This window comes from Nocardia sp. NPDC050378, from assembly GCF_040655675.1.
In the GTDB taxonomy this organism is placed as follows: domain Bacteria; phylum Actinomycetota; class Actinomycetes; order Mycobacteriales; family Mycobacteriaceae; genus Nocardia; species Nocardia coubleae.
The window spans coordinates 288358-345589 of the sequence record NZ_JBFAKI010000001.1; the positions used below are offsets into that span (position 1 = coordinate 288358).

The following is a 57232-nucleotide window of genomic DNA, read 5'->3' on the forward strand; positions in this document are numbered from 1 at the left end:
GTGGTGCCGCCGGCGACGACGGTCACGTCGGTGTTGGCGGGCCAGAACTCGGTGGGCTTCCAGCGGACCTGCTTGTCGCCGGTCCAGTAGAAGTTGCCGGGCACGTTGGCGCTCGAGGTGACCTTGATGGCCCGCTCGGCGGCCGCACGATCCTCGATGGGCTCCTTGAAGGTGATGATGATCGGCTGCGCGACGCCGACGGTCTCGCCGTCGGCGATGTTGATGTTCGGCGGCGCGAAGCTCGCCTGCGGCGCGGGCTGTTCGACCACAGGGTTGCTGGAACCCGCGCCGGGAAGCGCGGGCTGAGCCTGCGCGGGAACGGCGATGAGCGCGCCGGTGGCGGCGATCGCCGCCGTCAGCAGCAGACCACGGCGAAGCCGATGGGATTGCTGCCGGTTTGCCTCGTAGTGCATTAGGTTTCCTCGTCTATATCTTCGAATGACGCGGAGTCCGCATGGGGTCTCCACGGGGTAACGACGCCCCGACCCTGACCGCTCATTCCTACCCGTCCGGGGTGACAACGTGCCAGCTGCGTTGCACCGCGATCACGGAACAGCAACGGTGTGCGCTGTGTCACATAACAACCTGTGACTCAGCGGCTTTCGTCAAACGCCACGCTCAGGGCGGCGAGTCGGAAAGGCGTCGGCAGCACCGTCCGGAAGCACACGCTTGTGACTCTCAAACCTGGAGTGAGGGAGATCACGCCGTGCGTGTGAAGTGGATCGCCCGATTCGGCGCGGTCGCCAGATTGTGCGGCACTGTGCGCGGCCTGCGGCCGAGAGCCAGCGCGGGGTCCAGGCGCAACCGGGCGCCGGTGAGCAGGGTGGCGAGCACGACGCGCAGCTCGTATTCGGCCAGCGTGGCACCGATACACCGGCGATAACCGCCGCCGAACGGCGCGTACTCGAACGGTGTGTATTTGCGGCCGAGGAACCGGTCGGGGTGGAACAGCCGGGGTGCGGGCCAGATCGACGCCTGGCTGTGCAGTACACCGACCGCCAACCCGATCGTCTGCCCGGCGGCCACGTCCACCCCACGCCAGCGCCACGGTTCGCGCAGCTGCCGCAACACGATGGGTACCGCCGGGTGCAGGCGAAGCGTCTCCTGGCAGACGGCGTCGAGCAGCGGCGCGGTGGCCTGTTCGGCCGGGTCGTCACCCGTCTGGGCCAGCTCGTCGGTGAGTCTGGCGAGCAGGCCCGGTTCACGATGCAGGTGATACAACGCCCAGGTGAGCGAGGTGGCGGTGGTCTCGTGCCCGGCGACGAGCAGAGTGCGCAACTGTTCGCACAGTTCGGAATCGGTCAGCGCGGAGCCGTCCTCGTAACGAGTGGCGAGCAGCAGATCGAGCAGATCGCCTGCGGCCGGGCCCTCGGCACGACGGCGCGCGATGCCCGCGAGCAGCCGCCGATCGAGCCGCCCCCTGGCCGCGACGAAGCGGTCCCACGGTCCGAAACCACCGGTGGCACGGCGTAAGACGGGCGCTACGAGCAGGGGCGTGGTGAACGTCGTGAGGAAATCGTCGACCGCGTCGCCGTATTCACTGTCGGCACCCGCGCCGAACACCGCCGCGAGGATGGTGCGCAGGGTGATGGATCGTGCCTTCGCCAGCCCGTCGACCCGACTGCCGACGGGCCAGGAAACGCCTGTACCACTACCGGATTCGAGTTCACGCAGCGTCGATGCCCGGATCACCTCGCCCAGTGCCCGCACCTTCGCACGGTGGAACGCGGGCGCGAGTACGGCCCGATCCGTGCGATGGCGCGGCCCCGAACTGAGGATCAGCGATGCCGTGCCGACCATCGGCTCGATCGGGTTGGGCCGCGGCGGGTCGACGAGTTCCACTGGTGCCCGGAACAGTTCGCGCGCACCCTCGGCGGTCCCGGTGAACAACACCGGCGGGAACCCCGGAAAACCAACCGCGAACGGCTCGCCGCCCGTGGCCCGTCGACGCAGGTAGCCCTCGAAATCGAGACCTGCGGCCAGGCCGTGCAGCAGGGCGGGGCGGGGCGGGCGCTGGATGCTCACGCGGTGTCCAATCGGCATACTCGGGCGGTCCGCGTGGTTACGCTTCGCTGCCGCCACCGGCCGCTGACCGTTCATGCCGGGTACTACGGCGTGCGCCCGCGCCCGGTTCGACTACTGCCCGACGCGGGTGCGCCGCACGGTGCCCTGGGCGATGGCCGCGAGCTTGGCCAGCCGCGCGTCACCGAGCGCGGTCACCGCATTGCCGAGCCGGTTGGTGACGAACGCGATGGACATGCCCAGGTCGGGGTCGGCGTAGGCGCCGGAGCCGCCGACTCCGTAGTGGCCGAAGGCATGTCGCGGTTGCTGCTTGGTCATCAACACGGGCCGGTGGTAGCCGAGGGTGAACCGCAGCGGCAAGCCGAGTACATAGTCACGGCTCTCGGTCTGCTGGGTGCGGTTGATCTGCTCGATCGTCTCCGGCCGCAGGAACTGCACCGGTGAATCGACTTCGGCTGCGGCATTTTCCGCGTCACCCGTGTAGACGACGCCCCCGTTGGCCAGCGCGCCGTACATCCGCGCCAGCGCCCGCGCCGAGAACACCCCGTTCCAGCCGGGCATCACCGCGTCGTGCACGCGCGGATCGCGGACCAGCTCGTCGAAACTCTCCGGCATCCCCGCCTCCGCGAGCCCGCGCACGGGCCGCACCCAGGACAACACCGACGACGCGGTGTTCCAGCGAATACCCGGCGGCGCCAGATGCGGGAAGATCTTCGCGATCCGGCGGCGCTGCGCGACGGGCACCTGGAACCAGAACTCGTCGGTTCCCAAGGGCTCGGCCACTTCCCGGCGCAACAGCTCGGTAAAGGACTCGCCGGTCGCGCGCTGCAGGATCTCCGCGACGAGCCAGCCGAAGGTGATCGCGTGGTACCCGGAGGTGCGGATGCGGCGCGGGTCGGCCGGGCTCTCGGCCAGGGCGGTCACCACCGCGCCGTAGTCGAGAATCCCCTCGCGGCCCGGAACCAGCCCGCGCACGCGATGCAACCCGGCCCGGTGCGACAGCACATCGCGCACGGTGATGTCGTGCTTGCCGTGCGCGGCGAACTCGGGCCAGTACTCGGCGACCGGCGCCTCGTAGTCGATCAGCCCACGCTCCGCGACCCGGTGCAGCACGGTGGCGGCCACGCCCTTGCCGGTGGAGAAGGTGAGCGCCACGTGCCCGCCGTTCCACCGCTGATCCTTGGCCGCCCACCCCGCCCAGACATCGACTACCGGGCGTCCGTCGAGGTAGACCGCCAGCGCACCGCCCCCGCGGCTCGGCTGCTGGAACATCCCGAAGAAGTGGTCGGCCAACCGGATGAACCTCGGATCGATGCGCATCTGCCGTGGCGCGGTCGGCGTACCCGCGCCCGGCTCGCCCGCCGTTGCTGACACCATCGGCCCAACCTCCTGATGCTGCGTAGCGATCCGCCGACCGGATCGGGTCGACGCCGGTGGCTTCGGTGGTGTATTCACAGTAGGTGTTTGCAGATCTGTCCATCCGCCGGTTGGCCGGGGCGCTCGCCATCTCGGCGTTCGCGCTCGGTTCGAGCGCGTGCGGCGGCACCATCGACGGCTACGCGCAGCCGGCGATCGACGTGGTCCCCGCCACCAGCAGCGCCGCACCGACCACCAAGAAGCCGGGCAAGTCGACGACGAGCAAACCGGCGCCCACCACCAAGAAGGGTGGCACCACCGACTTCCAGGCCAGTGTCGGTGACTGTGTGAATCTGGGCGGCACCGCCGAGGACGCCACCATCGAGAAGGCCTCGTGCGGCAGCCGCTCGGCCAACTACAAGGTGATCGGCAAGGCGCCCAACCGCGACGGCTGTATCGCCGACAGCGACCAGAACTACTTCGAAACCCTCGACGGCGTCGAGACCGGCGCCCTGTGCCTCGACATCGACTGGGTGGTCGGTGGCTGCATGGATGTGGCCGCCGAACAACTCGTCGCGCGCCGGATCGACTGCAACGCCTCGGGCAACGAGCCGGTCCGGGTCGTCACCATCAAGAGCGACGCGACCAGCGCCAACGACTGCCCCGACGACGCCGACGTGGGCTATGTCTACGACACCCGCCGCTTCGTCGTCTGCGCGCAGACCCTGTAGACACCGACGACGAGACGGGCCGCACGGTGTGACCGCGCGGCCCGTTGTCTGTTCACTCGCCGATCAGATCGGGTGGAACCCGGCTCCGTGACCGCCGCGCGCGTTCATGTCGTGCATGATCGCGGACATGTTCGTGCCGACCTCGGGGCCGAAGCAGGCCACCGCGAGGTAGGCGTTCACCATCCCGACCAGCGTCGACCCGACCACCACCGGCGCACCGGAATCGCCTTCCACGACGCACATCTGCGACCACGTCTCCACATTGGTCGCGAACACGTCGCCCCAGGTGATGCCGCAGGTGTTGCCGGTGGTGCGCCCTTCCTTGCACACGATGGTCGGGAACTGCGCGGGTCCACCGACACCGGTGATGGTGACATTGCCGATCCGGTTCACCGGGGTGATCCGTCCTGGGGTGAATTCGATGACGGCGTAGTCGAGTTCGGTATTGCTGTAGACGAACCGGCCGATCTCGCCGTATCCGCGGTCGACCTCGGCGGCCACCGGTGCGCCCGCGTGACCGCAGTGCCCGGCGGTGAGGCCGACGAGCCTGCCCGCGCCGTCGTGGCCGACCGTGGTGAGGGTGCATTCGAAGGTGTTGTCGATGACGATCCCGGATCCGCCGCCGATCACCGGTGGGCCGGGTTGTGCCTGCGAGGTGCCCGCGCCGGTGCCGAGTAGAGCCGCACCGAGGGTGAGCGCGAAGGCGGCGATGGCCACGTGCGCGAGTCTGCTGAACATGTCCCTCCAGATGTCGGAAGTCCGCACGATATCAATGCGAATCGTCTATAAGCGCAGTATTCGATCCCGGGCGCGTCAGAGCGAGGCCCTTGGATTGCCTGCTTACCAGGCGCCGTGCCGCTCGGGGCGGTGATAGCCATCATCTATCGAAATCGTAATGAAGATGGCTGCCGCGAGTTATACCCGTGATCTGTGCGAGAAATCAGACGTGTCATTCGTTATGTATGACAGTTTTCCGCAATATTCTTTCCGGCAGCCGCAGACGCAGGGAGTCCGTGCCTGGAAACGACATCCGGCGCAAACTCCGAAGCGGGACAATTCAGGGCGGTATGGTCCGTCATGGCAGTGGTCATAAGGGCCATCGACAGTGATATCCATCTATGACAGCGCTCACATGTCGGTGGTGTGTTCTGCACTACTCCGTAGTAAGGTGCGTCAAGCAAACAAGTCGTCGGGGTGTTGATGGCCTGGCGTCGAGAGGGGTAATAGCAGTGCAGTCGACCAAGAGTCCGCCCGAACGTTCACGGGTCAGTGAAGCTGTGGACTGGACCAAGGGCCTTTGGGAAGACCATCCGAAGAAGTCCCTCGAAACCTTCGGTCGACAGATCACGATGGGTATCGAAGCCATCACGGAGCTGGTCGTCGCGATCTTCCGTAAGCGCTTCCCCTTCGACGAATTCGTGCGTCAGTGCGCGTTCATGGCAAGCGTCGCCGCCGCTCCGACACTGCTGGTCGCCATCCCGATCGCGGTCATCGTGTCCATCCAGGTCGGCGCGGTCGCCGGTCAGGTCGGCGCGACCTCGTTCATCGGCGCCGCCAACGGCCTCGGCATCATCCAGCAGGGCGCGCCGCTGGTCACCTCGATCATGATCGCCGGCGCCGTCGGCTCCGCGGTGTGCGCCGACCTCGGCTCACGAACCATCCGCGAAGAGATCGACGCCATGAAGGTGATGGGTGTCGACCCGCTGCGCAGGCTCGTCGCTCCCCGCCTCGGCGCCGCCATGCTGGTGAGCTTCCTGCTCTGCGGTTTCGTCGTGTTCGTCGGCTTCATCACCGGCTACATGTTCAACATCTTCGCCCAGGCGGGCACGCCCGGTTCCTACATGAGCACCTTCGCCTCGTTCGCGGTGACCCGTGACCTCGCGGTGGCGCTGCTCAAGTCGGTCATCTTCGGCATCATCGCCGCGATCATCGCCTGCGACTCGGGCCTCAACGCCCGTGGCGGCCCCGGCGGTGTCGCCAACGCGGTGAACTCGGCGGTCGTGAGTTCCATGGTCATGCTGCTCGGCGTCAACGTCGCGATCACGCAGATCTACGCCGCTGTCTTCCCCCCACAGGTGGTCTGAGCATGTCATCGACTTATGTACCTCCGCTGCTGCGGCCGATACGCCAGCTCAAGGCGGCGGGCCGAGCGCCCGTCGACGCGCTCGCCCGCCTCGGCCACCAGGTCTTCTTCTTCCTGCGGTCCGTCGGCTCTATTCCGCTGGCGTTCAAGCAGTATCCGAAGGAGATCTGGCGCCTGCTCTCCGACGTCACGTGGGGAAACGGCAACATCGTCGTCGGTGGTGGAACCATCGGCGTCATCCTCATCATCAGCGCCTTCGGCGGCATGACCGTCGCCATCCAGGGCCACACCTCGCTCGACCTGCTCGGCCTGAGCCCGATCACCGGTGCCATCTCGGCCTTCGCCACCACCCGTGAACTAGGCCCGCTGCTCGCGGCGCTGGCCTTCGCGGCCCAGGCGGGCTGTCGATTCACCGCGCAATTGGGCGCCATGCGCATCTCCGAGGAGATCGACGCGCTCGACTCCATCGCCATCCGCCCGCTGCCCTACCTGGTCAGCACCCGGATGATGGCCGCGGTCATCGCGATCGTTCCGCTGTACTGCATCGGCCTGGTGATGGCCTATCTGTCCTGCTCGGTCACCGTGCAGCTCATCGGTGGCACCGCGGCGGGCACGTACTCGCACTACTTCTACCAATTCCTGGTACCGACGGACGTGCTGTACTCGCTGCTCAAGGCGGTCATCTTCGTCATGATCACCACGTTCATCCAGTGCTACTACGGCTTCTTCGCCTCGGGTGGTCCCGAGGGCGTCGGCGTGGCCGCGGGCCGGGCGATCAAGATGTGCATCATCCTGGTCGTGTTCGCCGACCTGTTCATGACATTGGCGATCTGGGGCGTCGACCCCGGCATCAGGATCTCGGGGTAGGGCCAGATGATCATCGATCCCAGTGGGCGCGGTCCCACCATGAAACAGCTGTACGTCGCGGGCCTGTGCGGCCTGGTCGTCTTCGCTGTGATTCTCGCTTTCCTCATGGCCAGGTACCAGGGCTACTTCGTACCCAAGGTGAACGTGGCCGCGAACCTGTCGACCACCGGTGACGGGCTCCCGTCCAACGCCGACGTGAAGTTCCGCGGTGTGCTCGTCGGCACCGTGAAGGACGTCGACATCGTCGACCAGGGCGCCGTGCAGAAGGTGAACATCGAGCTCAAGCCCGAGTTCGCCAAGGGCGTCCCGAGCAATGTCACCGCCCGCATCGTGCCGAGCAACCTGTTCGCGGTCACCTCGGTGGAACTGGTGTTCAACGGTGCCTCCGACGACTACCTCGAAGAGGGCTCGGTCATCCAGGAGGACCGCAGCGAGGGCACCATCGCGCTGCAGGACACGCTCACCACGGTGCGCGACATCCTCAACGAGGTCGACCCGGTGCAGCTGGGTCGCGTGCTCGGCACCCTCACCCAGGCCCTCGACGGCAGCGGCCGCGTGCCCGGTTCGACCATCCAGCGCCTGGACGAGTGGATCACCACCGTCTCCGACGCGGGCCCGAACCTGGCAGGCATGCTCGACGACTTCTCGGCCTCGGCCAACGCGCTGAACCAGTCGGCGCCGGAACTGCTCGACGTGCTGGGCAGCTCGGTGCAGACCGCCAACACCATCGCCACCAAGCGCGACCAGCTCGTCGCGCTGCTGATGGGGTCGAGCGCGACCACCGACCGGGTCAACGACCTGTTCGCCAGCAACCCCGATGTGGGTAAAGAAGTCACCGTCGGCATGAACGCCACGCTCGGCGCCGTCGCGCACGAGCCGAGCTCGATCACCAGGACCTTCCAGGTGTTCGGACCCGGGCTCGCCGCGCTGAACACCACCTTCCACGGTGGTCCCAGCGGTAAGCAGATGGTCTGGAACGCGGGCCTCACCTTCACCCCGTACCAGCCCAACACTGTCGCGGACTGCCCGCGCTACGGTGACCTGCTCGGGCCGAGCTGTTTCACCGCGCCCGCCGAGGTGAGTCTGCCGCCGCTGCCGGAGAAGCTGCGCCCCCGGGCGCTCGACTCCGCCGCGGGGTTGCCGCCGCTGGTAAACATTCCTGGGCTGCCGCAGATCCCGGGTCTCACCATTCCGGGCGCGCCGCTGCAGGCCGCGGCCGGGACCGAGATCACGCCGTTCGCCGGTACTCCGCTCGAGGGGCTCGTCCCGTCGTTCCAGATCCCGGGCCTGCCCGGTGCGGCGCCCGCCGCCGCGCCCGCACCCGCGCCCGAACAGGCGCCCGCGGTGCCGTCGGGTACGCCCATCTCCTATCAGGGCAACGACGCCATCGTCGAACTCCTCGGCCGCAAACCGACGGTCTCCGAGCTGCTGCTGCTCGGTCCGATCATGAAGGGCGGAACTCTGACCGTGTATGAAAACGAGGGTGGCGCATGAGTATCCGCAAGCCACTGATCGGATTCAGCATCTTCGCGCTCGTCTCGATGCTCGTCATCGTCGTCGTGTGGAATACGCTCGCCCGTTCGGTAGACGGTGACACCCGCAAGTACACCGCGATCTTCACCGACGTTCTCGGGCTGCGTCCCGGCGACGACGTCCGGATGGCCGGTGTGCGCGTGGGCAAGGTGGAGAAGATCGAGCTCGACGGCAAGAACGACGCCAAGGTGTCGTTCATCGTGCAGAGCGACCAGGACGTCTTCGACGACACCAAAGCCCTTGTCCGCTACCAGAACCTGATCGGCCAGCGGTACGTGGCGCTCACCCCGGGCGAGTCGCCCAGCCCGCAGGTGCTGGCCAGCGGTTCGGTGATCCCGCTCGAGCGTACGGAGCCCTCGTTCGATATCTCCGCGCTGCTCAACGGTTTCCAGCCGCTGTTCCAGGCGTTGGAGCCGGCTCAGGTGAACGCGATGTCGGAAACGCTGATCCAGGCGTTGCAGGGCGACGGAGTCTCGTTGTCCTCCTTCATCATCCAGGCGGCCCAGTTGGCCACCGACTTCCAGCGACGTGATGCCATCCTCAGCGATGTCATCACCAACCTGTCCGCCGTGATGGCCGGTCTGGCCAAGCGCGGCGACGAATTGGAGACCCTGGTGACCCAGACCCGCGCGCTGATCGGCGGGCTCTACGACCAGGGCCAGTCGCTGCAGAACTCGACGGCCACCCTGGCCGACGCGACCACCTCGCTCGTCTCGATGATGAGCAAGATCCAGCCGCAGCTGGCCGCCACTCAGAACTCCACCACGGCGGCCCTCAACCTGTTGCTCGCCAACGGCGCCAAGCTCGACCAAGTGGCCATCGACATGCCGTCGATGCTCGCCGACCTGGGCCGCATGACCTCCGAAGGTACGCACGCCAACGCCTACCTGTGTGGTCTCGATGTCTCGCTGTACGGGGTGCTCTTCCCGCGCGGCCTGTTCAGCCAGATCGGTGGCACGTCGCACTCGGAGGTGTGCCGATGAGCAAGCTCAAGAAAACCTTCCTCGGCAACCGCAACTTCTGGCTCGGTGTCATCGGTTCGCTGGTGGTCGTGCTGTTGCTGGTCGGCTCGAGCATCCTGCAGTTCATCGGCATCGGCAAGCAGAGCATCGATGCCGAGTTCGTGCAGGCCGCGGGCATCAGCACCGGCGACAAGGTCGCCGTGTCCGGTGTCCAGGTCGGCACGGTGTCGGGAGCCAAGATCGACGGTGACCACGTGGTCATCACGATGGACGTGGATTCGAGCCTGAAGTTCGGGCCCGACGCGCACGCCTCGATCAAGATGGCGACCCTGCTCGGTGCCCGCTACGTCGACCTGAAGCCGGGCGACGGCACGGGCCTGAAGAACGACACCATCCCGCGCTCCAACACCGATGTCCCCTACGACATCGCCGATGTGGTGCAGGTCGGTACCCCGAAGTTCGAGGCTCTCGACACCAAGAAGCTGGCCGCTTCGCTCAACGCCATCAACGGCGAGCTCGGCGATTCGCCCGCCCTGGTCGCCCAGGCGCTCGACAGCGTCGGCGCGCTGGCCAAGGTCGTCGACAAGCGCAAGGGCGAGGTCGACAGCCTGCTCAAGGACCTGGACCGCGTCACCCAGCTGCTCGCCGACAACCGCAACAGCGTGCTGCTCGTTATCACCCAGGGCGAGGCCATCGCCAGCCGGGTGATGGAACGGCAGAACCTGCTGCGTCAGCTGCTCGACAACATCGCCACCCTCACCCGTCAGCTCGAGGAGATCGGCGGCGAGAACGGCAACCAGTTCGCCGGGACCATCGGCCAGCTCAACACCATGGCCCAGGGTCTGCAGAAGAACAAGGACAACCTCGACAAGCTGTTGCAGATCGGTGCGCCGACCGCGCGCTACTTCAACAACGCGCTCGGCAACGGTAACTACGGCTCGGTCGCGCTGCCGTGGATTCTCCCCGACAACTGGCTGTGCTTCGCACAGGTGATCCAAGGGTGCGCAGGATGAAACTGAATTTCCGACGCGGTAAGGCGCTCGGTCACGCGTTGCTGATCGGCGCGACCGCACTGACCATCGGCAGTTGCTCGCTGCTGCCGAGTCAGGTGGACGACGCCCTCGGCCGCTCGACCAAGATCACCGCGGACTTCGAGAACATCGCGGGTATGTACGAGGGCAACGAGATCATGGTCCTCGGTCTCCCGGTGGGCAAGGTCGACAAGATCGTGCCCAAGGGCACCTACGTCGAAGTCCACATGACCATCGAGTCCGGGGTGAAGATCCCCAAGGAGGCGATCGCCGCGATCATCTCCCCCTCGATCGTCACCGACCGCCACATCGAGATCACCCCGCCCTACACCGGTGGCGAGACCCTCGAGTCCGGCGACCATCTGCCCAAGGCGCGCACCAGGACCCCGGTCGAGCTGGACACGATGATCAAGACCATCGACCAGTTCGCCGCCGCGCTCAAGCCCGAAGACGGCCAGGAAGGGCTCGGACCGCTCTCGGGCCGGGTGCTGTACCCGGTGCTCAACGGCAACGGCCAGAAGATCCGCGAAACCCTCGACGCCCTATCGTCGGCCCTGAAGGTCGGTATCGACAACAAGGACGCGATCTCCAACATCATCATCAAGCTCAACGAGCTCACCACGATGCTGGCCGACAACGACCAGTCGGTGCGCGACTTCAGCAACCAGGTCACCCAGATGTCGGGGCTGCTCGCCGAACAGGCCCCCGGCCTGCAGGCCACCCTCGACCAGCTCAACGGGTTCCTGGCCAACACGTCCACGACGTTCGGCGAGCACGCAGGCGAGTTGTCGGAGTCGCTGACCGGGCTCACCACCGTCACCAACCAGTTGCGGGCCAACTCCCGTGACATGGTGGAGATCGTCGACGTCGTCCCGCTGCTGATGCAGAACATCGACGGCGCGATGAACAAGGAGAAGGGCTTCGTCCGACTGCACGGCCTGATCGGTACGACCCTGTCCGGTGAGATCGTCAGCCTGTTCTGCGAGCGCATCCAGATGCGTTCCGATGGCTGCCGCACCGGCAAGGTCGAGGATTTCGGTCCCGACTACGGGTTCACCGCCGCACTGCTCGGACTCACAGAATGACCGGACCCATGACGAACAAGCTCCGCCGCGGCCTGCTCGCGGCCACCGCGCTTGTCACCGTAACCGTCACCACCGGTTGCGGTTTCACCGTGGAAGACCTGCCGCTGCCCAAGCCGGGCGCCGAGGGCGACACCTACACCATCCACGCGGAGTTCGACAACGCGCTCAACCTGCCCGACCAGGCCAAGGTGAAGATCGGTGGTTCCGACGTCGGGGTGGTTTCCTCGATCAAGACCAAGAACTTCACGGCCGTCGTCGACCTGCAGATCCGCTCCGACATCGACTTGCCCAAGGGCAGCACCGCCGAGCTGCGTCAGGCGACGCCCCTCGGTGACGTGTTCATCGCCCTGAACAGGCCGAAGGACAACACCGGCACCGGCGCGAACCTGGCCGAGGGCGACACCCTCACCCAGGAGTTCACCTCCGCGGGTGCCACCGTCGAGGAACTGCTGATCTCGGTGTCGATGCTGTTCAACGGTGGCGGTGTGGCCAGCCTCAGTCGGCTCGGCACCGAACTCGGTTCCATCCTCAACGGCCAGGGCGGCAACCTGGCGCACCTCATCACCCAGATGACCGGTGTCATCGGCGAATTGAACAACAACAGCGCCCGGGTCGACTCGGTGCTCTCGGAGTTCAACACCCTGGCGAACACCATCGAGGCCAACAAGGCCCAGCTCGGTCAGGTGGCCGACACCTTGCCGCAGGCCATCGGCGCCATCGCCGAGAACAACCGGGCCATCGGCGATCTGCTCACCAAGGTGTCGACGGCGAGCGCCGCGCTCGGCGACTACGCCAACACCACCGGTGACCAGCTCTCCGAGCTGCTCACCAACCTCGACAACCTGATGAACGCGCTCGCGGCCTCCGGCGACAGCTTCGGATACGTCATGGATCAGCTGATCGACATCAAGCCGAAGGTCACCCAGACCTTCCTTGGTAAGTCGCTCGCACCGTACGCGACGCTGACGAACCTCGATGTTGGCCTGCTGACCGATCCGGCCAACAGCAAGTTCCCCGATATGAAGGACGTGAACGACTTCGTCGGCAGCTTCATCCAGGTGCTGCAGATCGTTCAGGGCCGAGTGGGAGGCCACCGATGAACAGGGTCAAGAAGTTCTTCAGCAGCAAGATCGTGCTCGCCAACTCGGCGCTGGTCGTGGTGCTGATCATCGGTGCCAGCTACCTGCTGGTCAATGTGATGCGGGTGAACCCGCTGCGGTCGGAGTACGACGTCACTGTGACGCTCGACCGCTCCGGTGGCCTACAGCCGGGCAACGACGTGACGCTGCGCGGACACCGGATCGGCAAGATCGACACGGTGGACCTGATCGATGAGGGCCAGGCCATCGCGGTCAAGGCCGTGATCGACAAGAGCTACAAGATTCCCGTCGACACCATGATCCAGGTGGCGGCGCTGTCGGCGGCCGGTGAGCAGTACATCGACTTCCGGCCCAACAGCGACGCGGGCCCGTTCCTGCGCGACGGCGCGGTGATCGAGTACAACCCGGAGCAGATCAAGACGCCCGTGCCGGTGTGGGCGGTGCTCGACGATACGAGCGCCCTGATCGGGCAGGTGAATCCGCAGCAGTTCAAGACCATCCTCGCCGAGCTCGACATCGCGCTCGGTGCCGGCCCGGATCAGCTCCGCGGCCTGGTCAACGGTGTGAGTCTCGCGGTGGCCGGCCTGCACAGCCTGCTGCCGCAGACGGTGAATCTCATCGCCAACCTGCGGGTGATCGCCGATACCACGTCGAACGCGCAGCCGGATCTGCAGACGCTGACCCGCAATTCGGGCACTCTGCTCACCCAGTTCAACAACGCCAACGCCGAACTGCAGGCTGTGCTCGACAACGCGCCCGCACAGTTCGAGTCGCTCGGTGCGGTGCTGGACAAGACCGCCGATCCGATCAGCGGGCTCGCGGCGAACTTCGTCGCGATCACCCGGGCGGCGCAGTTGCGTCAGCCCGCTCTGCGGATGCTGTTCCCGTCGCTGGCACAGGGCCTCGGGTCGATCGCGGTGCCCGCCCACGATGGTGAGTTCCACACCATCATCGATATCTGGCCGCGGCCGACCTGCAACTACAACACCGAGTACCGGCGTAACGAAGAGGTCCAGGACGGGTCGATCCCGAAGTGGAACTACTGCGTCAATCCGCCCGCCGACCTGCAGATCCGTGGTTCGGCCAACGCGCCGCGCCCGAATGTGCCCAACAACGGCGCGCAGATGCCCCCTGGTGTGGATCCGAACGAACGCACCCCGATTCCGGCCAGGTGAGACCATGCCCGGTCCTACGCTCCGGCGTTGGACCGGGCATACTCGGCGGGGGACACTGTGGCCCGCCTCACGGGCCAACGAACGAAGTCGGTGCGAATGCGTGCCGGGAAAGAGCAGGATTGATCTAGATGACCAGCGACGACGCCGAGAGCAAGAAAGACGCTACCCCGGCGGAAAAGCCCGAATCGGCCGCCTCCGAGACCACCGCCGACGAGACGGTGAAGCTCGACAAGGCCGAGTCCGAGACGCCGAAGGCGGCCGAGACCGCTGCCACGGCGGCAGCGGCCCCCGCGAAGCCTGCGGCATCGTCCGGGGGCAAACGCCCGGTCGGCTGGCTGGTCGCGGCGGGAACGGGTGTTGTCGCTGTCGGCGCGATCACCGCCGCGGTGGTGTTCTTCCTGCAGAGCAACGACCGGGGCGACAAGCTGACCGCCATCGAGGAGTCGACCAAGGCCGCCTGCGCCTACGGCAAGGTGGCCACCAACTACGACTACTCGAACAACATCGACCAGTACTTCGAGGACATGCAGTCGGGTGCGACCGGCGACATCAAGGAGCAGTTCTCCGAGGCCGGTGACCTGCTCAAGGGCATGATGGTCGAGAAGCAGGTGAAGTCGCGCGGCGAGGACATCCAGTGCGCGTACCTCAGCGGTGGCGAGAACCAGGCCAAGGCCATGGTGACGCTGGCGCAGTACAGCTCCAACGCCGCCAGCGCCGACCCGGCGCCGATGAACATCGCGATCGAGATGACCCTCGACCGCGAGGGTGACAAGTGGCTGGTGAGCAAGATGGAGTCGCCGGTCCTGAAGAACGGCGGCGGCCTGGTTGGCGGTGTGCCCGGTGGGGCTCCGCAGCAGCCCGCGCCGGAGACGCCCGCTCCGGCCCCCGGCAACTGATCAGATAGTGCGAGCGTGCCTCCGGCGGAATCGCTTCCGCCGGAGGCACGCTCGGTTGCGGACGCACTCCGGTCGCACCGCGTCAGAACAGGGTGAGTGTTCCCGACGCTGTCGGCGCGACCGGCTTCCCCGCGGTCCGCGGCTGGGTGGTTCGGGTGGTGGGAGTGGTGGCGTGTTCATGGCTGTGCGCCGCGGCGTCGCGGGCGGCGATGCCCGCCAGTTTGTCGGCCTGTTCGTTGAAGTAGTTGCCCACGTGCCCGCGGACCCAGCGGAATCGCACGGGCCCTTCGCGGGTGGTGATGGCACGGTCGATCTGCTTGATGATCTCGACATTCTTCACCGCACCGCCGGTGGAGGTGCGCCAGCCGTTGCGCCGCCAGCTGCCGATCCATTCCGAGGCGCATTTGATGGCGTATTGGGAGTCGCTCTCGATGAGCATCGGTTCGGTGCCGGGGTGGGCGAGGATGGCTTCGAGGACCGCGCGTAGTTCCGCGATCTGGTTGGTTCCGCTGGCCGCTCCCCCGCTGGCCACCGGTCCTTGATGATTCACCCAGGCCCAGCCGATGGCACCACCGGGATTGCGCAGGCAGGACCCGTCGGTGCTCACGATGATCATGACCGCCACCCTAGGCGATGCGGCCGACAAGATCGGTACCGTGGAATGCCTCTATCTCCCTTCGCAACCGCGATTCTGTGCGGCGCAGTGCCGATCTCGCGGCCGCGTCGACGAGGCCCTGGCACATGCGGCCGAACGCACCGCGTGGTGGTGGATAGCCGGCTTCGGCGGTCAGTACCGACCGTTCGTAGCCGAGTGGGTCGAACCGCAGTGTCACGGTTCCGTATACCCGCCCCCGCAGGGTATACCCGATCACCGCTCCGCGCCGGTATTCGGTGATCTCGCAGGTGAGTGTCATCGGGATCACCCCGCCCAGGCGAACTTTCAGCGAACAGCTCGCGCCGAGCCCCTGTGCCGGTGCCGCGCCCTGTCCGGTGACGGAGGTGACGCCGGCCATCCAGTGTGCGAGATGCTGGAAGTTCTCGGTATAGGCGAAGGCCGCGTCGGTGGGCGCGCCGACGTCGCTCGCGTACCTGATGTGGCCCACAGGCCAAAAATACTACAAGAATCCTATTTATTTGCTGGAAGCTGGATCTGATCCACCAGGTATCGGGCGATCGGCATGGCCGAGGTGGCGGCGGGCGAGGGCGCGTTGAGCACGTGGACGGAGCGTGGCGTGCGCTCGATCAGAAAGTCGTGCACGAGGGTGCCGTCGCGCAGGACGGCCTGGGCCCGGATGCCCGCGCGATGGGGCAGCAGGTCTGCGGTGCCGAGTTCCGGACAGTACCGGCGGCATTCGGCCAGGTAACCGCGTTTGAACAGGGAGTTGCGCAACTCGCGCGCACCGGTGCGCAGGTGGGTGCGGGCCACCCGGTGCACGCCGGGGAAGCGCAGCACGTCGAGGGCGTCGCGCCCGTTCACGCTGCCCTTGCGGTAGCCCTCCCTGGCCAGCCCGAGTACCGCGTTGGGGCCGACGGTCAGGTCGCCGTCGATGGTCGGGCTCAGGTGCACGCCGAGGAACGGCAGGGCCGGATCGGGCACGGGATAGATCAGCGTCCGGACCAGTCCGGCACGTTCGGCGGGCAGGCGATAGTACTCGCCCCGGAACGGCACGATGCGGAAGTCGTTGCCGATCCCCGCCATTCGGGCCAGGCGATCGGCCTGCAGTCCGGCGCAGACCACGAGAGTCTTCGTGACGACCGCACCACCCGGGCCGGAAACCGTGACAGCCGAGTCCGTTTCGACGATCGACTCGACGGTCGTGCCGAGCGTGATCCGGCCACCCATGTCCTGCACCTGCGCGGCCAGCGCGGCGGTGACCTTCGCGTAGTCGATGATGCCGGTGGCGGGCACGAAAAGCGCGCCGACACCACGGATTCCGGGTTCACGGCGGGACAGTTCCGCGGCGTCGACGGCCTCCACCTCCACACCGTTGGCGATGGAGCGCTCGTAGAGGTCGAGCATCCGGGCGTGTTCGGTGGAATCGGTTGCCACCAGCAGTTTTCCGCACACCTCGAACGGAATATCGTTGGCGGCGGCGAACTCCTTGGTCCACTGCGCGCCCGCCCGGCACAACCGGGCCTTGAGGCTGTCGGGCGGGTAATAGATGCCGGAGTGGATCACGCCGCTGTTGTGCCCGGTCTGATGGGCGCCGAGCGAGTCTTCCTTCTCGACCAGCACCAGGCTCGCGCCGGGATAGGTGCTCAGCAGGCGATGCGCGGTGGCGACACCGACGATGCCGCCACCGATCACGCAGAAGTCGTACACCCCGTCATGGGTACCGCCGGAAATCACACGCCGACGGTAGTCGGCTCTTCGACGGTCTCGGATCCGGGCTGGTCGCCTGGCGCTTCGATGCGCACGGTGTGCCGGCCGAGCGCGGGGTCCGAGAGCACGAATTCCACCGCGCCGTTGCGGGTGTCGACCTCGGTGTGCAGCGAGGTGACCCCCACCGGCTCGGTGGTGATGCCGAGATACTTGCCCGCCTTGTTCAGCGCGTTCGTATCGACGGTGAAGCTGACGATGTCGGTGCGCGGCGTCGCGGCCTGGGCGCCGACATAGGTGGTGCCGATGCGCAATCTGCCCTCGAGTGCCCTGCCGTCCAGCGCCTGGTTGCTCTGCGGTGTCGCGGCAGTGGCGGTCTGGTGCTTGACGGCCGGTGCACGGCCTGCCTCGGGGACGAAGCGTTCGGTGGTCCAGGCCAGTTCGACCACGTCGTCGGCGACGGCGCGGACGGAGTCGTCGGCCCGGTGGTGGTCTCCCGGATCGGCGATGTCGGCGGGGGTCGGGTTGTCGTGGGGCGGCACGAGCTGGGGCATGTTGTTGACGATGTAGGCACCCGCGGCCACGGTGAGGCAGAGGCTGGCGGCCCCGGCGGCCACCGTCGCGGACAGCCGCGCGATCTGTGCAGGTCGATGTGCGGTCACGATGCAGTCCTCCCGGTGGGTGTGGATCTACCCGAGCGCTGTGCTCGCATCGTTGAAAGCCACGCGCTGATGCCCACGTTACGCCGGTGCTAGCTGGAGTTAGCACCCCTGATGCTGAGATCAGGGTCACATCTGAAACGTGCGTGTATCGCACCTGGTGAGCGCGCGTGTCGACGGCGTGGTTGTTTTCCTCACGTTCAACGGGGTATTCCGGGAGTGCAGGCGAGCGTCATTCACGACTGCCACGGGCCTACCCCGGCCAACGTCGTCCGGGGCAGTCAGGAATGGCGCTCAGGAGGACGCTCGCCTGTACCCGCTCAGCTGAACTGGTTGGGTTCCCGGCCGGGTCCAGGGGGTCCCGCGAAGGCCTGCGCGATGGTGAGCCAGTGGTCGGCGTCGGGGCCCTCGGTGGTGAGGGCGGTGTCTTCGCGGTGGCGGCGCTGGGTGGCTACCAGGCAGAAGTCGAGGGCTGGGCCCGATACTTTCTGTTTCGCGTCTTCGGGGCCCCAGGTCCAGAGGGTGCCGTCGGGGGCGGTGAGTTCTACGCGGAATTCTTCGGCCGGGCCGGATTCGCCGTGGACGGTGTAGGCGTAGTTCCTGGCTCGCACGCTGATGTGGGCGACGGTGCGCAGGCGGTCGGTGGGGATCCGGGTGACGCCGAGCGCGTCGGCCACGTCCTGACCGTGCGCCCAGGTTTCCATGATGCGGGCCGAGATCATCGAGGCGGCGCTCATCGGCGGGCCGAACCAGGGCAGTTTGGTGCCGGGCGGGACGGCGGCCAGGGCGGCGATGAGCTGTTCGCGGCCCGTGCGCCAGCGCGGCAGCAGGTCGGCGGGCGGAGTCTTGGCCAGTTCCTCGGCGGCCTCGTCGACGAAGGTGAACATCTTCGCGGCGGCCTCGGTGAGCAGCTCGGTGAACGCCGCGTTGTCGGTCGCGGCCAGGACGGAAACCTCGTCGGTCCAGGTCAGGTGGGCGATCTGGGTGGCGATGTCCCAGCCGGGAGCCGGTGTGGGGGTCTGCCACTGTTCGGGGGCGAGCGGGGCGACGAGTTTCTCCAGGTCCGCGCATTCGGCGGCGAAATCGTCGAGCAGCGCTGCGAGGTCAGCCATGTGATTCCTTGGGGCGAAGCGTCGCGCCACCGGTCGGGTGCGCCGTCGTCACCCAGAATCGCAGCGCCACCCCAAAAATGCAAGCACGCGTGCTTGTTATTGCCTACCAGCCGAAGATGGCCAGGTGAAGCGCGCCGACGGCGATTCCGAGCGCCCCACCGTGCAGATACAGCAACCAGGCGTCCTGCTCCACCGACGCGTAGAACATCTCCATGAACTCGCCGGGCGTGAGCGTACGCAACTTGCGGGCCGCGAAGTCGTCGATCTTCTTGGCCTGCTCGCGCACGAACTGCTCGTCCTCGACCATGCCCGGCGCCATGCTCAGCCCGGCCCCCGCACCCGAGACGGCGAGGTTCTCGAACTGCTTCTTGCCCATCGCCGCGCGCACCATGAACGCGGTCGGACCCAGCTGACGGTGGATCTCCTCCGACACCACCCGCTCGATGAGCTGGCGCGTCTTGTCCCCGTTGGGTCCCTCGAGCAACTCGTTGGACAGGTTTTCCACGGTGAGCACCTGGTAGGCCAGGATGTGGGCCAGATCGGTCGCGGCCTGCGGCTGACGCTTGGCCAGCAACGCCTGACGCCACAGGTACTTGTAGCGCGGCTGCGGGTCACCCGGTTCGAACACCATCTTGATGGCGATGACGTTCACCGTCACGCCGATCATCGCCGAGGCGAACAGCACGATCACCCAGGCCGGGATGGCGCCCCAGTACGGGATCTGCGAGTGCACGTGCAGGTACAGCGCGAGAATCAGGCCGAAGGGCGCACCCAGCAGACCGATGCGCGCCATGAACTTCAGCTCCGGCGCGGCGATGGTCGTGGTGAGGTCCTTGAGGATCTGCGGGTTCTTCTCCAGGTACCGGATCACGAAGTTCTTCACGTCGAGCAACTGATCGATATTGTCGCCGAGGCTCTCGAACGCGCGCCGCGACAAGGTCGGCAGCTGCCGGTCCACCCGCTGGTAGACCGCCTGCTTCATCTGCCGGGGCAGCGAGCGCCACAGGTCGGGGTTCTCCCGGTACATGATCTCGTCGACGATCGACTGCACCTGTGGACGGGCGTGTTCGGCCAGGTAGTCGCCGATGCCGTCGAGGTCGAGTTCGTGGATGAAGTCGCGCGGGCTGCCGATGCGCATCAGCGCCTTGTCCACGCAGATGCTTGCCATCTTCTCGGCGCGCGCGGGAATGAAGCCCTGGAATCCGAGCATCCGCCCGTCGCCGGAGAACGTCGGAAGCACCTGCACCCGGCGGGGCAGGTACGGGTAGAGGATGTGCAGCATCGGCACCCGGAAGCCCTTGAAATGCAAGGGCCAGAACAGCATCAGCACGCCGGTCCAGTTGGTGAGCCAGCCGGCCAGGGCGCTGAAGATCGGGAAGCTCACGAGCTCGACGACGAATTTCGACTGGCCGGTGAGCTCTTCCCAATCGATGAAGAGTCCGGAGGCCAGTGTGGTCATCGAAGAGCCCCCTAGAGCTGACGCGCGAATTTCGTGAAGAACGTGAGAATAAGGCAACCACATTCTGACCGGTCATGACGGGGTGTCAACGAACAGACCACCCGCCGCCAGCGGTGCAGCAACCGTTCGGCAGCCGGTTGGCGATAGGCTTGGAACACGCTTGACGACGAGTTCTTCCCACCACCACCTGTGTAGAGGGAGTCACCGTGAGTGTTCCGCAGGATCATCTGAATCGTCCGGTCGCCGTGATCGGCGCGGGCACACTCGGCAGGCGGATCGCCCTGATGTTCGCCACCCGGGGCGGCAAGGTCCACATCGTCGACCCGACCGCGCAGGCCGGTGCCGAGGCGGTGGATTACGTGCGCGAACAACTGCCCACCGTCGCCGCGTCGGTCCCGAGCGGGTCGCCGGGTTCGGTGGAGTACATCCAGGACCAGGCGAGTGCGGTGCGCGGCGCCTGGCTGGTCGTCGAGGCCGTGCCCGAGATCCTCGACTTGAAGAAGAAGGTGTTCGCCCAGCTCGACACGCAGGCCGACACCGACGCGATCGTCGCCTCGAACTCGTCGTCGTACGCCAGCCGGTTGTTCACCGAGGACTGCGAGACCCGCGACCGCATGCTGAACACGCACTTCTACATGCCGCCCGCGTCCACGGCGCTCGATGTGATGTCGAACGGGCACACCTCGCGGGAGGTGCTCGATTTCGTGCTGCGCACCTTCCCCGAATACGGTCTGCACCCGTTCCTGTGCCGCAAGGAGAGCACCGGTTTCATCTTCAATCGCATCTGGGCCGCGATCAAACGCGAAGCACTCGAGGTGGTCGCCGAGGGCGTCTCGGTGCCCGAGGACATCGATCAGATGTTCGTCCTGAATTTCGGGACCGAGGCGGGACCGTTCCGGATGATGGATCAGGTCGGACTCGATGTGGTGCTCGATATCGAGGAGCACTATCAGAAGGAGAACCCGAATCTGCCCGAAGGCCCGATCACGGTGCTGCGCGAGTATGTCGACGCGGGCAAGCTCGGCGTGAAATCCGGGGCGGGTTTCTACGACGACTACCCGAAGCAGGGCTGAGCGGTGACCGAGTTGCTGGCCCTCGATCTCGCCGCCGGTGCCGTCCTCGCCGTCTCACTCGACGGCAGCAAGGTCCGCACGCTGGTGAGCGGGCTCGATCAGACACCGGACGGCATCGTCGTCGACCAGCTGCGGGGCCACATCTACTGGACCAACATGGGCCGCCCCGATCCCGGCGGTCGGCCGGGGATCGAACCGGAGTTCTTCTCCCGCAACGGTTCTCTCGAACGAGTCGACCTCGACGGCGGCAATCGCACGACCGTCCTCGCGCCCGGGTCGTTCACCACGGGTAAACAGCTCACCGCCGATTTCGAAGCGGGGCGGTTGTATTGGTGTGACCGTGAAGGCATGTCGGTGCTCACCTGCGACCTGAACGGTGACGACCTGCGACCACTCGTCGTCGCGGGCAATGACGCACAGCTTCAGACGAATTGGTGCGTAGGTATTTGCCTCGACACCGATCGCCGACTCGTCTACTGGTCGCAGAAGGGCTCTCCCGATGCGGGCGAGGGCCGGATCTTTCGCGCCCCGATCGACCTGCCCGCCGGCATGGACCCCGCCGCCCGCACCGATGTCGAGATGCTGTGGGCGGGTTTGCCGGAGCCGATCGATCTGGAACTGCGCGCCACCCACACCCTGATGTGGACCGATCGCGGCGCCGAACCCGACGGCAACTCGCTCTACCAGGCTCCCGTCCAACCCGACGTGGGCCGGCCGAAGATCTTGTCGCGCGGGTATCGCGAGGCCATCGGGTTGGCCGGGTTCGACGCCCACTTCTATGTGAGCGACCTCGGCGGCTCGATCCGCCTGGTCGACCTGGACGCGGGCACCGACACCGAACTGGTCCGTATCGGTAACCCGCTCACGGGTCTCGCCCTAGCCGACCTGTAGCGCGGGGCGCAACACCACCCGGACGGTGATGTCGATCCATCGACCGATCACCGGCGACGGCGCGCGCAGTCCGAGGCGGGTGCGGTCGAGGATGGTCGAGGCGGTGACGGTGACGGTCGTGTCGGTGACGTCGAAGGCGTCGACGCTGAAGATCAGCGGCACGGTCCGTCCGCGCGCCGAGGCGACCCCGGCCACGCGCCACCGCCCGTCCTCGGCGGTGATGTCCTCGGCGGTGAAAGTCATCCGTGGATGACGGTCCAGGTCGAGCAGGCGCGGTTTGCGCAGGTCGCGGTCGCGCCGGGCGTGGCCGGTGTCGATCGCGGCGAGGTCGATCACGCCGGTGGCGGTAACAGGCCGGCCGTCGGGCGCCAGCGTGAGCAGGCCTGCCATCACCGGGGCCTCGCCACGGACGTGGCGCCCGAAATGGCCCACCCGGAAGGCGGCGGTGCTGTGTTCGGTATCGGCCACCCAATCGGTGGCCGTCATGATCGGGTTCACGACCGTGCTCCTTCGGCGTAGATGGTCGCCCGGTCGCGGTGCACGTGGACCGGGCAGATCTCCACCCGGTCGGGACCGGGCAGCAGGGCCGGATCCTCACCCGGCAGCAGTTCGGTGGCGAGGACGGCCGCGCGCACGGCGTGGATGGCGGCCTCGGTTTCGGCGATGCCGATCACCAGCCCCGATCCGTCGTCGCGGCGCAATTCGTAGAAGTCGAGCAGGCCGGGCACGGTGGCGACGGCGGGCTGGATGCGGTGGGTGGCGGCGAAGTCGGCGGCCGCCAGTTCGGCGGCGCCGCGCGGGCGGTCGAACCAGACGAGGTGTGCGTACATGATGGGCTCCTGACCTGCGATGACGTGGTGATCTCAGGATCGCCGCGCGCGAGCGTCCGCGGATCAGTGCCGGTACGTATAAGCGGTACTGAACTTCGCCCGATGCGCGGATACTGGGACGATGCGGACTCCGGTCGTCGGGCGGCACGAGGAGCTCGCCCGGTTGCGTGCCGCGGTGCTGGCCGCGCAGTCGGGTTCGGGTCGTTTCGTGCTGGTGAGCGGGCCCGCCGGGATCGGCAAATCGTGGCTGGCCGACCGGGCAGCCGAGCTCGCCGCCGAAGCGGACATGCCGGTGGCGCGCGGCAATGCCGTCGACGACGCGGGTATGCCGCCGCTGTGGTTGTGGCGGCGCGCGGCTCGTTCCGTGCCCGGCCTGGCCGCCGCGCTGGACACGGTCGCCGAGCCAGGCGCCGCGGCCGAACGCCGGTTCCGGATGTTCGCCGAGGTCGCCGACGCACTCACCGCCGCGTCCTCGGCCCCCGGTCTGCTGCTGATCCTCGAGGACTTGCACTGGGCCGATCCCACCTCGCTGGCCCTGCTCGGCCACGTCGCCGCCCAGACCGAGCGCACCGGACTGCTCATCGTCGCCACCGCCCGCGAACCCGCGGGCGAGGACCTCCTCGCCGTCCAGCCCGACTGGCTACGCCTGCCGCACGCCCATTTCCTCTCCGTCCCAGCCTTTTCCGAGCCGGAGGTCCGCTACTGGCTCGAATGCCACCGTCTCCCTGCGGAATACGCTCCCCGCGTCCACGCCCGCACCGACGGCAACCCCCTCCTGGTCCGCCTGGTCATCGACTCCGACCCCGCACGCTCGGGAGACCCCCTGATCGAGGTCCCCGGTTTCCGCCGTCTGGTCCTCACCCGCCTCGATCACCTCTCCCCCGAACAGATCGACATCCTCGGCACGGCGAGCGTTCTCGGTGAACGCATAGACGTGGATCTCCTTGCCCGCGTGTTCGAGTCGGCCTGCGCGCAGTCGGCACCGGGAGACCGGCCGGATCAGGGCACGAGCGTCGAACAGGATGCCTCGTCTGCCGGTATGCATACCAATCGCGGAACCGCTGGTGGTCGGAACCAACGCCCACCGGAGGTGGAGGGCGCGGTCGAGGGTGCCCGCGCGGGCGGGTCCGGTACGGGTGATGGTGGCGTGCACCGCGAAAGCGTGCGGGAGCTGGTGCTGCGGGCGCTCGACACGGCGACGGCGGCGGGAATCGTGCGCCGTTTCGCCGAGGGGGCGAACGGGTTCGCGCACGCGTTGATCCGGGATGCGGTGTATGCCGATCTGGCGCCGTCGCGCCGGGCGGTGCTGCATCGGGCGGCGGCGGTCACCTTGGCCGACAGCTGCGGTGACGGGCTCGCGGGACTGATCGCGACGCATTGGCGGCAGGCGAGTGGGTGTGGGGAGTCTTCGTCGTGTCTGTACTGGTCGCGGGTGGCGGCGCGGTCCGCTCGGGCGGCGGCGGCGTACGCGGAGGCGATTCGGTTCGGGCAGTGGGCCATCGACGCGGCGGGGCAGGCTGCCGAGGAGCGGGCCGAGTCGCTGATCGACCTCGCGCGTGATGAGTTCGCGGACGGACGGATCGCCGACAGCCTCGAGCACTGCGTGCGGGCGAGCGACCTCGCCGAACAGGTCGGCCGCCCCGATCTGCTCGCCGAGGCGGGTCTCGTCGTCCACGGCGTCACGACGCCGACCGTCATGACACAGCTGGATCACCTGTGTGGCAGAGCCTTACAGCGATTGGATCCGGCCGAGCACGCCGACTTGATCGCCCGGTTACTTGCCCAACGAGCCCTGTCGGCGGCCGATCGCGGTGCGGGTGCCGAGGCCAGACGCCTGTCGCAGGAGGCCATGCGCGCCGCCGAGGGTTCCACCGATCCCGATGTCGCGCTCGATGTCATCCATGCCCGCCACCTCTCGCTTGCCACCACCGAATACCTCGACGAGAGAACGGCGCTGGCTGCGCGCGCGATCGAGATCGCGGTCGATGCCGAACAACCACTGGCGCAGCTCTGGGGATATGTGTGGACAGCCGATGCCGCCCTGCAACGCGGCGACCTCCCCGCCTTCGACAATGCCCTCGACCACATCGAACTCCTGGCCGACCGCCGCAAACTTCCGGTGGCCCGCTGGCACCTGCTGCGCTTGCGCGCCACTCGCGCGGCGCTGGTCGGCGAACTCGACGCCGCGCTCGAATTCGATGCCGCCGCCTATGAATTGGCGCTCGGCATCGGTGACTATTCCCTCGCCGGGCTGCACCACGCCTTCCGTGGAATGCACGCGGTGATCGTCGGCCACGTCGACCGCACCGCCATGAACGAAGCCGTCGCCGCGCTGGCCTTCGCTCCGAAAATACCCATCGCACAACTGTTCTCCCCGATGATGCACGCCTTGGCAGGTGACCTCGACGAGGCCCGCGCCTTGTTCGAACCGTTCCGCTCGCTCCCCGACACCCTCGAGATCGGTCCACGCTGGAACGGAACGGTGTACTCGGTCGGCCTGGTAGCCGAACTGCTCGACGACGCCGACACCGCCGACCGGGTCTACCGTGTCCTGGCCGGTCGCGAGCACAACTACGCCGCCGACGGCACGGGCGCACTGATCTGCGTCGGCTCCCTGGCCCGCGTCCGCGCCGACAACGCCAGGGTGGGGGGCCACCTGAACGCCGCCATCGACCTCTACCGCCTCGGCCTCACCATGGACACCGAAATAGGCGCCCACCCCTTCGTCGCCCTCGGCCACCTCGGCCTTGCCCGCACTCATCTGGCCCGCGCCACCCGCACCGCCACCAGTGTTCCCGCCGACCCCGACCGCAGCGTCGTCGACGACGCCGACCCTCATGCCGGGTGCGCCACCGGCCCGCGTGCCGATCCCACCGCCGATCTCGCCGCGGCCCGGACCGCCGCCGACCAGGCCGCCACCGCATTCCGCCGTCTCCATATGCCCCACCGCCTGCGGCAAGCCGACGACCTGCTCGCCGCGATCACCGCCGCTACCCGCGCCGCCGATCCCCTCACCGCCCGCGAACGGGAGGTACACGACCTCGTCGCGGCGGGCGCGACCAACCGCGAGATCGCCCATCGCCTGGTGCTTTCCGAGCGGACCGTCGAAACGCACGTCCGTCATATCCTCGCCAAACTCGGCATCAGCACCCGTACCGAGATTCCTCGCCGCCCCGCCGAGCGCCCGTATTCCGGATAACCTCGCGAGGTAGTTCGTTCGAAGGGGACCTCACGCGATGCAGCCGTTGAACGCCGACGACCCGCGCCGGATCGGGGACTACCGGCTACTCGGTGTCCTCGGCGCGGGCGGTATGGGCAAGGTGTATCTGGGCCGCAATTCCGGTGGTCGCACGGTCGCGGTGAAGGTGATCCGCCCGGATCTGCTGGGCGATCCGGAACTGCGGGCCCGGTTCCGCCGGGAGGTCGCGGCCGCCCGCCGCGTGGCAGGTGCTTTCACCGCACCCGTCCTGGACGCCGAAGTCGACGCTCATCCGCCCTGGCTGGCAACGGGTTACGTGGCCGGTATCTCCCTGTCGGACGCTGTCACCGAGTACGGCCCTTTCCCCGAGCGATCCCTGCTCGCCCTCGCGCACGGCCTGGCCGCGGCGCTGGTCGCGGTGCATTCGGTCGGCATCGTGCATCGCGACCTGAAACCGTCGAACGTGCTGCTCGCCGTCGACGGCCCCAAGGTGATCGACTTCGGTATCGCCCGCGCCACGGAGGACACGGCGCTCACCACCACCGGAAGAGTCATCGGCTCACCGGGTTTCATGTGTCCCGAACAGATCACCGGCGAACCGCTCGGTCCCGCCTGCGATGTCTTCGCCCTCGGCGGCGTCCTGACCTTCGCCGCCTGCGGGCACGGCCCGTTCGGCACGGCCGACATGGTGCAACTGCTCTACCGCATCGTCTACGAGCAGCCGAACCTCGACGCCGTACCGCCGAGCTTCCGGCCACTGATCGAAGCGTGCCTGGCCAAGAACCCCGCCGACCGCCCGACTCCACAACAGGCGCTTGCCGAGCTGAGGAAGATCGGCACCCCGGACGGCGCAGGCTGGCTCCCACCACTCGTCATGCAGGACGTGAGCATGCGCGCGGTACGACTGCTCGACCTCGACACCGACCCAGGCGCCCGTCCCACAGCGGTTCCCCCGAGCCACCGCACGGACCCGACTGCCCTCGCGAGCATCACCGCGCCCGGCCGCCCGCAGACCGTGTCGTACCAGACCCCGGTCGCGCGGACAACGACGCAAGGCGGCCACACGTCAGGCGGGCACTTCTCACAAGGGCACGCCCCGTCACCGACGAAAGCCCCTCATCGCGCCCGAACCCGCGCCCTTCTGATCGCGGCCGTCTCCGTGACAGCGGTCGTCGCGGCCGTCATGGCCTCGCTGATCGGCATCCGGCTCGGCGATCAATCGGGCACCGCCACGCTGACGATCCCGCCGGGCACGCCCCCGACCGGCACCGAGACCGGCACCCGATCGGTATCGACCGTCCCGGATTCCTTCATCGGCACCTGGACCGGCCAGGCCGCCGACGGCCTCGTCACCTTCGACATCGTGCTGACCATCGGCCCGGGCGAGGTCGGCCAGGAACTGGCCACGGCATCCAATACAGGCCAGATCTCGCGGACGCGCTGCGAACGGGCCGAGACGCTCACCCAGGCGAGCGACGATCGCCTGGTCTTCCGCGCCCGCCTCACCGGCGATACGCACGGCGACTGCGTCGACGACGGCAACACCTCCACCGTCACCCGCCAGTCGGACGGCACGCTCCGATACAGCACGCCGGGAGTGTTCGGCGGTTCCATCGCGGGCACCCTGCACAAGAAGTAGGTAGAACAGGCTGCCGTTCAATTGCCGGAAGTCCGCCGAACGCGCCCCTAATCGGTCGACTGACCAGTAACCTGAGGCCCTGTCGGACGTCCTCGAATGGCCGATTTCGCGATCGTGACAATCTACAAACGCACAGGTGATACCCGTCTCAAAAATTCTGCCGTTGCGACCTGAGTCACTCCTGTGCCAGACTCTCGTCCCACACTGTGAAGCCGTTCGGTCTCACAATGTCCGGAAAGGGAGTTGATTGAGTAGGCGGCAGGCGCACGTATTTGCCACCCTCTCGTCGGCTGCGCGCGAATCACTCGAAATCGACAAGTGCCAAGGCGGCACCGGTCAGCAGATCCACCAGTTCGCTGACCGGCGGCCGGGACTCGCGCAACAGCCACTCGTGCGCGACTCCCGTCACCGCGCCGGTGAGCAGGGCGGTGGTGAGTTCGGCGTCGCCGCGCAGGCGCACGCCGATGTCGACCAGCGCCGAACCGATCAGCACCGACCACGCGTGCCTGCGCGAGCGGCGGTGGTGCTCCATCCGGTCGCTCACCCCGACCACCTCGATGAGCGCGACCTGGGCCCGGTACGGGTCCGAGCCGAGCGATTCGAGGTACGCGCGGAACCCGGCGTGCAGCGCGAGTTCGGGGTCGGTGGGTGTCGTGAGGTCGGCGAGCGCGGCGGCGACGGCCGCGGCGGCATCGTCCTGGATGCGGTCGTAGGCCGCCACCAGCACGTCTTCGCGGGTCTCGAACTCCTCGTAGAACTGCCGCTTGGACAGCCCGGCGGCCGCGCACACCTCGGCCAGCGAGCACGTGGCGTACCCGCGTTCGGCGAAGATTCGCGTCGCTGCTTCCAGGAATCGCTGTCGGCGCTCGGCTTTACGCGCGACGACCGTACGACCCCCATACCGTCTGTCCGCTGTAGTCACCTCTCCAAAGTATCTGAAACTCCGGATAACACAGACATTCCTGTGAATTCCGGGTCGCTCCATTTATCCACCGAACGAAGGACGGCCGACCAGTGCTGAGCACCCGAGGATCGCGGACCGCAGTGTCTGCTTTCGTACTAGCGGCGAGTGCTGTACTCGTGGCGCCCACGCCAACCCTGGCCGCACCGCAGCACGCGGCGCAGCAGAGCGTTCCCGCCATCGCGGAGAACGTGCCCTCCGAGACGCTGGCAGCGCTGGCACCGACGATCGTAGGCGCCATCTCCGGTCCCGGCCTCATCGCCGACGGCGGACAGGCCGCGATCCTGGCCCAGGCACGTCTGCTGCTGGCCACCCCCGGCATCCCCGCGCAGGTCAAGTCGACCCTCGAGCGGATCATCAAGTTCCTCGACGGCAGCGGCGGTGGTGGCCCCGAGCTGCCGCCCGCCGACGGCCCGCGCATCGCGCAGTTCCTGTACCCGACCATCGGCAAGGGTTGCATCGGCCCCACCTCCGACTCGGTCGGTACCGCGCTCGCGGTCCCCGGTCCGGCCGAACTGCCCCCGCCCGGACCGGGCGCGGGCCAGACCGGCTTCGTGTTCACCGCGCTCGGCACCAAAACCCCCACCGTCGAGCAGAACCCGCCGATGACCGTGCAGTGGGTCAACCTGGACAACCGCCGCACCGGCACCCAGGTGCTCACCAACGCGGCGGGCATCAACCCCGACGGCCCCGCCACCCTCTCGGCCATCGCCGACACCGGTGCGGGACGGGTCGTCGCGGTCGTCACCGGCTCGCTCACCACCGAAACCGCCGACGGTAACCGGACCTGCTCGTTCGCCCCGACCATCGGGTTCTTCTCCGTCGCCTGAACCGGCACAACGCAATTGGAGTTCGATCTATGAAGTTTGCCGTCCCCGGCCTGATCAGCGGGCTGGCCGGCGCGATCCTCGGGGTGATTGCCGTGTTGGGCATCACCGCTGGCGCGCAACAGAATTCGATTCCCGAGCCGGACACGACCGGTGACCCGGGTTCGTCGCTGCTCGGCAACGTCACGTACGGCAGCCGATGAGCAACGTGCGCAGGATCATCGCCTGCATCCTCGTCGGTCTCGGTGCACTGCTGCTCGCGTGCGCCGCCATGATCCCCACCTACACCGTCGGCAAGGTGGCCAAGACGCCACTGGACCTGCGGATCACCACCATCGCCAAGAGCGTTCCCGGCGAGGAAGCCCTCGTGCTGGACGCGAAGTCGCTCACCTCGCCCGAGGGCTCGGCCAAGATCGACACCGGAGTGCCGATCGTGTCGCAGCGGTTCCTCACCGTCGAGGAGCCGTCGGACGCCGACGAGATGACCGTGCAGGCGGGTCAGACGCTGCGTCGCGACGACCGCGACGGTGACACCGGGCTGCTCACCGCCTCCGTCGACCGGGTCACCATCGACCGCAGGACCGGCGAGCCGATCGACGCCTCCCCCAACGGCTCCATCGCCGTGAACGTCGACAAGTCGGGCGCCTCGGTGGCCGACCCGTCGCAGCGGCGTGGTCTGCAGTACCGGTTCCCGATCGGCACCGAGAAGAAGTCCTACCCCTACTTCGATCTCAACGCCCGCGCCACCTACGACATCGACTTCGTCGAGGAGTCCGAGGTCAACGGCGTGCCGGTGTACCACTTCCGCCAGACCATCCCGGTGACGAACATGTGGGACGTCGTCCCGGCCGCCACCAACAAGCTCACCCTGCCCGCCGCCAAGTGGGGCCTCGAGGGTGAAGAGCCGGTCACCATGACCCGCTACTACACCAACACCCGCGACGTGTGGGTGGAGCCCAGGACCGGCGCGGTCCTCAAGGGTGGCGAGTCCATCCACCTGTTCTACGGCCGCAGTGCCGACAAGGTCGACGTCACCGCGCTCAAGGCGCACCTGGTCTTCGACGAGGAGACCATCAACGCACAGCTCGGCGTGACCCAGGAGAGCCTCGACAAGCTCGATCTCTTCGGCAAGACCCTGCCGGTGGTCTTCGGCATCCTCGGCGCGATCCTCGTCATCGCGGGCATCGTCCTCGGTGTGCTGAGCAGTCGTGGCCGCACCATCGATCCGCCGACCGAAAGGCTCCAGCGCAACCTGTAGACCCCCCGAAAAACCATCAACGCCCGAACGCCCTCGGCTCCCACCTACCCCTCGGGAGCCGGGGGCGTTCGGCGTTTCGTTCGCCGTGAGTGAACGGTTGCCGGGGTCGGAACAAAGTGCGATCTTCTGTAGTTGAGTCAGCAAAGCTCAACTTTTGGAAGGGTCGATATGACTACAGCTCAGAACCTGCCGGTGCTGTTCCTGACCGATCCGATCGTGCTGCCGGGCATGGTCGTGCCCATCGAACTGGACGAGTCCGCGCAGGCCGCCATCGACGCCGCGCAGGCAGGCAAGACCGGCGCCGTGCTCGTGGCGCCGCGACTGGACGAGGGCTACGCCTCCTACGGCGTGGTCGCCACCATCGAACAGATCGGCCGGATGCGCGGTGGCGCGCCCGCGGCCGTGCTCAAGGCCGAGCGCCGGGCGCGAATCGGGCACGGGGTCACGGGGCCGGGTGCTGCGCTGTGGGTCGAGGCCGAACCCGTCGAGGCACCCGCGCCCGACGAACGGACCACCGAACTCGCCGCCGAGTACCGCAAGCTGGTGATCGCCGTTCTGCAGCGCCGTGAGGCCTGGCAGATCATCGACATCGTCAACCAGCTCGACAACCCCGAAACCATCTCCGACACGGCCGGTTACGCGCCGTACCTGACCAACGAGCAGAAGCGCGAACTGCTCGAGACCCCCGATGTCGCACAGCGGCTGACCAAGCAGATCGAGTGGATCAAGGCGCACATCGCCGAGGTCGAGGTCACCGAGAAGATCAGCGAAGAAGTGCGCGACGGCATGGAGAAGAGCCAGCGCGAATTCCTGCTCCGCCAGCAGCTCAACGCCATTCGCAAGGAACTCGGCGAGGACGAACCCGACGGCGCCGACGACTACCGCACCCGGGTGGAGAACGCCGACCTGCCGGAGAACGTGCGTGCCGAGGCGCTGCGCGAGGTCGGCAGGCTCGAACGCGCCAGCGACCAGAGCCCCGAGTCGGGCTGGATCCGCACCTGGCTCGACACCGTCCTCGACCTGCCGTGGACAGTGAAAACCGAAGACAACACCGATGTTTCGGGCGCCCGCGCGATCCTCGACGCCGATCACCACGGGCTCGACGAGGTGAAGGACCGAATGGTCGAGTACCTCGCGGTGCGTTCGCGTCGCGCGTCGCGTGGGCTCGAGGTGGTCGGTGGCCGCGGGTCGGGTGCGGTGATGGTGCTCGTCGGTCCGCCCGGTGTCGGTAAGACCTCGCTCGGCGAGTCGGTCGCGAAGGCGTTGGGCCGCAAGTTCGTTCGCGTCGCCCTCGGTGGCGTGCGCGACGAGGCCGAGATCCGCGGCCACCGCCGCACCTACGTCGGTGCCATGCCGGGCCGCATCGTGCGCGCGGTGAAGGAGGCGGGATCGATGAATCCGGTTGTCCTGCTGGACGAGATCGACAAGGTCGGTTCCGACTTCCGCGGTGATCCGGCGGCGGCGCTGCTCGAGGTGCTCGACCCCGCGCAGAACCACACCTTCCGCGATCACTACCTTGACCTGGACCTCGACCTGTCCAACGTGCTGTTCATCGCGACCGCCAACGTCATGGACACCATCCCCGGGCCGTTGCTCGACCGCATGGAACTCATCACGGTCGACGGCTACACCGAGGCCGACAAGGTGGCCATCGCGCGCGACTTCCTCGTCCCGCGGCAGCTGGAGCGCAATGCACTGACGGCCGACGAGGTGTCGATCACCGAGGCGGCGCTGCGCGAGGTCGCGGCCAACTACACCCGCGAGGCCGGGGTGCGCCAGATGGAGCGGCTCGTCGCGAAAGCCTTGCGCAAGGCTGCGACTCGCCTCGTGACCGGCGGTGCCGATGCCGGGCAGGGCGCGGATGGCGCGCTCGGGTACGACCCCGAACTCGGCTACGACAATGTCATCGACATCAGCACCGGTCCGCAGCCGGCAGGCCAGGTGCAGAGCCTGGTGATCGATGTGGACAACCTCACCGACTACCTCGGCCGCCCCCGCTTCACCCCGGACTCGGTGGAACGCACCGCCGTCCCCGGTGTGGCGACGGGCCTCGCGGTGACCGGTGCCGGTGGCGATGTCCTCTACATCGAGGCCAATGCCGCCGAGGGCGAGCGTTCGCTCACTCTCACCGGTCAGCTCGGTGACGTGATGAAGGAGTCGGCACAGATCGCCCTCACCTACGTGCGTTCGCACCTGGAGGAGATCGGGATCGAGCCGAAGGTGCTCGACCGCAATATCCACATCCACTTCCCGGCTGGCGCGGTCCCCAAGGACGGTCCGTCGGCGGGTGTCACCATGGTCACCGCCCTGGTGTCGCTGGCGCTGGATCGTCAGGTGCGCGCCGATGTGGGTATGACCGGCGAGGTCACCCTCAACGGCCGGGTGCTGCCGATCGGCGGGGTGAAGCAGAAGCTGCTCGCCGCGCAGCGAGCCGGCCTGAAGACGGTCTTCATCCCGGCCCGCAACGAGCCGGACCTGGACGAAGTGCCCGCCGAGGTGCTCGAGGCCCTGGACGTGCGCCCCGTCGCCGACGTGGCCGACATCCTGGCCTACGCCATCGAGCCCGTCGCCGAACCGGCCGCCGACGGTACGTTCGCCGTCAGCGCCTGATCGAAAAGGGGGGCCGTGCATTCGCGCACGGCCCCCCTTTTCGTGCGCCGGGCTACCGGCTGACGGTCGGCGGTAGCTCGGCCATGTCCGCGGTGACGACGGTGAGCTGGTCGGTCTCGTACTCGTCCTCGTCGTCCTCGAATTCGGTGTCCTCGTCCGTTTCGGTCGTGGGGGTCAGGTCCTTCTCGACGCGGCGGGTCGTGCCCTGGGCCACGGCGCAGTGGATCGGTTCCTCGCCCTCGGTCTCGGCGTAGACGTCGCAGTGGGTGACGGCCTGGCGCCGGGTCGCGCCGAGCACGGTGGCGTGCACGCGCAGCCGCTCCCCCTTGGCCGGGCGCAGGTAGGTGATGGTGAAACCGCCGGTGAGGACATTCGGGCCGAGTACGGTTCCGGCGGCGAAGGTGAGTGCGTTGTCGGCGGCGTAGGCGAGCACCCCGCCGTGCACGAAGCCGAACTGCTGGCCGTGCTCGGGCTGGATCTCGATCACCAATGTGGCTGCGCCGTCGCCGAATTCGGTCAGTTCGGTACCGACGAGACGAGCGAAGGGTTGCGCGGCGAGTACCTGCCGGGCCAGGTCGAGGTCGAGGGAGGTGGCTTCGGTCGGCATCGGGTGTTCCGTTCTTTCCAGTGGCGGTGCTCGGTGACTATTCGGCGCCCTCGACCCGTAGGGTCGCCCAGGCAGCCGCGGCGAGTTCGGGAGCGACATCGGTTGGCGCGGTACGGATATTGCCACCAAGCCATTGGCGGCTGTATTCCTGTGCCGCCCCCAGCCACAGGGCGTAGACGAGGTCGAGTTCGAGGTCGCGCACCGTGCCGTACGCGACATGGGTCCGCCACCAGCGGCGGACCGAGGTGAAGAACTCCAGATTGCGCTCGCTCTCGCGCACACCAGGCGGGCGTGCGGCGGTGAGAACGGTTGCGCGGTACTGGTTTTCCTGCACCCAGCGCAGATGTGCGTGCACGCCCGCGACGACGCCGGTCTCGGCGTCGGCACAGTCGGCGACAGCGGCGTAGAAGTGCTGTTGATAGTCGGTGAGCGCGTTGGCCCAGACCTGCCGGTACAGGTCGGCCTTGTCGGGGAAGTGGTGGTAGAGCGCGCCGACGCTGGCTTCGGCGGCGGCGCGGATGTCGTTGAGCGTGGCATCGAGGACACCGTGTTCGGCGAACTGCCGCTCCGCGGCGAGCAACAACCGATCTCGGATCTTCATGAACAGAATTTAGTTCTGTTTCGCGCCGTGCGCAAGAGCTGGGCTCCGTCACGGCGGTGATGCGATAGAACGGAACTGTGCCCCAGTGGCTCCTGCATGTCGATCTCGACCAGTTCCAGGCGGCGGTGGAATTCCGGCGTCGCCCCGAGCTGCGCGGACAGCCCGTCATCGTGGGCGGTGAGGGCGACCCAACCCGGCCCCGCAAGGTCGTGACCTGCGCTTCCTATCCGGCCAGGGCCTTCGGCGTGCGCGCGGGGATGCCGCTGAAGGCCGCGCAGCGCAAATGTCCGGAAGGCGTGTTCCTGCCGCTGGACATGGCGACCTACGAGGCCGCCTCCGCGGAGATCATGGCCACGCTCGCCCGGGTGGCCGGTGCGGTGGAGGTGTGGGGCATGGACGAGGCCTTCGTCGCCACCGACGGTGATCCTTGGCAGCTCGCCACCGAAATCCGGGATGCCGTCACCGGACTCGACCTCACCTGCTCCGTCGGCATCGGGGACAACAAGCTCACCGCCAAACTGGCCACCGGCTTCGCCAAATCCACCGGCAAGACATCCGCCGAACCCGAACACGACCCAGGTGCCGCCGGCGGTATTTTCCAGCTCACCGCCGCGAACTGGACCGAACTCATGGGCCACCGCCCCACCGATGCGCTCTGGGGTGTCGGGGCACGCATCGCCAAACGCCTGGCCGAACTCGACATCGCCACCGTCGCCGACCTCATGGCCGCCGACCGGCAGCGCCTCGCCGCCGAATTCGGCCCCAACACCGGCCCGTACCTGTGGGTCCTCGGCCACGGCAAGGGCGACACCGAACTGACCACCACCCCGCGAATCCCGGTGGGCCGCAGCAAGTCCGAGACCTTCCCGCACGACCTCACCGACCCCGACGAGATCCGGCGCGAGGTCGCCCGCATCGCCACCGAGGTCGCCGAGGAGATGCTCGCCCATCACCGCGTGAGCACCCGCGTCTCGGTCACCGTGCGAACCAAAACCTTCTACACCCGCAGCAAGCAGCGCAAACTCCCCCAGCCGACCACCGACATCGCCACCATCGTCGACACGGCCCTGGCCGTCATCGACCGCTTCGAGCTCGACCGCCCCGTCCGCCTCCTCGGCGTCCGCCTCGAACTCCTGCCCCTGGAGGAGTGATCACCACGCTCTGGTGGCGGCATCGGCCGGCAGGCTCGCGTGGTGGTCGAATGTCGGGGATTTGATTCGTCGCTGGACGGGTGGATGACTCGTATGCTCGGCTCATGAACTTCTCCGCGATGGTGGCCCGTGAGTCGGATAGTGGGATCGTGCTCGGTCGGGAGGAGGTAGGGGACGACTTCCTCGGCACCGGCGATGTGACGATCAAGATCCACTACTCGAGTGCGAACTACAAAGACCTGTTGGCGATCACGCCGCGCGGTGGGGTCGTCCGCAACTACCCGATCGTCCCCGGCATCGACCTCACCGGCGAGGTGACCGCCTCGGAGTCCGAGGACTTCGCCGTCGGTGACCAGGTGATCGCGCACGGCTACGACCTGGGCGTCTCCCGCAACGGCGGATTCGCCGAATACACCAGGGTGCCGGCCGAATGGGTGGTGAAACTCGACGGCCTCGACACCCGCGACGCCGCGACCATCGGCACCGCGGGCTTCACCGCCGCGATGAGCGTGCAGGCCCTGCTCGACCACGGCCTCACCCCCGACGACGGCGCGGTGCTCGTCACCGGCGCCACCGGTGGCGTCGGCACGGTCGCCATCGACATCCTGTCCGGCCTCGGCTTCGAGGTGATCGCCTCCACCGGCAAAACCGACGCGGGCGACCTGCTCGCCGAACTCGGCGCCAACGAGGTGATCGGTCGGCTCCCCCTCGACCCCGAGGCCAAGCCGCGCCCGCTGAACAAGGCGAACTGGGCGGCCGCGGTCGACAGCGTCGGCGGCAAGTCACTCGCGTTCGTCCTGAGTTCTATCGGCTATGGCGGCGCGGTCGCGGCCAGTGGTCTCACCGGCGGCTCCGACCTGCCTGCCACGGTGCTGCCGTTCATCCTGCGTGGGGTGAGTCTGCTGGGTATCGACTCGGTGTTCCTGCCTATCGAGAAGCGGCGGGCTCTTTGGGCTGCGCTCGGTAAAGAGCTTCGGCCTCAGCATCTTTCATCGCTGGAGTCGTTCGCTCCGATCACCGAAGTGGGTAATGTCCTGCAGTCGATCAAGGACGGCAACCACTCCGGGCGCACGGTGATCGGGGTCGCAGGCGAGTTCTGAGATCGGGGGCGGCGGTCTAGTTGGGGCGCGGCACTGCCTCGGTGTTTTGTGCACCACGGAGGTGTTGGGCTGTGTTTTTGGAGCGCTGGCGCGCTCGAGCGCGGCCCCTGGAGGGCCGCGCGAACAGCGCTCGAGACTCGCGCTTCGCGCATGCGCTTCGAGCGCTGTTCGCGCGGCCGGGCCGCTACGCCGCTGCGCGGCGGACCCTCCTCGAGGTCGGGTCGTGCGGGGTTGGGAATGCGGTCATGGCGGACTCGAGTGGTGCCGTGTGACTGGTAGTGCGGTAGGTGGTGGACGGACACGAGTGGTGCCGTGTAACGGGAGTGCGGAAGGTGGCGGGTTTGGGCCTTCCGGGCGGGTCAGGCGATGGCCGGTGCTATCGGGTCGTCGGCGAATTGGGTTCTGTACAGCTCGGCGTAGCGGCCGTCGGCGTTGAGGAGGTCGGCGTGGGTGCCGCGTTCGATGATGCGGCCGTCTTCCAGGACGAGGATCTGGTCGGCGGCGCGGATCGTCGAGAGGCGGTGGGCGATCACCAGGGCGGTGCGGCCGGTGAGGGCCTCGGTGAGGGCCTCCTGGACGGCGGCTTCGGAGGTGGAGTCCAGGGAGGCGGTCGCCTCGTCGAGGATCACCACGCGCGGCTGCTTGAGCAGCAGGCGGGCGATGGTGAGGCGTTGGCGTTCGCCGCCGGAGAGGCGGTAGCCGCGTTCGCCGACGACGGTGTCGAGGCCGTCGGTGAGCGAATCGACCAGATCGCCGAGGCGGGCGCGGTGCAGCGCGTCCCAGAGCTCGTCTTCGGTGGCTTCGGGGCGGGCCAGCAGCAGGTTGGCGCGGATGGTGTCGTGGAACAGGTGCCCGTCCTGGGTGACCAGGCCGACGGCGCGCTGGATCGATTCGGTGGTGAGCTCACGCACGTCGGTTCCGTTGAGCCGGACCGCGCCGGAGTCGACGTCGTAGAGTCGCGAAACGAGTTGGGCGATGGTCGATTTGCCCGCACCGGAGGAGCCGACGAGCGCGACCAGCTGGCCGGGTTCGGCGCGCAGCGACACATCGTGGAGCACCTCCACCCCGCCGCGCGTGTCGAGCGTGGCGACGTCCTCGAGCGAGGCGAGCGACACCTTGTCGGCCGACGGGTACCCGAAGTGCACGCCGTCCAGTTCCACCGAGACCGGGCCCTCGGGCACCGCGACGGCACCGGGCGCGTCCTCGATCAGCGGCTTCAGATCCAGCACCTCGAACACCCGCTCGAAGCTCACCAGCGCCGACATGATCTCGAGCCGGGCACTCGCCAGCGCGGTGAGCGGGGTGTAGAGCCTGGTCAGCAGCAGCGACAGCGCGACGACCGACCCCGCGTCGAGGCTGCCTGCCAGCGCGTACCAACCGCCGAGACCGTAGACCAGGGCAAGGGCCAGCGCCGACACCAGCGTGAGCGAGGTGACGAACGTGGTCTGCAGCATCGCCGTGCGCACCCCGATATCACGCACCCGGGTGGCCCGGACGGCGAATTCCGCCGATTCCTGCTGCGGCCTGCCGAACAGCTTCACCAGGGTGGCGCCGGGCGCGGAGAACCGTTCGGTCATCTGGGTGCTCATGGCCGCGTTGAGCTGGGCCGCCTCGCGCTGCATCTCCGCGAGACGATTACCCGCGCGCCGGGCCGGGATGACGAACACGGGGAGCAGCACGAGTGCCAGCAACGTGATCTGCCAGGAGATGCTGAGCATCACCGCGAGGGTGAGCAGCAGCGTCACCAGATTGGTGATCACGCCGGACAGGGTGTCGCTGAACGCGCGCTGCGCCCCGATCACATCGGAGTTCAGCCGGCTCACCAGCGCACCGGTCCTGGTCCGGGTGAAGAACGCCACCGGCATCTTCTGCACGTGGTCGAACACGGCGGTCCGCAGATCGAGGATCAGCCCTTCACCGATCCGCGCCGACAACCACCGGATCATCAACCCGAGGCCCGCGTCGACGATCGCCAACCCCGCGATGGCGAGCGCCAGAATCACCACCGTGCGCGGTGCCGACCCGTTGACGATGTCGTTGACCACCTTGCCCGCCAGCACCGGCGTCGCGACACCGAGCACGGCGGCAACCACGCTGAGCAGCAAGAACGCCGAAATCCGGCGCCGGTGCGCCTGCGCGAACCGCAGGATCCGGCGCGCGGTGGCCATACTGAACGGCCGCTCCTCCTCCGGCGCGTTCATCCGCCGATACATCTGGCTGTAGGCCACGGACTCGATACTCATGTGTGCTCTCCCTCGGCTCCCCGCCCAGTCAACTCCTGCCCACCGACAGTAGAACCTCAAGTTAGGTTGAGAGCAAGCCGCAATCCGGGCCTACCACCTGGACCGGGAATTAGGCTGGACGAGTGACGAGACGCGTGGATGCGGAGCGGGCTGCCGATGCTTTGCGAGCGCGGGTCGGCTGTGTGGTCGATGTGTCCTCGCGCAGACTGGCCGAGTACTCCTCCGACGCCTCCAACTATCGCGTCCGGCCAACCATGGTCGTTTTCCCGCGCGGCGACGACGATGTGGTGGCGACGCTCGCATTCGCGCGTGAGAACGGCCTGTCCGTTACCCCGCGTGGGGCGGGCACTTCCGTCGCCGGAAACGCGATCGGCCCCGGGATCGTCGTCGACTTCAGCCGCCATATGAATGCCGTCCGTGCGGTCGACGCGGAGTCCGCGACCGTTCGGGTTCAACCGGGTCTCGTCCTCTCCGACCTCCAAGCCCATCTGCGCCCGCACGGCCTGCGTTTCGGCCCTGACCCCTCCACCCAGGACCGGTGCACGCTCGGCGGCATGATCGGCAACAACGCGTGCGGCCCGCACGCCCTGGCCTGGGGCCGAACCTCCGACACGGTCCGTGAATTGCGGATTCTCGACGGAACTGCCACCGAGCGTCGATTCGGCACCGGCCCTTCCGCCCCCGCGCGGTCGCGCGCCGACGGCCGACTGCCCGACGGCGGCCACCGAACATCCTTTCCATCAGAGCTTTCCGCGATACCCGGCCTGGCCGAATTCACCCGCGACAACCTCGCGGTGCTGCGGACAGAACTCGGCCGGTTCGACAGGCAAGCGTCGGGATACAGCCTGGAACACCTCTTGCCGGAACGAGGTTCGTCGATAGCGAAGGCTTTCGTGGGCTCAGAAGGAACGTGCGGCGTGCTGCTCGAGGCCGAAGTCGAGCTTGCTCCCCTGCCGGACGCGACCGTCCTCACCGTTCTCGGCTACCCCGATATCGCCTCGGCCGCAGACGATATCGCGGCCGTCATGCAGTGCGCACCGATCGCGGTGGAGGGGATCGATGCCGGTCTGGTCGACGTCGTGCGCACCCACCGCGGCACGGTCCCCGACCTCCCACGCGGCCGCGGCTGGCTGTTCGTCGAAACCGCCGGCGCCACACCCGCCGAAGCGCTGGCGGTAGCTCGGCAGCTCGTGAGGGAGGCTCACGCCGACGACCACCGCATAGTCACGGATGCCGCTGAGACGAAAGCACTCTGGCGAATCCGGGCCGACGGTGCGGGCCTCGCCGGCCGCTCACCCGACGGAAAGCCGGCCTGGCCTGGTTGGGAGGACGCCGCAGTCCCGCCGGAGAATCTCGGCCACTATCTGCGCGAATTCACCTCGCTCACCGAAGAATACGACGTAACCGGGCTCCTCTACGGCCACCTGGGCGACGGCTGCATCCACGTCCGCCTCGACTTCCCCATCGCCGACGCCCCACAGCGCTTCCGCTCGTTCCTCTTCGACGCGGCGCATCTGGTTGTGCGCCACGGAGGTTCACTGTCCGGTGAACACGGTGACGGTCGCGCCCGGTCAGAACTGCTCGAGGTCATGTACTCGCCGGCCGCACGCACGGCCTTCGCCGGCTTCAAATCCCTGTTCGACCCGGACGGCATCCTGAACCCGGGCGTGCTGGTCGCCCCGCGCCCCGTCGACACCGACCTGCGCGTAGCCGGTCTGAGCCCGGTCCGGGCCCATGGCTTCGCCCTCCACGACGACGGCGGTGATCTGTCCACAGCTGTGCACAGATGTGTAGGAATCGGCAAGTGCCGAGCCGACACCGGTGCATCAGGCGGCTTCATGTGCCCGTCGTACCTGGCGACCGGCGACGAAAAAGACACCACACGTGGCCGCGCGCGGGTCCTCCAAGAAGTGGTCCGTGGGGAACTGGACTGGCGCGCGAAGGAAGTCGAGGAATCCCTCGACCTGTGCCTGTCGTGCAAGGCCTGCTCCTCGGATTGCCCGGCAGGCGTCGACATGGCCACCTACAAATCCGAGACCCTCTACCGCCGCTACCGCCGCCGCCCCCGCCCGGTGGATCACTATGTGCTCGGCCAACTCCCCCGCTGGCTGGCCCTGGCCCAACGTGCCCCACGCCTGGTCAATACCCTCGCCGCCGCGACCTTCCTGCGTCGAATCGGAATGCGCCTGTCTGGCATAGACCCTCGCCGCGAGATGCCGACGCTGGCGCCGAAGTCGTTCCGACGAATGTGGTCGGCGCTGGGCGGAAACCAGCGCACCGAGCCACTATCGAGTGCGTACTTCCCCTTCGCGCAGCTCGGGATCGGCCGGGATCCTGGCACTCAGCCGGGTAACCGCGGCACCGTCCTGCTTTGGATCGACACCTTCACCGACACCTTCGACCCCGAAAACGCCCTCGCCGCGACAGAACTCCTCGGACGACTCGGCTACCGGGTCGTCATCCCCGACGCCCGGGTCTGCTGCGGCCTCACCTGGATCAGCACCGGCCAGCTGGACGGCGCCCGCACCCGCCTGCGCGCCACCGTCGACGCGCTCGCCGCCCACGTGGCCGAGGGCGGCAAGGTGGTCGGGCTGGAACCGTCCTGCACCGCCACCCTGCGCGCCGACCTCCCGGAACTGCTTCCCGACGACCCACGCGCCGCCCGGGTGGCCGCATCCGTCCGCACGCTCGCCGAATTCCTCCTCGAGCACCCAGACTGGCGACCACCGGTCCGCGCGGACACGGTCGTCGTCCAGCCGCACTGCCACCAGCACGCCGTCGGCGGCTTCACCGCCGAACGAACCATCCTCGCGGCGATGGGCGTGACAGTCCGGGAACTGGCCGGTTGCTGCGGGCTCGCCGGAAACTTCGGCATGCAGCACGGCCACTACGACATCTCCGTAGCGGTCGCGAACAACGCTCTGCTCCCGGCGCTGGAAACGCTGGCACCGGACGCGATCTTCCTGGCCGACGGCTTCTCCTGCCGTACCCAGGCCGCCCAGCTGGCCCGCAGACCCGGCCTACATCTGGCCAGGTACCTGCTGGAACGGTGACCGGGCTCAGCTGCCGAAGGGGAGGGTGCCCGGTGGGATCTGATACCCGGAGCTGCCTGCGAAGACATTGCCCCATGCGGCCAGCAGCCAGTTGAGCGCGTCCGTGATCATCCGTTGCCTCCTGTGACGAGGGGATGCCGACTGTTTGCCGACGAGGGTTTCATCGTCGCGCGTGTGGTCGGTATTACGAAATGGCGTCGTCGGGGGACAAGAGCGCACAATGGGTCGGTGCGTGACCAGACCCTGAACCCGGACCTGGCCGGGCTGTCGCGGACGGTCCGGTCGAGCAGGCCCTTCGACGTCGGGCTCACGGTGGCGCCCCTGCGTCGGGGAATGGGCGATCCCTGCCATCGCACCGACCCGGACGGCTCGCACTGGCACGCCTCGCGCCTGCCGAGCGGCCCGGTCACCTACCGGCTCACCCAGGACGGCCGTGACGGCGTGCACGCACGCGCTTGGGGTCCCGGTGCGGAGGAGTTCCTCAGCGGCCTGGACCGCATGCTGTGCCTCGAGGAGAACGTCGAGGATTTCGCCCCCGAGCATCCCAAGCTGGTCGAGGCGCACCGCCGCGTCCCCGGTCTGCGGATGCTGCGCACCGGCCTGGTGCTCGAATCGTTGATCCCGGCGATTCTCGAGCAGAAGGTGCACACCAAGTCCTCGTTCGCGGCGTACCGCACGCTGGTGCGCGAGTTCGGCACCAAGGCCCCCGGACCGGGCGACCTGATGATCGCGCCGGACGCCGACACCTGGCGGCGGATACCGTCGTGGAAATTCCATCGCGCCAATGTGGGCCCCCAGCGCGCGCAGACGATCGTGCGTGCCGCCCGCGTGGCCGACGCCATCGAACGCACCGCCTGCCTCGACCCACGGGAAGCGGCGACCCGGCTGCGCAGCATCCCTGGCATCGGCGTGTGGACCGTCGCCGAGACCGCACAGCGCGCGTTCGGTGACGCCGACGCCCTCTCCGTCGGCGACTACCACCTGGCCGCCACCGTCGGCTGGAGCCTGCTCGGGCGCCCCATCGACGACGACGCCATGGTCGCCTACCTGGAACCTCTTCGCCCACACCGGTATCGGGCCGTGCGTCTGCTCATGCTCAGCGGCCAGGCCCGCAAACCGAAATTCGGCCCGCGTACACCCGTCACCGATCACCGCGACCGCTGATCGATCGGCCCCAATCCACTGCACGGAACCCAAGGGAGAGTGCAGGATTCCCCACAGCGCGAATCGAAGGAGCACGGCTGTGGCCACTGCATCTAACCGAACTCCGGCGGCGTCTACGCTGCCGCGCCGTCAACTCGGCCGCCATCTGCGTGAATGGCGGACCAAGGCGGGCCTGACCATCGCCGAGGCGGCCAAACGCATGGAATGGGGCGCGAGCACCCTGCAACGCCTGGAAAAGGGCCACGCCGACCGCATCCGCACCATCGACATCAACGAACTCTGCCGTATCTACGGCGTCCCGCGCGAGGTCACCGACGGCCTGGCCGGCCTGGCCCAGCAGGCCGCCGTCAAGAGCTGGTGGCACGCGTACGGCGACCTCATTCCCGAGAACTTCGACATCTACATCGGATTGGAGGCCTCCGCCCGCAGCCTGCGCACCTATCAATCCGAGCTAGTCCCCGGCCTGCTGCAGACCGCGGACTATGTGCGCACACTGAATCAGCTTGCCTGCCCGAAGGATTCACCCGCCGAACTCGAACGGCGGGTGTCGCTGCGCATGCAACGCCAGACCCTGATCGGGCGCGAACACGAACCGGCCGAACTCGATGTCGTTGTGCACGAGTCGGTCTTGCATCGCGTCGTCGGTAATGCCAAGGTGATGGCTGCGCAGTTGCGCCATCTTGCCGATTTCGGTACCCGGGGCAATGTCGCACTGCGTATTCTGCCGTTTGCCGCCGGTGTTCCACTCGGAGTCTCCACCGGGCCTTTCACGGTTCTCGAGTTCGGCACCGATGGCAGCGGTAAACCGGTCGAACCACCGGTGGTGTACGCCGAAGGCTTCACCGGCGACCTCTACCTGGAACGACGCACGGATGTCACACGGTACGACCGGGCTCACGAGTGCCTCCGGCGCCATGCGCTGGATTGTCAACCGAGTAGAGACCTGCTCCGGCGGGTCGCGAAGGAGTATGTGGCATGAGTTTCGATCTCGTCGACGCACACTGGTTCAAGAGCACCCGCAGCAGCGCGAACAAGGATTGCGTGGAAGTTGCCTTTCTGTTCGGCGGTCACGTCGGCGTGCGTGACAGCAAGAATCCGGCCGGGCCCGCGCTGGTCTTCGACGGACCGAGCTGGGACGCGTTCACCCGCAGCATCGACGCCGGGGTACTGGCGTGAACACCAAACGCGATATCGATCTCACCGGGGCTACCTGGCAGCGCGCCGGTGACGGTGACGACGCGAACGTCGAGGTGGCAATGCTCGACGAGGGCAACGTAGCCCTGCGTGACGGCAAGAATCCCGACGGCCCGGTGCTCGTCTTCACTCCGAGCGAATGGGCGGCGTTCACAGCGGGCGTGCACGACGGTGAGTTCGACCGCCCGTAACGTTTACCGAATGCCCACGGTGGGTAATCCTTGGCCATGGACCGAGGGTTGAAGAAAACTGCACCCCGGTACCGGAGGCTGGCGCCTGAGGACGGGGTGGAACGCCTGATCGTGATCCTGCTTTTCGCGGTATCGGCGATCGGAATCTACACACTCACCGGCTCGTTGCTCGCGGCGCTGTTCATCGGATTACTGGTCGGATCGGTAGCGGTAGGGACCGTGGCTGTCTTGTAGCGGACAGCCACGGCCTCACCGCCGGAACAATTTATTGCCGAGCCAGACAATCGGATCGTATTTACGGTCGACCACCCGTTCCTTGAGCGGAATCAGCGCATTGTCGGTGATCTTGATGTGCTCCGGGCACACCTCGGTGCAGCATTTGGTGATATTGCAATAGCCCAGGCCCGCGTCCTCCTGGGCGAGTTCGCGCCGATCGGCGGTGTCGAGCGGATGCATCTCCAGCTCCGCGATACGCATCAGGTAGCGCGGCCCGGCGAATTCCTGCTTGTTCTCCTCGTGGTCGCGCACCACGTGACAGGTGTTCTGGCACAGGAAACACTCGATGCACTTGCGGAACTCCTGCGAGCGTTCCACATCGACCTGCTTCATCCGGTACTCGCCGGGTGCCAGCGCCGGTGGCGCGAAAGACGGTATCTCCCTGGCCTTCTCGTAGTTGAACGACACATCGGTGACGAGATCCTTGACCACCGGGAAGGTGCGCATCGGGGTGACCGTGATGACCTCGTCGGGAGCGAACGTCGACATGCGGGTCATGCACAGCAGCCGTGGCCGCCCGTTCACCTCCGCCGAACACGAACCGCACTTGCCCGCTTTGCAATTCCAGCGCACCGCCAGATCGGGAGTCTGGGTGGCCTGCAGGCGGTGGATGATGTCGAGCACCACCTCGCCCTCGTTCACCGCGACGGTGTAGTCCTGCAGGTCGCCGCCGTCGATGTCACCGCGCCAGACCCGGAAACGAGCGTCGTATCCCATGGTCACGCCTTTCCTTCGGCCGCCGGGTGGGCCGCCAATTCTTGCTCGGTGTAGTACTTTTCGAGCTCGGAGAATTCGAACAGGGCCAGCAGGTCCTCGCGCATGGGAGTCTGTTCCTTGCGGGTGACGGTGACGCCGGGAACCAGTCCGTCCGAGCGCGCCGGGTCGAGGGCGCAGACCAGCAGTGAATTGCGCCAGGTCGGATCCATGCCCGGGTGGTCGTCGCGGGTGTGTCCACCTCGGCTCTCGGTGCGCAACAGCGCCGCCTGGGCAACGCATTCGCTCACCAGCAGCATGTTGGCCAGGTCGAGCGCCAGGTGCCAGCCGGGGTTGAAGTGCCGGTTGCCCACCACGGTGACCCGCGCGTACCGGGCGCGCAGGTCGGCCAGTTTGTCGATGGCCTCGCGCACCTCGTGTTCCTTGCGGATGATGCCGACGAGGTCGTTCATCGTCTCCTGCAGCTCGGCGTGCAGAGTGTAGGGGTTCTCGCCTGCGCCGTCCGTCGGCGGATCGAACGGTGCGAGAGCGGTTCTCGCCGCCGACTCGATATCGGCGTCGGTGGGTGCGGGGCGCTCGGTCAGTCCGCCGACGTAAGCCGCGGCGCCGAGGCCGGCCCTTCTGCCGAACACCAGCAGGTCCGACAGGGAATTCCCGCCCAGCCGATTGGAACCGTGCATGCCACCGGAACACTCACCGGCAGCGAACAACCCGGGCACCACGGCCGCACCGGTATCGGGATCGACCTCGATGCCACCCATCACGTAGTGACAGGTCGGTCCTACTTCCATCGGTTCGGCGGTGATGTCCACATCGGCCAGTTCCTTGAACTGGTGATGCATCGACGGCAACCGCCGCACGATCTCCTCGGCGGGCATCCGGGACGCGATATCCAGGTACACCCCACCGTGTTCGGTACCGCGACCCGCCTTCACCTCCTCGTTGATCGCGCGTGCCACTTCGTCGCGAGGGAGCAGGTCGGGAGTGCGGCGCGCGGAGTCGTTGTCGCGCAACCACTGATCGGCCTCGTCCTCGGTCTCGGCGTACTGGCCCTTGAACACCGGCGGGATGTAATCGAACATGAACCGCTTGCCTTCGGAGTTCTTCAGCACACCACCGTCGCCACGCACACCCTCGGTGACGAGGATCCCCTTCACACTCGGCGGCCACACCATGCCCGTCGGGTGGAACTGCAGGAACTCCATGTTGATCAGGGTGGCGCCTGCGCGCAGCGCGAGGGCATGCCCGTCGCCGGTGTACTCCCAGGAGTTCGAGGTGACTTTGTAGGACTTACCGATACCGCCGGTGGCCAGCACCACCGCGGGTGCCCGGAACAGTACGAATTGCCCCGACTCACGGTAGTAGCCGAACGCACCGGCGATCTTTCCGTCCTCGGTGAGCAGCTCGGTGACCGTGCACTCGGCGAAGACCTTGATCCGTGCCTCGTAGTCGCCGGTCGCCGCGTAGTCCTCCTGCTGCAGCGACACGATCTTCTGCTGCATGGTCCGGATCAGTTCCAGCCCCGTCCGGTCACCCACATGCGCCAGCCGCGGGTAGGTGTGGCCGCCGAAGTTGCGCTGGGAGATGCGTCCGTCGGGCGTCCGATCGAACAGCGCCCCATAGGTTTCCAGCTCCCACACCCGGTCGGCTGCCTCGCGGGCGTGCAGCTCGGCCATCCGCCAGTTGTTGAGGAACTTGCCGCCGCGCATCGTGTCCTTGAAGTGGGTCTGCCAGTTGTCCTTCTCGTTGGCATTGCCCATCGAGGCCGCGCACCCGCCCTCGGCCATCACGGTGTGCGCCTTGCCGAACAGCGACTTGCACACCACCGCCACCGAAAAGCCTTGCTCGCGTGCCTCGATCACGGCTCGCAGACCCGCGCCGCCCGCCCCGATCACCACGACGTCGTAGTTGTGCCGTTCCACCTCTGGCATCGAAATGAAGCTCCTCGCGTTGTCGCGGTTCAGTTCACGAACCGCAGATCCGAAATGGTCTGGCTTGCCACCAACATCACGTAGAAGTCGGTGAGGACGAGGGTGCCGAGCGTGGTCCAGGCCAGCGCCATGTGGCGGGTGTTGAGTTTGGATACCTGAGTCCAGAACCAGTACCGCACCGGGTGAGCCGAGAAATGCTTGAGCCTGCCGCCCGCGATATGCCTGCACGAATGGCATGACAGCGTGTACGCCCACAGCAGGACGACGTTCACCAGCAACACCACATTGCCCAGGCCGAAGCCGAAACCGCCGCCGCTGCCGTGGAACGCCGACAGGGCGTCGTAGGTGTTGATCAGGGAAACGACCAGCGCCACATAGAAGAAGTAGCGGTGCGCGTTCTGGATGATGAGCGGCAACCGCGTCTCGCCGCTGTAGCGCGCGTGCGGTTCGGCCACCGCGCACGCCGGCGGCGACATCCACATCGACCGGTAGTAGGCCTTGCGGTAGTAGTAGCAGGTGAGCCGGAACCCGAGCAGGAACGGCAGCACCACGAACCCGAGCGGAATCCACATCGGCAGCTCGGGAAACGGCGTACCGAAATGGCTCGAACCCGGCACACACGAATCGCTGAGGCAGGGGGAGTAGAACGGCGTCAGGTAGTGGTACTCCGGCACCCAATAGGCCGTGCGCACAAACGATCTGACCGTCGCGTAGGCGACGAAGGCGGTCAGGCCGAGGGTGGTGAGCAGCGGCGGCAGCCACCAGCGGTCGGTGCGCAACGTGCGCGCGGCGATACGTGCCCTTGTTCGGCTGAAGACGCCGGTCCCCGGGGCGGGGGTGGTGGTCGGTGCGGCACTCACGGTCGATGCCTCGCTGCTCTGCAGGTGTGCGGCGGCAATCATTCCCCACCGCTGTGGACTGTGATGTGGAGCACCATACGCCTGTGTTCCGACCGCTCGAGTCGGGTCGCACGCACTCCCCTGCCTCGCATGGCGGTGATCTCCATCACAGCGTTGCACCTGTGAAGGCGCGTCATGCCCGTGCAACAAACGTGTGGTGCCCTATGGCCATGAGAAGAGCCGCGATCGTGGCGCCGGTCCGCACGCCGAGCGGGGTGGAGGGCGGAGCGCTGTCGGGAATGCCCGCCGAGTGGCTGGCGACGACGGTTCTTTCGGCGGTGATCGAACGCTCCGGCATCGACCCGCTGCGCATCGAGGACGTCGCCATGGCCTGCGTCGACGGCGGCCTGGCGAACGTGCCCGCCGTCGGCGCGCTGGCCGCCCGGGGCGCCGGGCTGCCGTTCGCGGTGCCCGGCTTTCTCACCGACCGGCACGGCGGCAGCGGGCTGCAGGCCGTGATCACCGCGGCCATGATGGTGCAGACCGGCGCCGCCGACGTGGTGGTCGCCGGGGGAGTGGAATGCGTGACCACCCCGGCCGGACTACCCGGCGGCATCGAGGGCCTGCGCAATGCCGAGGGGCTGGCGGGCTACTACGGGATCGACCGTGCCGCGGCCGACGAATTCGCCGTGGCCAGCCATCGCAAAGCCGCGCGGGCCTGGCGCCAGGGCGCGTTCGGCGCGGAAGTGGTTCCGGTGGATGTCGGCCCCGCACACGGTGGTCACCAGATCGGCCGTGACGAAGGCGTGCGCGACGACCTGTCCACGCACACCCTGGCCGGTCTGCGGCCCCTGCTGCCCGACGGCGTGGTGACGGTGGGGAATATGAGCAGCCACCGGCTCGGTGCGTCGGCCTGCCTGGTCGTCGCCGAGGACCGGCTGACCTCGCTCGGCCTCACCCCCATGGCCTTCCTCGCGGGCTGGGCCGCCGCGGGCTGTGACACCTCGGGCCCCGCGCTCGGCGCCGCACCGGCGGTCGCCAAACTGCTCGGCCGCACCGGTCACACGCTCGATGATGTCGACCTGCTCGAAGTCAATGAGGGCTACGCGGTGGAGGTGCTCGCCCTGGCCACCGCCTGGGAACTCGGCCCGCTCGACCGCCTCAATGTGAACGGCTCCGACATCGCGCTCGGTCACCCGGTCGGTGCGACCGGCCTGCGGATCATGACCACGATGCTGCACGAACTGAGCCGTACCGGTGGACGATTCGGGCTGGAGGCCATCGCCCTCGGACACGACCACGGCATCGCCGCGCTGTTCGAATCCGCCGAATCCGCCGAGCCGGTGGAGACCCCACGCGGCGCCCGCTTCCACGGAGTACGCGGCGGTCGTCGCTTGGGTAGACACCGCGCGTGACAGGTCAGCCAGTACCGCGCGGGCGTGCCACACGCGGCAGCGCGTCAGGCCCGTGCGCCGCTGACAGGGGTCGGCGCGGCAAGCCGAGGCTGCCGCGCCGAGGTCGTGCTCCTACTTGGTCCTCGGCCGCGAGTGGAAGCCGAGACCCTCGTCCTGCGCACCCATCCAGGCCGCCTCGTCGGACTTGCTGTCGGGAACATAGATCGGTTCCGCCCGGCGCGGCACGGCCAGTTCCGGCGGGGGCGCCTGCTCGAAGTCCTCGGCGTCGATGACGAGCCGCTCGAGGTCGTTCTCCAACCGGCGCACGGTGGCCGCGTCGCCGTAGTTGGAGCGCAGTGCGCCGATCGATTGCCGGAGTTGGCCGACCGCGTAGCGCAGTTCCGCGATATCGCTGCGTGTCATCGTTACCTCCTGGGTATATGGCGGGCATACCGACTCGCCGGATCACGGGCACGCCCGAAAAGCTCCCGGGCCGCGCTGCACCGAGCTGTGTGACTCACCACACAACGTGATCTCCACCACAGTAACTGATCTTTTCGGTTTACGCCCGAAGTTGCTGGGGATCCGGCGGTTGCCGTCGGATAACTGTTGGATGTCAGCCCGCGATGGCGTAGCGGTTGTGAACGCTCACACCGGCGCGCTCGACCAGCGCGGCGATGGCCTGCGCCACCTCCTCGGCGTGTTCGAGGATCACGCTGTGACCGGCGCCTTCGATTCGCACCAGCTCGGCACCGGCCAGTTCCGAGGCCAGCACGATCGAATGGGTGAACGGCACCATCAGGTCGGCCGAGCCGGCGAGCACCAGCGCGGGCAGGTCGCCGAAGCGGCGCAGGGTGCGCGCTTCGTCGAAAGTCAGCAGCGAGTTCAGGAAGCCCGCCATGGTGAGCAGCGCGGTCTCGTTGAGGATCGCCGTGGCGATCGCCGTCGTCCGGGTGCGCTCACGTCCCTCGCGGATCAGCGGCCCGAACGCCCAGCGTGACAGGCGCTTCGAGGCCTGCATCACCCGTGGCGCGTGGACCACCGCGCGCTGTAAGGAGGCGACGGCGTGCCGGTTGAGCAATCTGCCGAGACCCAGCTCGGTGAGCCCGCCCGCCGCGCCCGCGATGAGGCCGACGCCGGTGACCCGCGTACCGATGGTTTCCGGGTGCAGCCGGGCGTAGGCGAGCAGCACCATGGCGCCCATCGAGTGCCCGACCAGCACCACCGGACCGGTCGGCGCGATCGTGCGCAGCACCGCGTCGAGGTCGGTGGCGAGCTGGTCGATGGTGTAGGTGTCGTGGTGGGCGTGGCCGGATTCGCCGTGGCCGCGGTGGTCGTAGAAGACCATCTTGGTGTCGGAACTCCACCGGGTGTGCAGCTGTTCGCGCAGGCGGGCCCACGATTCGGTGTGCAGGCAGTGGCCGTGTACGAAGACGACGGTCATCGGGGCGTCGGGGGACCCGTAGGAGCGGGTGGCGATCGGCGTGCCGTCGTCGGCGACGACGGTGCAGCGGCGGGCCCCGGCCGTTGTGGTGTCCATGGCTGGGCCTCCTCCGACTACAGCGTGCGCGGGCTGTGGTGGTGTTTCGACCTGGATAGCCCTGGCGTTAGCCGGGCATGCCGCGCGTTATTCAGCCGATGCGCAAAAGACTCCGGCGTGGCGGTTCTTGTGATCGAAGGAAGCTCTAAAGGAATCTAGTGTTTCATCTAGAAATATGAAGAGAAGCATGTAGAGGCGCTTTGTCAGTCCTTCATACCGCCATCTAGCGGGTTCTCTAGAAGCTTGAATACTTCTATACACTGCGCAGATAGCGCCCGAAATGCGGAACCGTGAAGCCGATCGTCCCGCGCTCGGCGGAGTAGATCAGACCCTTCTTGATGAGCCCGTCGCGGGCGGGGGACACCGAGGCGGGCTTGCGGCCGAGCTCGGCGGCGACCGCGGCCGTGGCAACCGGGCCGTCGTCCCCGGCCAGGTCGGCCATCGCCCGCATGTACTCGCGCTCCGCGGGGGTCGCGCGTTCGTAGCGCGAACCGAAGAAGCCGACGGCGAGTTCCTCCTCGGCCGCGGGGGAGGCCACGGCCACGTCCTCGGCCGTGATCGGGCTCTCGGGTGCCTGGTCCCAGGCCGCCTTCCCGTACGCCTGCACGAAATACGGGTAACCGTCGGCCCTTTGGTACAGCGAATCGAGCGCCTCGGAGGTGAACTTCACCTCCTCACGCTCGGCGGGCGCGATCAGCGCCTGATCCGCCGACTCCCGGTCGAGCCGGTCGATCCGGTGATAGCTGAACAGACGCTCGGAATAACTCTTCGACGCCGACAGCACCGCGGGCAGGTGCGGCAGGCCCGCGCCGACCACGATCAACGGCGCGGCGTCCTGGCTCAATTCGTGGCAGGCGCCGCAGATCGCCGACACATCGGCGGGCCCGAGATCTTGCATCTCGTCGATGAATATGCCGATGCCCACCCCGATCGCGGCGGCGAGCGCCGCGGCCTCCTTGAACAACTCGATCAGATCGATCTCGATATCACCGGAATCGGCCCGGCCGGTCACCGCGGGCACATCGATACCCGGCTGCCAGCGTTCCCGCAAGCCCTTGTCGGCGGTGGCGCGCAACGCGAAAGCCTTGAGGATGCCGAGGAAGTCGTCGACCTGTTCCGGATTGCGATGCGCCATCGCGACCGCGCGCACCGCCATGTGCAGCGCCGAGGACAGCGGCCTGCGCAGATCCTGATCGGGTCGCGCCTCGATCTTGCCGGTACCCCAGCCGCGCGACACCGCGGCCGACCGAAGCTGATTGAGCAGCACGGTCTTTCCCACTCCACGCAGCCCGGTGAGCATCACGCTGCGCTCCGGCCGCCCACGCGCCACCCGTTCCAGGACGATGTCGAAGGCGGCGAGTTGCTTGTCGCGCCCGGCCAATTCGGGCGGACGCTGACCGGCGCCGGGAGCATAGGGATTGCGCACGGGGTCCATGCCTGGCAACCGTAGCGCGTGTGCACGGCAGAATCTCGGTAACTCTGTGCCGTGTCCTAGATACTGCTAGCGAACCCGAGAAAGAACGGAGCCCGATGTTCGAGGAGCCAAGCTCGGAGCAACCATCGCGAGACGAGGACGCCACGTCGCCGATCTACCTGACGCCCGCCCAGGTCGTCGCCGGCTGGCGGGTGCCACCCGGTGCGCACCGGGCCGACACCATCAAGCGTGGCGTCCTGGCCGCCCTCGCGGCCGGAACCGGCGACATGAACCCCGTGGAGGCCGTCGCCCACATCGCCATCGGTCCGGTCGTCGCGGCGCTGGGCCGCCTCGAGGCCGACCTCGCCGATGCCCGCAGCCGCATCGCCGAACTCGAACAGGCGCTGCGCGACCGCGACGGGCAGTGACATCGGGAGACCGGACCGTTATCCCTCTCGACACGCCGTGGCAGCGCGCTGAACAGGGCTTTGGCCGCAGCGGGAAAACAACTTGCGGGCACCGCTGGACAGCGTGGATCACAGGCCGTAATCTTCTCGTGACTTAGTGGAGTCTGTCGCTTCGTCAGAGAAGCGGCGCCACGGGTCACCGCCGAATAATCGTGTTTCCCAAGCGAACACGACAGCGCGGCGGGTGAGCAGCAAGATCGGAGACTCGTCTCGGTGGGTAAACACAGCTTGCAGCGGGATTCTCGTCTGCCGAATTCCGTCAAGGGTGCACTCGTCATGGGTGCGGTGGCCGCCACAACCGGTGCGATGCCAGCGATTTCGCAGGCCGCCACGATCAACATTCCGGGCCTCGGCAATTTCGATCTGCCGCCCGAACTCGAGCAGCCCGCCCAGCAGGTGGAAAAGCAGCTGCAGTCCATGGTCGCCCCGCAGGGCCAGGCCGCGCCGCAGCTGCCGAGCGTGCAGTTCGACAACCCCTTCGAGCAGCAGCAGCAGTCGGCGGGCAACATCGCCCTCGACGCCGCGCGCAGCAAGCTCGGTGCCTCCTACAACTGGGGCGCCGCGGGCCCGTCGAGCTTCGACTGCTCCGGTCTCGTGCAGTGGGCCTACCGCCAGGCCGGTGTCGAGCTGCCCCGCACCAGCTTCGAGCAGTCCCACGTGGGTGCGCCCGTGTCCTTCGACAACCTGCAGGCCGGTGACATCGTCATCACCAACGGTGGCGGCCACGTCGGTATCTACGCGGGCAACGGCCAGCTGCTGAACGCCGTGCAGTCGGGCACCCCGGTGTCCTACACCCAGCTCTCCGCCGACGACGTCGTAACGGCACGCCGTATCGTCTAAGGGGTGTCCCCAGCGGAACAACGATCACCCGACCAGGCCCGCGTCGATGCGTGGACCTGGTCGGTTCGTCTGTTCAAGACCCGGTCGGCGGCGGCCGATGCCTGCCGCGCCGGGCACGTGCGCGTCAACGGGGTGACGGTGAAACCGGCGCAGCCGGTCCGTCGCGGTGACGAGATCAGGATCCGGCACGCCGGGACGGAACGCATCGTCGTGGTCGAGCAGATCATTCACAAGCGCGTCGGCCCACCCGTGGCCGCCCAGTGCCTGATCGACCGCAGCCCACCGCCCCCGCCGAAGGAAGTCCTGGCCACCTTGCCGCGCCGCGATCGTGGTGCGGGCAGGCCGACGAAACGCGAACGCCGCGAGACGGACCGGCTGATGGGACGCACCGACTGATAGCCCGGTATTCGCTGAATGTGGATGCGGAATCATTGCGGTGGTCGGTCATCGCCGCCATCGCCTACGGTGGCACTCATGGGTGAGCACAGAGATATGTTGACGACGCTTCTCACCTGTGGTGTCGCCGCGATCGCCTCGGGACCACGGCTGCTGTGGCCGCGCGGCGCCGACACCCGCTTCCTCGCCGCCCTCGAGCAGGCGCCACTGCCACCGGCGCGCCACACCGTCTCGCTCGCCGCGCTCACCCAGGCCGAGTTGTCGGCACCGACGGCGGCAGTCGTCGAGGGCACGCGAACGTTGCGCTGCACGCCGCTGACCATGTCGGCCTTCCTGATCCGCCACCCCGAGGCCACCTTCCTGGTCGACCCCGCCCTCTGCGCCGGCGTGCACCAGCGCGTGCTGCCCGAACTCGCCTTCCCCATCGCGCGTGTGGTCGCCCTCGACGACCCCGTGCGCGGGCTGAGCGAGGCACTCGCCGATCATGAACTCACCGGCGCCGACATCGACTTCGTGCTGCCCACCCACCTGCACTGGGATCACGTCTCCGGGCTCTACGAGTTGCCCGGCTGGGTGCCGATCCGCGTGCCAGGGGCCGAGTACCGCTGGGCCATGGGCGATTCCGGTGCGCCCTTCGCCGTGGCGCGTGGCCCGCTGCGTGGACGGGTGTTCGACCTCTACGACCTCGACGGCCCACCGGTACTCACCTTCCGTCGCAGCCACGACCTGTTCGGCGACGGCTCGGTCCTCATCGTCGACCTGGTCGGCCACACGCCCGGCAGCGTCGGCGTACTGCTGGCCGTGGACGACGGCAGCCGGGTGCTGCTGGCGGGCGACGCGGTGTGGAGCAGGCGACAGATCGAACTGATCCGCGAAAAGGCGCCGATCCCCGGCGATTTCGTCGACCACGACCGCACCGCCGCGTTCGAGACCATCCACCGCCTGCACGCCCTGCCGCCCGAGATCGAAGTGATCCCGGCCCACGACCGCGCCGCCGTCAACGCCCGCGTCACCGCATCCTGACCCGGCGGGCGGGTCAACCGGCCGCGAGTCCGTCGGCGACGCTGGAATACCTGGGCTGCCAACCCAATTCCGCGTGCGCGAGCTCGCTGGAGATCCGCATCGACGTATCACCCATCAGCGCGGCGATATAGGGCACGCCGAGCCGAACCAGCCACAGCGGCAACCGGATCGGCCGCGGTGCCTGCTTGCTGTGCCGCACCAGACGGAAGAACTCACCCCAGGTGATCGGGGTGTCGTCGGCCAGGTTGTAGGCGCGACCGGCGACCCCGCGTTCCAGCGCGGCCACCGTCGCTGCGGCGGCGTCTGCCACGTGCAGCCAGCTGTTCACTCCGCCCTCGCCGCGCGGCCCCACCGGCTGACGCTTGCGCATCATGTCGCCGAAGAGGTCGCTGAACGCGCCCGGACCATAGAACAGCCCGTAACGCAACGCGATCGCCTCGAGTCCGGGCGCCGCGAACGCCTGCTCCTCCGCCGACACGCACGCCCGCACGACTTCGTCGGCCACGCCGCCGTCGTAGACGCCGAACGCGTCGCGTTCGGTGAGCGGAACCGTGCCGTGGTCGCGGTAGCCGTAGCCGAGGATCAGCGACTGGGTGAGAAAGCGCCGCGCCCCGACCGACTCTGCCGCCTCGAGCAGATGGGCGGAGCCGACCGTGCGCAACAGGCCGGTCGGATCGTCGGCGGGGATGCGGCGCTGGGGCTTGGCATCACGCAGCGCGGTGGCCTGATGGATCACCGCGTCGGCGCGCACGCCGTCCAGCGCGCGCAGCAGTCCCTCGCGGTCGAGGACATCGGCGGTGACCGGTTCGGCACCGAGTTCGCGAACCAGCCCGTGGTTGGCCGGGTTGCGCACGATGGCGGTGACGGTGTGCCCGTCGGCGGTGAGTGCGCGGATCAGAGGGCGCCCGATGGCACCGGTCGCCCCGGCGAGCAGAACCTGCATGATCGTTCCTTCCCGGTGAGGTAGTTGCTTGCTTCTCGGACGGGACGCGGCGTCGTGATGTGACGGTCTGTGACCCGGTTCACGCTGGTCAAAGGCGACCACGAGATTGGGTGATGTCACGGCGGTTCCACGGCGTGTCGGTGTGTATCGTGCGGCTCATGCGAGTCGACGGGCGGGAGATCCCGGTCACGGGGAGTCTCCTGCAGCCGAGGATCAGGCGGACGAGTGACATCGTCCGGGTGGTCGCGGCGTCGTTGGGCGTCGGCGTCGTGGTGGCGGGTTCGCTCATCACCCGGCCCGAGTGGCTGGCGCTGGAACGGTCCGTCGCCAAGATCGTGGACTTCCTCAGTCCCGAGCAGTCGACGCTGGTCTACCTGATCTACGGGATGCTCATCCTGGCGTTGCCGTTCGCCATCTTCATCGAACTCGTGGTGCGTCGACAGTGGAAGCTGCTCTTCGGTTACGGCGCGGC

At 67.7% G+C, this 57232-nt stretch carries 54 protein-coding genes and 1 pseudogene (2 of these 55 running past the window's edge); 32 read left to right on the top strand and 23 right to left on the bottom strand.

The window, feature by feature from the left end:
* The 3 genes from AB0I35_RS01325 to AB0I35_RS01335 form a co-directional block, all read right to left on the bottom strand.
* Window positions 1-413 carry the beginning of a L,D-transpeptidase gene (locus AB0I35_RS01325; protein ID WP_357393299.1) on the bottom strand. The gene continues 457 nt to the left of window position 1, outside the view, so 413 of the gene's 870 nt are visible here — the first part of the coding sequence; the start codon lies at window positions 411-413; the stop codon falls past the left edge of the window.
* Between the two features lie 286 nt (window positions 414-699).
* The gene (locus AB0I35_RS01330; protein WP_357393301.1) at window positions 700-2025 is read right to left on the bottom strand and encodes a cytochrome P450; all 1326 of its coding nucleotides are present in this window, start codon (window positions 2023-2025) and stop codon (window positions 700-702) included.
* A gap of 111 nt (window positions 2026-2136) precedes the next feature.
* The gene (locus AB0I35_RS01335) at window positions 2137-3399 is read right to left on the bottom strand and encodes a serine hydrolase domain-containing protein (protein WP_357393303.1); all 1263 of its coding nucleotides are present in this window, start codon (window positions 3397-3399) and stop codon (window positions 2137-2139) included.
* Between the two features lie 83 nt (window positions 3400-3482).
* On the opposite strand from AB0I35_RS01335, the gene AB0I35_RS01340 reads away from it, so the two are divergent.
* Entirely contained in the window at window positions 3483-4109 is a 627-nt protein-coding gene (locus AB0I35_RS01340; protein ID WP_357393305.1) for a hypothetical protein, read from the top strand.
* Window positions 4110-4172: 63 nt separating this feature from the next.
* Here AB0I35_RS01340 and AB0I35_RS01345 read toward each other — a convergent pair whose 3' ends face one another.
* A complete protein-coding gene (locus tag AB0I35_RS01345; protein WP_357393307.1) occupies window positions 4173-4847 on the bottom strand; it encodes a S1 family peptidase in 675 nt (224 codons plus the stop codon).
* A 539-nt stretch (window positions 4848-5386) separates the two neighbouring features.
* Between AB0I35_RS01345 and AB0I35_RS01350 the strand changes: the two genes are divergently transcribed.
* The 9 genes from AB0I35_RS01350 (at window position 5387) to AB0I35_RS01390 (ending at window position 14841) form a co-directional block, all read left to right on the top strand.
* Complete coding sequence (locus tag AB0I35_RS01350) at window positions 5387-6193, top strand: ABC transporter permease (RefSeq protein WP_243750043.1); 807 nt, start codon at window positions 5387-5389, stop codon at window positions 6191-6193.
* A gap of 2 nt (window positions 6194-6195) precedes the next feature.
* Window positions 6196-7059 (top strand): ABC transporter permease, encoded by an 864-nt coding sequence (locus AB0I35_RS01355; protein ID WP_357393309.1) that lies wholly within the window; start codon window positions 6196-6198, stop codon window positions 7057-7059.
* A 6-nt stretch (window positions 7060-7065) separates the two neighbouring features.
* Window positions 7066-8553 carry an MCE family protein gene (locus AB0I35_RS01360; protein ID WP_357393310.1) on the top strand — a complete coding sequence of 496 codons (1488 nt, stop codon included), beginning with the start codon at window positions 7066-7068 and terminating at the stop codon, window positions 8551-8553.
* Entirely contained in the window at window positions 8550-9575 is a 1026-nt protein-coding gene (locus tag AB0I35_RS01365) for an MCE family protein (RefSeq protein ID WP_357393312.1), read from the top strand. Before AB0I35_RS01360 ends, AB0I35_RS01365 begins: the two co-directional genes overlap by 4 nt.
* Window positions 9572-10567 carry an MCE family protein gene (locus AB0I35_RS01370; RefSeq protein WP_357393314.1) on the top strand — a complete coding sequence of 332 codons (996 nt, stop codon included), beginning with the start codon at window positions 9572-9574 and terminating at the stop codon, window positions 10565-10567. The genes AB0I35_RS01365 and AB0I35_RS01370 overlap by 4 nt, the downstream gene beginning before the upstream one ends.
* Complete coding sequence (locus AB0I35_RS01375; RefSeq protein ID WP_357393316.1) at window positions 10564-11670, top strand: MlaD family protein; 1107 nt, start codon at window positions 10564-10566, stop codon at window positions 11668-11670. Before AB0I35_RS01370 ends, AB0I35_RS01375 begins: the two co-directional genes overlap by 4 nt.
* An 8-nt stretch (window positions 11671-11678) precedes the next feature.
* Complete coding sequence (locus AB0I35_RS01380) at window positions 11679-12770, top strand: MCE family protein (protein WP_357393318.1); 1092 nt, start codon at window positions 11679-11681, stop codon at window positions 12768-12770.
* Window positions 12767-13945 (top strand): MlaD family protein, encoded by a 1179-nt coding sequence (locus tag AB0I35_RS01385; RefSeq protein ID WP_357393320.1) that lies wholly within the window; start codon window positions 12767-12769, stop codon window positions 13943-13945. The genes AB0I35_RS01380 and AB0I35_RS01385 overlap by 4 nt, the downstream gene beginning before the upstream one ends.
* A gap of 128 nt (window positions 13946-14073) precedes the next feature.
* Window positions 14074-14841, top strand: coding sequence for a hypothetical protein (locus AB0I35_RS01390; protein ID WP_357393322.1), 768 nt, complete (start codon window positions 14074-14076; stop codon window positions 14839-14841).
* A gap of 82 nt (window positions 14842-14923) precedes the next feature.
* On the opposite strand, the gene AB0I35_RS01395 is transcribed toward AB0I35_RS01390, so the two are convergent.
* The 6 genes from AB0I35_RS01395 to AB0I35_RS01420 form a co-directional block, all read right to left on the bottom strand.
* Entirely contained in the window at window positions 14924-15457 is a 534-nt protein-coding gene (locus AB0I35_RS01395) for a ribonuclease H (RefSeq protein ID WP_357393324.1), read from the bottom strand.
* A gap of 10 nt (window positions 15458-15467) precedes the next feature.
* Window positions 15468-15944 (bottom strand): SRPBCC family protein, encoded by a 477-nt coding sequence (locus tag AB0I35_RS01400; protein WP_357393326.1) that lies wholly within the window; start codon window positions 15942-15944, stop codon window positions 15468-15470.
* Window positions 15945-15967: 23 nt separating this feature from the next.
* Window positions 15968-17191, bottom strand: a complete 1224-nt coding sequence (gene lhgO / locus AB0I35_RS01405) for an L-2-hydroxyglutarate oxidase (protein ID WP_357393328.1) — start codon at window positions 17189-17191, stop codon at window positions 15968-15970.
* A complete protein-coding gene (locus AB0I35_RS01410; protein WP_357393330.1) occupies window positions 17188-17823 on the bottom strand; it encodes a hypothetical protein in 636 nt (211 codons plus the stop codon). The genes lhgO and AB0I35_RS01410 overlap by 4 nt, the downstream gene beginning before the upstream one ends.
* Window positions 17824-18140: 317 nt before the next feature.
* Window positions 18141-18932 (bottom strand): TIGR03084 family metal-binding protein, encoded by a 792-nt coding sequence (locus AB0I35_RS01415; protein ID WP_357393332.1) that lies wholly within the window; start codon window positions 18930-18932, stop codon window positions 18141-18143.
* Between the two features lie 103 nt (window positions 18933-19035).
* Window positions 19036-20391, bottom strand: coding sequence for a hypothetical protein (locus AB0I35_RS01420; RefSeq protein WP_357393334.1), 1356 nt, complete (start codon window positions 20389-20391; stop codon window positions 19036-19038).
* A gap of 206 nt (window positions 20392-20597) precedes the next feature.
* Between AB0I35_RS01420 and AB0I35_RS01425 the strand changes: the two genes are divergently transcribed.
* Together AB0I35_RS01425 and AB0I35_RS01430 are read left to right on the top strand one after the other, a co-directional pair.
* Window positions 20598-21464, top strand: a complete 867-nt coding sequence (locus AB0I35_RS01425; protein WP_357393336.1) for a 3-hydroxyacyl-CoA dehydrogenase family protein — start codon at window positions 20598-20600, stop codon at window positions 21462-21464.
* Window positions 21465-21467: 3 nt separating this feature from the next.
* Window positions 21468-22355 carry a hypothetical protein gene (locus tag AB0I35_RS01430; protein ID WP_357393338.1) on the top strand — a complete coding sequence of 296 codons (888 nt, stop codon included), beginning with the start codon at window positions 21468-21470 and terminating at the stop codon, window positions 22353-22355.
* On the opposite strand, the gene AB0I35_RS01435 is transcribed toward AB0I35_RS01430, so the two are convergent.
* Window positions 22341-22853, bottom strand: coding sequence for a YceI family protein (locus tag AB0I35_RS01435; protein ID WP_357393340.1), 513 nt, complete (start codon window positions 22851-22853; stop codon window positions 22341-22343). The two genes, AB0I35_RS01430 and AB0I35_RS01435, sit on opposite strands and share 15 nt — an antisense overlap.
* Window positions 22850-23185 carry a hypothetical protein gene (locus AB0I35_RS01440; RefSeq protein ID WP_357393342.1) on the bottom strand — a complete coding sequence of 112 codons (336 nt, stop codon included), beginning with the start codon at window positions 23183-23185 and terminating at the stop codon, window positions 22850-22852. Before AB0I35_RS01440 ends, AB0I35_RS01435 begins: the two co-directional genes overlap by 4 nt.
* Window positions 23186-23306: 121 nt before the next feature.
* Between AB0I35_RS01440 and AB0I35_RS01445 the strand changes: the two genes are divergently transcribed.
* Together AB0I35_RS01445 and AB0I35_RS01450 are read left to right on the top strand one after the other, a co-directional pair.
* The gene (locus AB0I35_RS01445) at window positions 23307-26384 is read left to right on the top strand and encodes an AAA family ATPase (RefSeq protein WP_357393344.1); all 3078 of its coding nucleotides are present in this window, start codon (window positions 23307-23309) and stop codon (window positions 26382-26384) included.
* A gap of 37 nt (window positions 26385-26421) precedes the next feature.
* Window positions 26422-28023 (top strand): serine/threonine-protein kinase, encoded by a 1602-nt coding sequence (locus AB0I35_RS01450; RefSeq protein WP_357393346.1) that lies wholly within the window; start codon window positions 26422-26424, stop codon window positions 28021-28023.
* 301 nt (window positions 28024-28324) lie between these two features.
* Here the strand turns inward: AB0I35_RS01450 and AB0I35_RS01455 are convergent, their stop codons facing one another.
* Complete coding sequence (locus AB0I35_RS01455; RefSeq protein ID WP_357393348.1) at window positions 28325-28945, bottom strand: TetR/AcrR family transcriptional regulator; 621 nt, start codon at window positions 28943-28945, stop codon at window positions 28325-28327.
* Window positions 28946-29037: 92 nt separating this feature from the next.
* Between AB0I35_RS01455 and AB0I35_RS01460 the strand changes: the two genes are divergently transcribed.
* The 4 genes from AB0I35_RS01460 to lon all read left to right on the top strand — a co-directional run bounded on the left by AB0I35_RS01460 (window position 29038) and on the right by lon (window position 33679).
* Window positions 29038-29814 (top strand): hypothetical protein, encoded by a 777-nt coding sequence (locus AB0I35_RS01460; RefSeq protein WP_067497329.1) that lies wholly within the window; start codon window positions 29038-29040, stop codon window positions 29812-29814.
* A gap of 29 nt (window positions 29815-29843) precedes the next feature.
* Window positions 29844-30014, top strand: coding sequence for a DUF2613 domain-containing protein (locus tag AB0I35_RS01465; protein WP_357393349.1), 171 nt, complete (start codon window positions 29844-29846; stop codon window positions 30012-30014).
* Complete coding sequence (locus tag AB0I35_RS01470; RefSeq protein WP_357393351.1) at window positions 30011-31069, top strand: DUF3068 domain-containing protein; 1059 nt, start codon at window positions 30011-30013, stop codon at window positions 31067-31069. Before AB0I35_RS01465 ends, AB0I35_RS01470 begins: the two co-directional genes overlap by 4 nt.
* A gap of 168 nt (window positions 31070-31237) precedes the next feature.
* Entirely contained in the window at window positions 31238-33679 is a 2442-nt protein-coding gene (lon, locus tag AB0I35_RS01475; protein ID WP_357393353.1) for an endopeptidase La, read from the top strand.
* A 199-nt stretch (window positions 33680-33878) separates the two neighbouring features.
* Here lon and AB0I35_RS01480 read toward each other — a convergent pair.
* Window positions 33879-34286 (bottom strand): annotated as a pseudogene (locus tag AB0I35_RS01480) (PaaI family thioesterase); the annotation flags it as partial.
* Window positions 34287-34323: 37 nt separating this feature from the next.
* Window positions 34324-34887, bottom strand: a complete 564-nt coding sequence (locus tag AB0I35_RS01485; RefSeq protein ID WP_357393355.1) for a TetR family transcriptional regulator — start codon at window positions 34885-34887, stop codon at window positions 34324-34326.
* 77 nt (window positions 34888-34964) lie between these two features.
* Here AB0I35_RS01485 and AB0I35_RS01490 point away from each other — a divergent pair, with 77 nt between their 5' ends.
* Window positions 34965-36038 carry a DNA polymerase IV gene (locus AB0I35_RS01490; RefSeq protein ID WP_357393357.1) on the top strand — a complete coding sequence of 358 codons (1074 nt, stop codon included), beginning with the start codon at window positions 34965-34967 and terminating at the stop codon, window positions 36036-36038.
* Window positions 36039-36142: 104 nt separating this feature from the next.
* Window positions 36143-37138 carry an acryloyl-CoA reductase gene (locus tag AB0I35_RS01495; RefSeq protein WP_357393359.1) on the top strand — a complete coding sequence of 332 codons (996 nt, stop codon included), beginning with the start codon at window positions 36143-36145 and terminating at the stop codon, window positions 37136-37138.
* Window positions 37139-37497: 359 nt separating this feature from the next.
* On the opposite strand, the gene AB0I35_RS01500 is transcribed toward AB0I35_RS01495, so the two are convergent.
* Window positions 37498-39381, bottom strand: coding sequence for an ABC transporter ATP-binding protein (locus AB0I35_RS01500; RefSeq protein WP_357393361.1), 1884 nt, complete (start codon window positions 39379-39381; stop codon window positions 37498-37500).
* Between the two features lie 122 nt (window positions 39382-39503).
* Here AB0I35_RS01500 and AB0I35_RS01505 point away from each other — a divergent pair, with 122 nt between their 5' ends.
* From AB0I35_RS01505 to AB0I35_RS01530, 6 genes are all read left to right on the top strand, one after another.
* Window positions 39504-42434 carry an FAD-binding and (Fe-S)-binding domain-containing protein gene (locus AB0I35_RS01505; protein ID WP_357393363.1) on the top strand — a complete coding sequence of 977 codons (2931 nt, stop codon included), beginning with the start codon at window positions 39504-39506 and terminating at the stop codon, window positions 42432-42434.
* 228 nt (window positions 42435-42662) lie between these two features.
* On the top strand, window positions 42663-43598 hold the full coding sequence (locus AB0I35_RS01510; protein ID WP_357393365.1) for a DNA-3-methyladenine glycosylase 2 family protein: 936 nt from the start codon (window positions 42663-42665) through the stop codon (window positions 43596-43598).
* A gap of 79 nt (window positions 43599-43677) precedes the next feature.
* On the top strand, window positions 43678-44577 hold the full coding sequence (locus AB0I35_RS01515; RefSeq protein ID WP_181698578.1) for a helix-turn-helix transcriptional regulator: 900 nt from the start codon (window positions 43678-43680) through the stop codon (window positions 44575-44577).
* Complete coding sequence (locus tag AB0I35_RS01520) at window positions 44574-44774, top strand: DUF397 domain-containing protein (RefSeq protein ID WP_357393367.1); 201 nt, start codon at window positions 44574-44576, stop codon at window positions 44772-44774. Before AB0I35_RS01515 ends, AB0I35_RS01520 begins: the two co-directional genes overlap by 4 nt.
* On the top strand, window positions 44771-44983 hold the full coding sequence (locus AB0I35_RS01525; protein WP_357393369.1) for a DUF397 domain-containing protein: 213 nt from the start codon (window positions 44771-44773) through the stop codon (window positions 44981-44983). The genes AB0I35_RS01520 and AB0I35_RS01525 overlap by 4 nt, the downstream gene beginning before the upstream one ends.
* Before the next feature lie 96 nt (window positions 44984-45079).
* Window positions 45080-45217 carry a hypothetical protein gene (locus AB0I35_RS01530; protein ID WP_243749793.1) on the top strand — a complete coding sequence of 46 codons (138 nt, stop codon included), beginning with the start codon at window positions 45080-45082 and terminating at the stop codon, window positions 45215-45217.
* A 15-nt stretch (window positions 45218-45232) separates the two neighbouring features.
* Here the strand turns inward: AB0I35_RS01530 and AB0I35_RS01535 are convergent, their stop codons facing one another.
* From AB0I35_RS01535 to AB0I35_RS01545, 3 genes are read right to left on the bottom strand one after another with little or no spacing between them, the layout of a single operon-like run.
* Window positions 45233-45976, bottom strand: coding sequence for a succinate dehydrogenase/fumarate reductase iron-sulfur subunit (locus AB0I35_RS01535; protein ID WP_357393371.1), 744 nt, complete (start codon window positions 45974-45976; stop codon window positions 45233-45235).
* A gap of 2 nt (window positions 45977-45978) precedes the next feature.
* Window positions 45979-47904 carry a fumarate reductase/succinate dehydrogenase flavoprotein subunit gene (locus tag AB0I35_RS01540; protein ID WP_357393373.1) on the bottom strand — a complete coding sequence of 642 codons (1926 nt, stop codon included), beginning with the start codon at window positions 47902-47904 and terminating at the stop codon, window positions 45979-45981.
* Between the two features lie 29 nt (window positions 47905-47933).
* The gene (locus AB0I35_RS01545; RefSeq protein ID WP_357394129.1) at window positions 47934-48764 is read right to left on the bottom strand and encodes a hypothetical protein; all 831 of its coding nucleotides are present in this window, start codon (window positions 48762-48764) and stop codon (window positions 47934-47936) included.
* A 209-nt stretch (window positions 48765-48973) separates the two neighbouring features.
* Here AB0I35_RS01545 and AB0I35_RS01550 point away from each other — a divergent pair, with 209 nt between their 5' ends.
* Window positions 48974-50158 (top strand): acetyl-CoA acetyltransferase, encoded by a 1185-nt coding sequence (locus AB0I35_RS01550; RefSeq protein WP_357393375.1) that lies wholly within the window; start codon window positions 48974-48976, stop codon window positions 50156-50158.
* Between the two features lie 111 nt (window positions 50159-50269).
* Here AB0I35_RS01550 and AB0I35_RS01555 read toward each other — a convergent pair whose 3' ends face one another.
* The 3 genes from AB0I35_RS01555 to AB0I35_RS01565 form a co-directional block, all read right to left on the bottom strand.
* Window positions 50270-50560: a hypothetical protein gene (locus tag AB0I35_RS01555; RefSeq protein WP_067497270.1), complete on the bottom strand. Its 291-nt coding sequence runs from the start codon at window positions 50558-50560 to the stop codon at window positions 50270-50272.
* Between the two features lie 193 nt (window positions 50561-50753).
* The gene (locus tag AB0I35_RS01560) at window positions 50754-51677 is read right to left on the bottom strand and encodes an alpha/beta hydrolase (protein ID WP_357393377.1); all 924 of its coding nucleotides are present in this window, start codon (window positions 51675-51677) and stop codon (window positions 50754-50756) included.
* A gap of 253 nt (window positions 51678-51930) precedes the next feature.
* Window positions 51931-53112 carry an AAA family ATPase gene (locus AB0I35_RS01565; protein WP_357393379.1) on the bottom strand — a complete coding sequence of 394 codons (1182 nt, stop codon included), beginning with the start codon at window positions 53110-53112 and terminating at the stop codon, window positions 51931-51933.
* 95 nt (window positions 53113-53207) lie between these two features.
* Between AB0I35_RS01565 and AB0I35_RS01570 the strand changes: the two genes are divergently transcribed.
* From AB0I35_RS01570 to AB0I35_RS01585, 4 genes are all read left to right on the top strand, one after another.
* On the top strand, window positions 53208-53519 hold the full coding sequence (locus tag AB0I35_RS01570) for a hypothetical protein (RefSeq protein ID WP_245655507.1): 312 nt from the start codon (window positions 53208-53210) through the stop codon (window positions 53517-53519).
* Window positions 53520-53834: 315 nt separating this feature from the next.
* Window positions 53835-54398, top strand: coding sequence for a C40 family peptidase (locus AB0I35_RS01575; protein WP_067497265.1), 564 nt, complete (start codon window positions 53835-53837; stop codon window positions 54396-54398).
* 3 nt (window positions 54399-54401) lie between these two features.
* Window positions 54402-54794: an RNA-binding S4 domain-containing protein gene (locus AB0I35_RS01580; RefSeq protein WP_067497264.1), complete on the top strand. Its 393-nt coding sequence runs from the start codon at window positions 54402-54404 to the stop codon at window positions 54792-54794.
* A 78-nt stretch (window positions 54795-54872) separates the two neighbouring features.
* Window positions 54873-55817 carry an MBL fold metallo-hydrolase gene (locus AB0I35_RS01585; RefSeq protein WP_357393381.1) on the top strand — a complete coding sequence of 315 codons (945 nt, stop codon included), beginning with the start codon at window positions 54873-54875 and terminating at the stop codon, window positions 55815-55817.
* A 13-nt stretch (window positions 55818-55830) separates the two neighbouring features.
* Here the strand turns inward: AB0I35_RS01585 and AB0I35_RS01590 are convergent, their stop codons facing one another.
* Window positions 55831-56760: an NAD-dependent epimerase/dehydratase family protein gene (locus AB0I35_RS01590; RefSeq protein ID WP_357393383.1), complete on the bottom strand. Its 930-nt coding sequence runs from the start codon at window positions 56758-56760 to the stop codon at window positions 55831-55833.
* 158 nt (window positions 56761-56918) lie between these two features.
* Between AB0I35_RS01590 and AB0I35_RS01595 the strand changes: the two genes are divergently transcribed.
* Window positions 56919-57232, top strand: partial view of a lysylphosphatidylglycerol synthase transmembrane domain-containing protein gene (locus AB0I35_RS01595; protein WP_357393385.1) — the 5' end (the start) only. It continues 2059 nt past the right edge of the window; 314 of the gene's 2373 nt are visible here — the first part of the coding sequence; the start codon lies at window positions 56919-56921; its stop codon lies off the right edge, out of view.

Coding starts and splice junctions, on each gene's coding strand:
- AB0I35_RS01465 (WP_357393349.1), top strand. CDS start 29,844: ATGAAGTTTGCCGTCCCCGGCCTGATCAGCGGGCTGGCCGGCGCGATC.
- AB0I35_RS01395 (WP_357393324.1), bottom strand. CDS start 15,457: ATGATCATCGTGAGCACCGACGGGTCCTGCCTGCGCAATCCCGGTGGT.
- AB0I35_RS01570 (WP_245655507.1), top strand. CDS start 53,208: ATGTTCGAGGAGCCAAGCTCGGAGCAACCATCGCGAGACGAGGACGCC.
- AB0I35_RS01415 (WP_357393332.1), bottom strand. CDS start 18,932: ATGGCTGACCTCGCAGCGCTGCTCGACGATTTCGCCGCCGAATGCGCG.
- AB0I35_RS01445 (WP_357393344.1), top strand. CDS start 23,307: ATGCGGACTCCGGTCGTCGGGCGGCACGAGGAGCTCGCCCGGTTGCGT.
- AB0I35_RS01365 (WP_357393312.1), top strand. CDS start 8,550: ATGAGTATCCGCAAGCCACTGATCGGATTCAGCATCTTCGCGCTCGTC.
- AB0I35_RS01385 (WP_357393320.1), top strand. CDS start 12,767: ATGAACAGGGTCAAGAAGTTCTTCAGCAGCAAGATCGTGCTCGCCAAC.
- AB0I35_RS01590 (WP_357393383.1), bottom strand. CDS start 56,760: ATGCAGGTTCTGCTCGCCGGGGCGACCGGTGCCATCGGGCGCCCTCTG.
- AB0I35_RS01450 (WP_357393346.1), top strand. CDS start 26,422: ATGCAGCCGTTGAACGCCGACGACCCGCGCCGGATCGGGGACTACCGG.
- AB0I35_RS01335 (WP_357393303.1), bottom strand. CDS start 3,399: ATGGTGTCAGCAACGGCGGGCGAGCCGGGCGCGGGTACGCCGACCGCG.
- lon (WP_357393353.1), top strand. CDS start 31,238: ATGACTACAGCTCAGAACCTGCCGGTGCTGTTCCTGACCGATCCGATC.
- AB0I35_RS01550 (WP_357393375.1), top strand. CDS start 48,974: ATGAGAAGAGCCGCGATCGTGGCGCCGGTCCGCACGCCGAGCGGGGTG.
- AB0I35_RS01565 (WP_357393379.1), bottom strand. CDS start 53,112: ATGGACCCCGTGCGCAATCCCTATGCTCCCGGCGCCGGTCAGCGTCCG.
- AB0I35_RS01370 (WP_357393314.1), top strand. CDS start 9,572: ATGAGCAAGCTCAAGAAAACCTTCCTCGGCAACCGCAACTTCTGGCTC.
- AB0I35_RS01420 (WP_357393334.1), bottom strand. CDS start 20,391: ATGACCACACTGGCCTCCGGACTCTTCATCGATTGGGAAGAGCTCACC.
- AB0I35_RS01520 (WP_357393367.1), top strand. CDS start 44,574: ATGAGTTTCGATCTCGTCGACGCACACTGGTTCAAGAGCACCCGCAGC.
- AB0I35_RS01390 (WP_357393322.1), top strand. CDS start 14,074: ATGACCAGCGACGACGCCGAGAGCAAGAAAGACGCTACCCCGGCGGAA.
- AB0I35_RS01540 (WP_357393373.1), bottom strand. CDS start 47,904: ATGCCAGAGGTGGAACGGCACAACTACGACGTCGTGGTGATCGGGGCG.
- AB0I35_RS01585 (WP_357393381.1), top strand. CDS start 54,873: ATGGGTGAGCACAGAGATATGTTGACGACGCTTCTCACCTGTGGTGTC.
- AB0I35_RS01560 (WP_357393377.1), bottom strand. CDS start 51,677: ATGGACACCACAACGGCCGGGGCCCGCCGCTGCACCGTCGTCGCCGAC.
- AB0I35_RS01375 (WP_357393316.1), top strand. CDS start 10,564: ATGAAACTGAATTTCCGACGCGGTAAGGCGCTCGGTCACGCGTTGCTG.
- AB0I35_RS01575 (WP_067497265.1), top strand. CDS start 53,835: ATGGGTGCGGTGGCCGCCACAACCGGTGCGATGCCAGCGATTTCGCAG.
- AB0I35_RS01500 (WP_357393361.1), bottom strand. CDS start 39,381: ATGAGTATCGAGTCCGTGGCCTACAGCCAGATGTATCGGCGGATGAAC.
- AB0I35_RS01535 (WP_357393371.1), bottom strand. CDS start 45,976: ATGGGATACGACGCTCGTTTCCGGGTCTGGCGCGGTGACATCGACGGC.
- AB0I35_RS01440 (WP_357393342.1), bottom strand. CDS start 23,185: ATGTACGCACACCTCGTCTGGTTCGACCGCCCGCGCGGCGCCGCCGAA.
- AB0I35_RS01355 (WP_357393309.1), top strand. CDS start 6,196: ATGTCATCGACTTATGTACCTCCGCTGCTGCGGCCGATACGCCAGCTC.
- AB0I35_RS01360 (WP_357393310.1), top strand. CDS start 7,066: ATGATCATCGATCCCAGTGGGCGCGGTCCCACCATGAAACAGCTGTAC.
- AB0I35_RS01345 (WP_357393307.1), bottom strand. CDS start 4,847: ATGTTCAGCAGACTCGCGCACGTGGCCATCGCCGCCTTCGCGCTCACC.
- AB0I35_RS01380 (WP_357393318.1), top strand. CDS start 11,679: ATGACGAACAAGCTCCGCCGCGGCCTGCTCGCGGCCACCGCGCTTGTC.
- AB0I35_RS01470 (WP_357393351.1), top strand. CDS start 30,011: ATGAGCAACGTGCGCAGGATCATCGCCTGCATCCTCGTCGGTCTCGGT.
- AB0I35_RS01495 (WP_357393359.1), top strand. CDS start 36,143: ATGAACTTCTCCGCGATGGTGGCCCGTGAGTCGGATAGTGGGATCGTG.
- AB0I35_RS01485 (WP_357393355.1), bottom strand. CDS start 34,887: ATGAAGATCCGAGATCGGTTGTTGCTCGCCGCGGAGCGGCAGTTCGCC.
- AB0I35_RS01555 (WP_067497270.1), bottom strand. CDS start 50,560: ATGACACGCAGCGATATCGCGGAACTGCGCTACGCGGTCGGCCAACTC.